Annotated in this window: 48 protein-coding genes (1 of these 48 only partly in view); 31 read left to right on the forward strand and 17 right to left on the reverse strand. The window is 73.9% G+C overall.

Going from position 1 to position 57,671, the window contains the following annotated elements; translation table 11 throughout:
* A protein-coding gene (locus LG396_RS08455; RefSeq protein WP_225794244.1) for an EamA family transporter crosses the window boundary here: on the reverse strand, positions 1-286 show its start. 626 nt of this gene lie to the left of the window's left edge; only the first 286 of its 912 coding nucleotides appear in the window; it begins with the start codon at positions 284-286; its stop codon lies beyond the left edge, outside the window.
* Positions 287-401: 115 nt separating this feature from the next.
* Here LG396_RS08455 and LG396_RS08460 point away from each other — a divergent pair, with 115 nt between their 5' ends.
* Positions 402-944 (forward strand): Lrp/AsnC family transcriptional regulator, encoded by a 543-nt coding sequence (locus LG396_RS08460; protein WP_225794245.1) that lies wholly within the window; start codon positions 402-404, stop codon positions 942-944.
* A 24-nt stretch (positions 945-968) separates the two neighbouring features.
* On the forward strand, positions 969-1,907 hold the full coding sequence (locus LG396_RS08465; RefSeq protein ID WP_018836985.1) for a LysR family transcriptional regulator: 939 nt from the start codon (positions 969-971) through the stop codon (positions 1,905-1,907).
* A gap of 74 nt (positions 1,908-1,981) precedes the next feature.
* Here LG396_RS08465 and LG396_RS08470 read toward each other — a convergent pair whose 3' ends face one another.
* From LG396_RS08470 to LG396_RS08480, 3 genes are read right to left on the reverse strand one after another with little or no spacing between them, the layout of a single operon-like run.
* Entirely contained in the window at positions 1,982-3,997 is a 2,016-nt protein-coding gene (locus tag LG396_RS08470; RefSeq protein WP_225794246.1) for an FAD-dependent oxidoreductase, read from the reverse strand.
* Between the two features lie 33 nt (positions 3,998-4,030).
* Positions 4,031-5,140: a Gfo/Idh/MocA family protein gene (locus tag LG396_RS08475; protein WP_225794247.1), complete on the reverse strand. Its 1,110-nt coding sequence runs from the start codon at positions 5,138-5,140 to the stop codon at positions 4,031-4,033.
* Positions 5,137-5,889 carry a sugar phosphate isomerase/epimerase family protein gene (locus LG396_RS08480; protein WP_225794248.1) on the reverse strand — a complete coding sequence of 251 codons (753 nt, stop codon included), beginning with the start codon at positions 5,887-5,889 and terminating at the stop codon, positions 5,137-5,139. Before LG396_RS08480 ends, LG396_RS08475 begins: the two co-directional genes overlap by 4 nt.
* Before the next feature lie 139 nt (positions 5,890-6,028).
* Here LG396_RS08480 and LG396_RS08485 point away from each other — a divergent pair, with 139 nt between their 5' ends.
* Positions 6,029-7,027 carry a LacI family DNA-binding transcriptional regulator gene (locus tag LG396_RS08485; RefSeq protein WP_225794249.1) on the forward strand — a complete coding sequence of 333 codons (999 nt, stop codon included), beginning with the start codon at positions 6,029-6,031 and terminating at the stop codon, positions 7,025-7,027.
* Between the two features lie 156 nt (positions 7,028-7,183).
* Complete coding sequence (locus LG396_RS08490; RefSeq protein WP_026276324.1) at positions 7,184-8,155, forward strand: acetylxylan esterase; 972 nt, start codon at positions 7,184-7,186, stop codon at positions 8,153-8,155.
* Between the two features lie 48 nt (positions 8,156-8,203).
* Here LG396_RS08490 and LG396_RS08495 read toward each other — a convergent pair whose 3' ends face one another.
* On the reverse strand, positions 8,204-8,803 hold the full coding sequence (locus LG396_RS08495; protein ID WP_037747696.1) for a GntR family transcriptional regulator: 600 nt from the start codon (positions 8,801-8,803) through the stop codon (positions 8,204-8,206).
* Between the two features lie 175 nt (positions 8,804-8,978).
* On the opposite strand from LG396_RS08495, the gene LG396_RS08500 reads away from it, so the two are divergent.
* The 3 genes from LG396_RS08500 (at position 8,979) to LG396_RS08510 (ending at position 14,258) form a co-directional block, all read left to right on the forward strand.
* Positions 8,979-9,878, forward strand: coding sequence for a (2Fe-2S)-binding protein (locus LG396_RS08500; protein ID WP_225794250.1), 900 nt, complete (start codon positions 8,979-8,981; stop codon positions 9,876-9,878).
* 111 nt (positions 9,879-9,989) lie between these two features.
* Positions 9,990-11,030 (forward strand): DUF2637 domain-containing protein, encoded by a 1,041-nt coding sequence (locus LG396_RS08505; protein WP_100301312.1) that lies wholly within the window; start codon positions 9,990-9,992, stop codon positions 11,028-11,030.
* Positions 11,031-11,123: 93 nt separating this feature from the next.
* Positions 11,124-14,258 (forward strand): alpha-mannosidase, encoded by a 3,135-nt coding sequence (locus LG396_RS08510; protein ID WP_225794251.1) that lies wholly within the window; start codon positions 11,124-11,126, stop codon positions 14,256-14,258.
* Positions 14,259-14,297: 39 nt separating this feature from the next.
* On the opposite strand, the gene LG396_RS08515 is transcribed toward LG396_RS08510, so the two are convergent.
* The gene (locus LG396_RS08515) at positions 14,298-16,952 is read right to left on the reverse strand and encodes a protein phosphatase 2C domain-containing protein (protein WP_225794252.1); all 2,655 of its coding nucleotides are present in this window, start codon (positions 16,950-16,952) and stop codon (positions 14,298-14,300) included.
* A 100-nt stretch (positions 16,953-17,052) separates the two neighbouring features.
* Here LG396_RS08515 and LG396_RS08520 point away from each other — a divergent pair, with 100 nt between their 5' ends.
* Positions 17,053-18,057, forward strand: a complete 1,005-nt coding sequence (locus tag LG396_RS08520; protein WP_018843604.1) for a helix-turn-helix transcriptional regulator — start codon at positions 17,053-17,055, stop codon at positions 18,055-18,057.
* 16 nt (positions 18,058-18,073) lie between these two features.
* Here LG396_RS08520 and rsgA read toward each other — a convergent pair whose 3' ends face one another.
* Complete coding sequence (rsgA, locus tag LG396_RS08525; protein ID WP_037747684.1) at positions 18,074-19,192, reverse strand: ribosome small subunit-dependent GTPase A; 1,119 nt, start codon at positions 19,190-19,192, stop codon at positions 18,074-18,076.
* 243 nt (positions 19,193-19,435) lie between these two features.
* Between rsgA and polX the strand changes: the two genes are divergently transcribed.
* Positions 19,436-21,178, forward strand: a complete 1,743-nt coding sequence (polX, locus tag LG396_RS08530; RefSeq protein ID WP_225794283.1) for a DNA polymerase/3'-5' exonuclease PolX — start codon at positions 19,436-19,438, stop codon at positions 21,176-21,178.
* A gap of 16 nt (positions 21,179-21,194) precedes the next feature.
* On the opposite strand, the gene LG396_RS08535 is transcribed toward polX, so the two are convergent.
* Complete coding sequence (locus LG396_RS08535; RefSeq protein WP_225794253.1) at positions 21,195-22,472, reverse strand: YihY/virulence factor BrkB family protein; 1,278 nt, start codon at positions 22,470-22,472, stop codon at positions 21,195-21,197.
* On the opposite strand from LG396_RS08535, the gene LG396_RS08540 reads away from it, so the two are divergent.
* The 5 genes from LG396_RS08540 to LG396_RS39180 all read left to right on the forward strand — a co-directional run bounded on the left by LG396_RS08540 (position 22,455) and on the right by LG396_RS39180 (position 30,698).
* Complete coding sequence (locus tag LG396_RS08540; RefSeq protein ID WP_225794254.1) at positions 22,455-24,107, forward strand: acyl-CoA dehydrogenase family protein; 1,653 nt, start codon at positions 22,455-22,457, stop codon at positions 24,105-24,107. The genes LG396_RS08535 and LG396_RS08540 overlap by 18 nt on opposite strands.
* Positions 24,108-24,567: 460 nt before the next feature.
* The gene (locus LG396_RS08545; RefSeq protein ID WP_308190075.1) at positions 24,568-26,637 is read left to right on the forward strand and encodes a serine/threonine-protein kinase; all 2,070 of its coding nucleotides are present in this window, start codon (positions 24,568-24,570) and stop codon (positions 26,635-26,637) included.
* A 46-nt stretch (positions 26,638-26,683) separates the two neighbouring features.
* On the forward strand, positions 26,684-27,172 hold the full coding sequence (locus tag LG396_RS08550) for a hypothetical protein (protein ID WP_225794255.1): 489 nt from the start codon (positions 26,684-26,686) through the stop codon (positions 27,170-27,172).
* 72 nt (positions 27,173-27,244) lie between these two features.
* The gene (locus LG396_RS08555) at positions 27,245-28,888 is read left to right on the forward strand and encodes a serine/threonine-protein kinase (RefSeq protein WP_308190076.1); all 1,644 of its coding nucleotides are present in this window, start codon (positions 27,245-27,247) and stop codon (positions 28,886-28,888) included.
* 442 nt (positions 28,889-29,330) lie between these two features.
* Complete coding sequence (locus LG396_RS39180; RefSeq protein ID WP_308190077.1) at positions 29,331-30,698, forward strand: helix-turn-helix domain-containing protein; 1,368 nt, start codon at positions 29,331-29,333, stop codon at positions 30,696-30,698.
* 253 nt (positions 30,699-30,951) lie between these two features.
* Here LG396_RS39180 and LG396_RS08565 read toward each other — a convergent pair whose 3' ends face one another.
* The 4 genes from LG396_RS08565 to LG396_RS08580 all read right to left on the reverse strand — a co-directional run bounded on the left by LG396_RS08565 (position 30,952) and on the right by LG396_RS08580 (position 34,255).
* Positions 30,952-31,341 carry a YunG family protein gene (locus LG396_RS08565; RefSeq protein WP_225794256.1) on the reverse strand — a complete coding sequence of 130 codons (390 nt, stop codon included), beginning with the start codon at positions 31,339-31,341 and terminating at the stop codon, positions 30,952-30,954.
* Between the two features lie 108 nt (positions 31,342-31,449).
* Positions 31,450-32,259, reverse strand: a complete 810-nt coding sequence (locus LG396_RS08570; protein ID WP_018836965.1) for an ABC transporter ATP-binding protein — start codon at positions 32,257-32,259, stop codon at positions 31,450-31,452.
* A 3-nt stretch (positions 32,260-32,262) separates the two neighbouring features.
* On the reverse strand, positions 32,263-33,279 hold the full coding sequence (locus LG396_RS08575) for an ABC transporter substrate-binding protein (protein WP_225794257.1): 1,017 nt from the start codon (positions 33,277-33,279) through the stop codon (positions 32,263-32,265).
* A 94-nt stretch (positions 33,280-33,373) separates the two neighbouring features.
* A complete protein-coding gene (locus LG396_RS08580; RefSeq protein WP_101420793.1) occupies positions 33,374-34,255 on the reverse strand; it encodes an ABC transporter permease in 882 nt (293 codons plus the stop codon).
* 328 nt (positions 34,256-34,583) lie between these two features.
* On the opposite strand from LG396_RS08580, the gene LG396_RS08585 reads away from it, so the two are divergent.
* From LG396_RS08585 to LG396_RS08640, 13 genes are all read left to right on the forward strand, one after another.
* Positions 34,584-35,144, forward strand: a complete 561-nt coding sequence (locus tag LG396_RS08585) for a GNAT family N-acetyltransferase (protein ID WP_037747667.1) — start codon at positions 34,584-34,586, stop codon at positions 35,142-35,144.
* 94 nt (positions 35,145-35,238) lie between these two features.
* The gene (locus LG396_RS39920; RefSeq protein WP_367648462.1) at positions 35,239-35,322 is read left to right on the forward strand and encodes a putative leader peptide; all 84 of its coding nucleotides are present in this window, start codon (positions 35,239-35,241) and stop codon (positions 35,320-35,322) included.
* 168 nt (positions 35,323-35,490) lie between these two features.
* A complete protein-coding gene (locus LG396_RS08590; protein ID WP_225794258.1) occupies positions 35,491-37,185 on the forward strand; it encodes a nitrite/sulfite reductase in 1,695 nt (564 codons plus the stop codon).
* Complete coding sequence (locus tag LG396_RS39640; protein WP_027741032.1) at positions 37,182-37,379, forward strand: hypothetical protein; 198 nt, start codon at positions 37,182-37,184, stop codon at positions 37,377-37,379. Before LG396_RS08590 ends, LG396_RS39640 begins: the two co-directional genes overlap by 4 nt.
* The gene (locus LG396_RS08600; protein ID WP_018836959.1) at positions 37,376-38,080 is read left to right on the forward strand and encodes a phosphoadenylyl-sulfate reductase; all 705 of its coding nucleotides are present in this window, start codon (positions 37,376-37,378) and stop codon (positions 38,078-38,080) included. The genes LG396_RS39640 and LG396_RS08600 overlap by 4 nt, the downstream gene beginning before the upstream one ends.
* 55 nt (positions 38,081-38,135) lie before the next feature.
* Entirely contained in the window at positions 38,136-38,891 is a 756-nt protein-coding gene (locus LG396_RS08605) for a sirohydrochlorin chelatase (RefSeq protein WP_225794259.1), read from the forward strand.
* Between the two features lie 321 nt (positions 38,892-39,212).
* Positions 39,213-39,716: a cupin domain-containing protein gene (locus LG396_RS08610; protein ID WP_018836957.1), complete on the forward strand. Its 504-nt coding sequence runs from the start codon at positions 39,213-39,215 to the stop codon at positions 39,714-39,716.
* Complete coding sequence (locus LG396_RS08615; protein ID WP_225794260.1) at positions 39,716-40,150, forward strand: rhodanese-like domain-containing protein; 435 nt, start codon at positions 39,716-39,718, stop codon at positions 40,148-40,150. The genes LG396_RS08610 and LG396_RS08615 overlap by 1 nt, the downstream gene beginning before the upstream one ends.
* Before the next feature lie 183 nt (positions 40,151-40,333).
* On the forward strand, positions 40,334-41,452 hold the full coding sequence (locus LG396_RS08620) for an ABC transporter substrate-binding protein (RefSeq protein ID WP_130457650.1): 1,119 nt from the start codon (positions 40,334-40,336) through the stop codon (positions 41,450-41,452).
* A 33-nt stretch (positions 41,453-41,485) separates the two neighbouring features.
* Complete coding sequence (locus LG396_RS08625; protein WP_027766277.1) at positions 41,486-42,289, forward strand: ABC transporter ATP-binding protein; 804 nt, start codon at positions 41,486-41,488, stop codon at positions 42,287-42,289.
* Positions 42,276-43,187: an ABC transporter permease gene (locus tag LG396_RS08630; protein ID WP_037747653.1), complete on the forward strand. Its 912-nt coding sequence runs from the start codon at positions 42,276-42,278 to the stop codon at positions 43,185-43,187. Before LG396_RS08625 ends, LG396_RS08630 begins: the two co-directional genes overlap by 14 nt.
* A gap of 249 nt (positions 43,188-43,436) precedes the next feature.
* Positions 43,437-45,731 (forward strand): MMPL family transporter, encoded by a 2,295-nt coding sequence (locus tag LG396_RS08635; protein WP_037747651.1) that lies wholly within the window; start codon positions 43,437-43,439, stop codon positions 45,729-45,731.
* Positions 45,728-46,897 (forward strand): lactate 2-monooxygenase, encoded by a 1,170-nt coding sequence (locus tag LG396_RS08640; RefSeq protein WP_018836951.1) that lies wholly within the window; start codon positions 45,728-45,730, stop codon positions 46,895-46,897. Before LG396_RS08635 ends, LG396_RS08640 begins: the two co-directional genes overlap by 4 nt.
* Here the strand turns inward: LG396_RS08640 and LG396_RS08645 are convergent.
* Positions 46,824-47,747: a bile acid:sodium symporter family protein gene (locus tag LG396_RS08645; RefSeq protein ID WP_186543332.1), complete on the reverse strand. Its 924-nt coding sequence runs from the start codon at positions 47,745-47,747 to the stop codon at positions 46,824-46,826. The two genes, LG396_RS08640 and LG396_RS08645, sit on opposite strands and share 74 nt — an antisense overlap.
* A gap of 99 nt (positions 47,748-47,846) precedes the next feature.
* On the opposite strand from LG396_RS08645, the gene LG396_RS08650 reads away from it, so the two are divergent.
* Positions 47,847-48,467 carry a LysE family translocator gene (locus LG396_RS08650; RefSeq protein ID WP_037747647.1) on the forward strand — a complete coding sequence of 207 codons (621 nt, stop codon included), beginning with the start codon at positions 47,847-47,849 and terminating at the stop codon, positions 48,465-48,467.
* Between the two features lie 106 nt (positions 48,468-48,573).
* On the forward strand, positions 48,574-50,037 hold the full coding sequence (locus tag LG396_RS08655; RefSeq protein ID WP_225794261.1) for an FG-GAP repeat domain-containing protein: 1,464 nt from the start codon (positions 48,574-48,576) through the stop codon (positions 50,035-50,037).
* A 12-nt stretch (positions 50,038-50,049) separates the two neighbouring features.
* On the opposite strand, the gene LG396_RS08660 is transcribed toward LG396_RS08655, so the two are convergent.
* On the reverse strand, positions 50,050-50,532 hold the full coding sequence (locus tag LG396_RS08660) for an NUDIX hydrolase (RefSeq protein WP_037747643.1): 483 nt from the start codon (positions 50,530-50,532) through the stop codon (positions 50,050-50,052).
* Positions 50,533-50,639: 107 nt separating this feature from the next.
* Here LG396_RS08660 and LG396_RS08665 point away from each other — a divergent pair, with 107 nt between their 5' ends.
* Positions 50,640-51,215 (forward strand): FHA domain-containing protein, encoded by a 576-nt coding sequence (locus LG396_RS08665; protein ID WP_225794262.1) that lies wholly within the window; start codon positions 50,640-50,642, stop codon positions 51,213-51,215.
* Between the two features lie 84 nt (positions 51,216-51,299).
* Here the strand turns inward: LG396_RS08665 and LG396_RS08670 are convergent, their stop codons facing one another.
* Positions 51,300-52,865 carry a penicillin-binding transpeptidase domain-containing protein gene (locus LG396_RS08670; protein ID WP_372483443.1) on the reverse strand — a complete coding sequence of 522 codons (1,566 nt, stop codon included), beginning with the start codon at positions 52,863-52,865 and terminating at the stop codon, positions 51,300-51,302.
* Positions 52,866-53,055: 190 nt separating this feature from the next.
* Here LG396_RS08670 and LG396_RS08675 point away from each other — a divergent pair, with 190 nt between their 5' ends.
* Positions 53,056-55,011, forward strand: a complete 1,956-nt coding sequence (locus tag LG396_RS08675; RefSeq protein ID WP_225794264.1) for an ABC transporter ATP-binding protein — start codon at positions 53,056-53,058, stop codon at positions 55,009-55,011.
* 106 nt (positions 55,012-55,117) lie between these two features.
* Here the strand turns inward: LG396_RS08675 and LG396_RS08680 are convergent, their stop codons facing one another.
* A complete protein-coding gene (locus LG396_RS08680; RefSeq protein WP_037747638.1) occupies positions 55,118-56,383 on the reverse strand; it encodes an MFS transporter in 1,266 nt (421 codons plus the stop codon).
* A 69-nt stretch (positions 56,384-56,452) separates the two neighbouring features.
* A complete protein-coding gene (locus LG396_RS08685) occupies positions 56,453-57,214 on the reverse strand; it encodes a nucleotidyltransferase domain-containing protein (RefSeq protein WP_037747636.1) in 762 nt (253 codons plus the stop codon).
* Between the last annotated feature and the right edge of the window lie 457 nt (positions 57,215-57,671).

The raw sequence follows: 57,671 nt of genomic DNA on the forward strand, positions 1-57,671 counted from the left end.
GCACGGCGCCCATCGCCACCAGCAGCCGCCGCTGGTACGGGGTGGCCGCCCGCCAGTCGCGCCACGGCCGCCGCCAGACGGCGAAGACCAGCGCCGCGGAGGCGATGCGCAGCCAGGCGACGCCGAGGACGTCGAGGCGGGCGAAGAGCAGGACGGCGCAGGCCGGGCCGAGGTAGTGGAAGACGGCGGAGGAGACGAGGAACGCCGGCGGCGGTACGCGCTCGGCGGCCAGGGCGAGTCGGCCGGCGGGGGCGCCGGCGGGGCTGCGGGGAGGGGAGTCGGCCACGGAGGAATCGTCGCAACGCACTCCCGCGCGGACCATGGCGAACCGGAAAGCCACAGGGCCGATGACTTTCCTATTCAGGGTATGAAACGGGCGGCCGGCGTGCGATGGTGAAGCGATGGACGCACTCGACCGCTCGATCCTGATCGAACTCGACGCGGACCCCCGGCTGTCGACGGCCGAGCTGGCCCGGCGCACCGGCGTCTCCGTGCCGACCGCCCGGGAGCGGGTGCGGCGGCTGGAGGAGTCCGGGGTGATCCGCGGGTACCGGCTCGACGTCGACCCGGCGGCGCTGGGGTATCCGGTGGCGGCGTTCGTCCGGGTGCGGCCGGGGCCGGGGCAGTTGCCGCGGATCGCCGCGCTGGCGCGGAGCCTGCCGCAGGTCAGCGAGTGCCACCGGATCACCGGCGAGGACTGCTTCCTGCTCAAGGTGCACGCGACGGACCTCGACACCTTCGAGGAGGTGCTCGACCGCTTCCTGCTGCACGGCCAGACGACGACGTCGATCGTCCAGTCCACGGCCGTGCCGCCGCGGACGCCCGGGCTCGGCCCGTACGCGGACTCGGAGTCGGCCGCGGACTCGGACCGCGGCGGGCGCGGGCGCAGGGGCGGGCGCGAAACCGGGCGCGGCGGCGCCGGAGTCGGGCCGCGGGTTCCCTAGCGGCTGCGGCTAGGGTTGCCGGCCGTGGACCTCGATGCCGTACGCACCTTCGTCGCCGCCGCCGACACCGGCCAGTTCCAGGAGGCGGCGGCCGAGCTGATGCTGACCCAGCAGGCCGTCTCCAAGCGCATCGCCGGGCTGGAGAAGGGCCTCGGGGTGCGGCTGTTCACCCGTACTCCGCGCGGCGCGAAGCTCACCATCGACGGACAGGCGTTCCTCCCGCACGCCCGCGCTCTCCTGCGGACCGCGGAGCGCGCGGCGGCCTCGGTACGGCCCGGGAGCCGGGCACTGCGCGTGGACGTGGTCGGCCGGCGGGTGGCGACCGCCGGACTGCTGCGGGACTTCCACCGCGCGTACCCCGACGTGGAGTTGGACGTCGTCACGGTCTACGGCGGCGGCGCCGCGGTGGACGCGGTGCGCGACGGCACGATCGACGCGACGTTCCGCACGCTGCCGCCGCCGGGCCGGAAGCTGCCCGACGACATCGCCGTCGGGTACGTGATGTACGAGCCGGTGCAGCTCGTCACCGGCCCCGCGCACGAGTTCGCCGGCGCCCGCTCCATCGCCCCCGGCCGGCTCGCCGGGCACCGGATCTGGATGCCGGGCAACGCGCCGGGCACCGAGTGGGCCGCGTACTACGAGGACATGGCCGCGGAGTTCGGCTTCGTCATCGACGCGGTGGGCCCCGACTTCGGGGTCGAGAGCCTGCTCGACACGATCGCCGCGTCCGCGACGGTGGGCACCTTCCTCAGCGAGCGGACCCCGCTGGTCTGGCCCGTCGACTACGACCTGTGCCGCATCCCGCTGCACGACCCGACGCCCGTCTACCCGCACCTGATGCACTGGCACACCGACAACGCGCACCCCGCGCTGGCCCTGCTGCGCGACTTCCTCGCCCCCCGCAGCCCGCGGCACGCGCCCGGCGAGGCCGCGGGGACGTGGGCGCCGGCCTGGTCCCGCTGACCGGCGCCCGCGCGCGGCGACCGCCGCCGCCGGGGGCCGCTGCCGCCGGGGGCCGCTGCCGCCGGGGGCCGCCGTCACCCGGCGGGGGTGAAGCGCACCGCGTCCGCGATCACGTAGCCGTCGGTGGCGTCGTTGCGTACCCGCACTCCCGCCGCCGTCCCCGCCGCGAACGTGTGCCGCCCCAGCACCACCCACTTCCCGCCGCCCGAGCGCTGGTCGACGGTGTACGTCGCCGTGCCGCCGGCGTGCTCGACGTCGACCGGCACGTTGGTGGCCCGGTTGCTGTGGGAGGTCCACCACAGGGCGACGTCCCAGTCGCCGGCCTCCGGCAGCTCGGGCCGGAAGCGCATCCAGGTGCCGCCCTTGCCGGTGTTGTCGTCGTGGACGTAGTCCGAGCCGTAGTAGCCGGAGGTGGACGTGCTGCTCAGCCAGGTGCCGGCGGAGGTGACGCCGGTGGCGGAGACGTTGTCGACGACGATCTCGCCGGGCTCGGTGGGCGGCCACTGAAGGAACTGCCCGTCCGCGCGCAGCCGGGCCTGCAGCGCGGCGACCGGCACCTGCTGCACCGCCGCGCCGCGGTCGAGGGCCATCCGCGCGGCGGTCGCCGCCGACTGGCCGAGGATCATGAAGACGGGCTCCATCCGGATCGACCCGTACGCGATGTGCGAGGCGGAGAGCGCGACGGGCACCAGCAGGTTGGTGCACTGCGAGCGCTTCGGCGTCAGCGAGCGGTAGCTGATCCCGTACGGTGCGCGCACCCCGACCTGCACGTCGCCCTCGTTGCGCGCGACGCCGTCGACGACGAGGCGGCGGCAGTTGTGCGAGTCCATCGTGTACGAGGCGAGCCCGACGGAGTCCGCGGCGCGCACGGTGCCGCGGCAGTCGTGCTCGGTCATGACGTAGTCGGAGACCATGCGCCGCGCCTCGCGGATGTACAGCAGCGGCGGCCAGCCGCCGTGGTCGGTGAACTCGTCGCGCGGCAGGCCCCAGGCGGCGGTCTGGGCGCGCACGGACTCCGGCAGCCGCGGGTCGTTGGCGAGGAACCACATCAGGCCCTGCTGGTAGTCGACGTGTTCGGCGTGGATGCGGGCGCGCTCGGCGTAGGTGCCGGTGGGGTAGCCGAAGTTGAGACCGATGTTGTCGGTGGAGAAGGCGCCGTTGTTGTTGGAGTCGGTCTTGCCGCCGCCCATCTGGTGGGTGGTGTAGAACGGCCCGCGCCAGCCGGCCTGGACGTAGCGCAGGAGGAGTTCGTAGCGCATCGGGTCGTAGCCGGACGGCTTCGGGAAGGGGATGCGGTCGCCGGCCTGGGTCAGGCACATGCGGAAGCAGTACGCCTGGATCGACTCGTCCGCGGTGCCGTCGGGCGCGAGCGGGTCGGCGGAGACGCCGGGCAGCAGGCCGCTGGCGGGGCTGCCGGGGGTGACGTAGGGGTCGACGGGGTGGACGAACTGGTGCTTGTCGCGGTGCTGGACGCCGTTGAGGGTCTCGTCGTACGCGGCGTTGCCCTCGCGTCCGGCGGTGAAGTCGACGCCGGCGCGGGCCATCAGGTCGCCCTCGTAGGTCGCGTCCATGAACACGCCGCCCGTGTACGCGCGGCCGTCGTCGGTGACGAGTGTGCGGATGCGGCCGCCGCGGCGGTCGACGGAGCGCAGCCGCGCGTCGGTGACGACGGGCACGTCGTGCTCTTCGAGGAGGTCGGCGAAGACCGCGGAGGCGACGTGCGGTTCGAAGGTGTAGCGGGCCGGGGAGTCGTCGGTGACGGGGGTGCCGTGGTACTTGGCGTACACGCGGCGGTAGAACTCCAGGGCCAGGCCGCCGATGGCGGAGGTGTTGCCGGTGTCGGTGGCGCCGAGGCCGCTGGTGGTGAGGCCGCCGATGTGCCGGGTGGGCTCCAGCACCACGGCGGTGCCGCCCATCCGGCGCATCTGCACGGCGGCGATCACGCCGGCCGAGGTGCCGCCGTAGACCACCAGGTCGGCCCGGACGGGGCCGCGGTCCCGGGCGTACGCCGCCGGGGCCAGGGCGGGCAGCGCGAGACCCGCGCCGCCCGCGACGAGCAAACCACGTCTAGAAAGCGCTTTCTCAGCCATGGTTCCGGAGTGTGCCCGCGCCCCGGCGGGACGTCAACGCATCCGTACGCCCGGATCCCAGTCGGCCGGCAGCGCCGCCGGCACCGTGAACCCGGCGCCCCCGACGGGCACGAACTCCCCGTCCTGCGCGGACCGTTCGACCGCCGCCATGGTCTCCAGGACGTGCTGCGCCAGCTCGCCGGAGGCGCGGTGCGGCTCCCCGGCGGCCAGCGAGCGGGCCATGTCGAGCGCGCCCATGCCGCGCCCGGCGGTCGCGCCCGCCGCCTCGATCTCCGTCCACTCCGCCGAGCCCGCCCGGCGCAGCCGCAGGGAGCCGTCGAAGCGGTTGGGGTCGGGCAGCGCGAGGGTGGCCTCGGTGCCGGTGATCTCCACCCAGCCCTGCCGGTTCAGCGGCGAGTCGAAGCTGACCACCAGCGACGCCGTTTGGCCCCCGGCGTAGTCGAGGAGCGCGGCGACGTGCGTGGGCACCTCGACCGGGAACTCGGTGCCGGCCTTCGGACCGGACCCGATCACCCGCGTCTCGCGCGCCTTGCCGGCCACCGCCGCGACCCGCCCGGCCGGGCCGAAGAGCGTCGCCAGGCACGTCAGGTAGTACGGGCCCACGTCGAACAGCGGCCCCGCGCCGCGCCGGAAGAGGAACTCGGGGCTGGGGTGCCACGACTCCGGGCCCGGGGTCTGCATCAGCGCGAGACCGCTCAGCGGCGCGCCGATCGCCCCCTCGTCGAGCAGCCGGCGCGCGGTCTGCAGCCCGGCGCCGAGGAACGTGTCCGGGGCGCAGCCGAGCCGCACGCCGGCCGCCGCGGCGCGGGCGACCAGGTCGGCACCGGAGGCGGGGTCGAGGGTCAGCGGCTTCTCGTTCCACACGTGCTTGCCGGCGTCGATCGCCGCCGCCGCGACGTCGTGGTGGGCGACGGGAACGGTGAGGTTGACGACCAGCTCGACGCCGGGGTGGGCGAGGGCCTCTTCGGTCGGGCCGTGCGCCGGTACGCCGTAGGCGGCGGCCTGCGCGGCGGCCCGTTCGGTGTCGAGGTCGGCGCAGAACAGCACGCGCAGGTCGGGGAAGGCGGTGAGGTTCGTCAGGTACTGGTCGCTGATCGTGCCGCAGCCGACCACGGCGACGCCCAGGGGCTCCCCTGCGGTCATCGGCGCTTCCCCTCCAGCCAGTCGAAGCTCTCGCGCACGGCGGTGAGCATGTCGGTGGCGCAGGCGTCGAGTTCGACGATGTGCCGGCGGGCGCCCGCGCCGGCGGCGAGCACGGCCTCGACGGGCATCCGCCCGGCGCCGACCGCGGTCATCGGATCGTCCTTGGTGACGGGCCCGTCCTTGATGTGCAGGTGCGTGACGCGGTCGCCGAGCCGGCCGAGCAGCGCGGGTACGTCCTGGCCGCCGACCGCCGCCCAGTACGTGTCCACCTCGAACTGCACCGGCGTGTCGAGGCCGGCGAGCAGGTCGGCCAGCACCTCCAGCGCGGGGGCGCCGCCGACGTGCTGGGACAGCTCGAATTCGTGGTTGTGGTAGCCGAGCGCGAGGCCGTGCCCGGCGGCGCGCCCCGCCGCGTCGGCCAGTTCGCCGGCGACGGAGCGCACCCCGTCGGCGTCGGCGAACCGCTCCGGCGGCAGGTACGGGACGAAGACGGTGTCGGCGCCGACCGTGCGCGCACCCCGGAAGGCGGCCTCGGCCTGCTCGGGTCCGGCGAGCACGTGCGCGTGCACGGAGCCGGCCGTGAGGCCCGCCTCGTCCAGGTCGGCCCGCAGCGCCTCGGGGTCGGTCAGCACGTCGTAGCACTCGACCTGGCGGTAGCCGAAGCCGGCCAGCGCGGCGAGCGTGCCGGGGCGGTCGGCGGCTATCTCGTCGCGAACGGTGTAGAGCTGCACGCCCAGGGACGGGCTCATGGTCTCCTCCGGCGGTCGTTTTCGACAATTTTTCGCTCGCCAGCTGACGCTAGGAGCCCCGACGACCTCCGTCAACACCCTTGACAGGGTCGGAAGTAGACGGCCAGGCTGGCCGGAGTTTTCGAAAAGGACACCGCCCATGCCGCCCGAACAAGCCACCCTCAGCGACATCGCCGCCCGCGCCGGCGTCTCGGTGTCGACCGTCTCCAAGGTCCTGCACGCCCGCACCGACGTCGCCCCCGCCACCCGCGAGCGGATCGCCCGGCTGCTCGCCGACCACGGGTACCGGCCGTCCCGCGGCGCCGGCGTGGTCGACCTCGTCATCGGCAGCCTCAACAGCCCGTGGGCCGACGCGCTGGTCACCGGCGCGGTCGAGGCCGGTGCCGAGGCCGACTGCCGGATCGTCATCGACAGCGTGCCCGACAGCCCGGACGTCCTGCGGCACACCCTGGAGCGCATCATGGCGCGCGGCAGCGACGGCGTCCTGCTCGTCCACCAGGTGCCGGCGCCCGAGACCCGCGCGCGGCTGGCGGCCAAGCGCATCCCGCTGGTCGCCATCGACCCGCCGGCCGAACCGGGCGCGGGCGTACGCTCCGTGGGCTGCACGAACTGGCAGGGCGGCCTCGCCGCGACCCGCCACCTCGTCGAGCTGGGCCACCGGCGCATCGCCACGATCACCGGGCCGCAGGCGACCTGGTCCGCCCGCGCCCGCTTCGACGGCTACCGCGCCGCGCTGCTGGAGGCCGGGCTGCCGGTCGACGAGGAGCTGGTCCACCGCGCCGACTTCTTCGCGCCCGACGGCCGCGCCGGGGCGCTCGCGCTGCTCGACCTGCCCGAGCCGCCGACGGCGGTGGTCGCGGCGAACGACGGGCAGGCGTTCGGGGTGCTGCAGGCGCTGGCCGAACGCGGGCTGCGGGCACCGGCGGACATGAGCGTCACCGGCTTCGACGACACCCCGGTCGCCGCCTGGGCGGCGCCGCCGCTGACGACCGTCGTCCAGCCGCTGGAGGCGATGGCGGCGACGGCGTTCCGGATGCTCCGGCTGCACGGCGAGGGCGGGGCGGCGCAGCCCGAGCAGGTGGAGCTGGCGACGACGCTGACGGTCCGCTCGTCCACGGGCCCGCCGCCGGCCCGCTGACCACGGAACCCCACGACACCTGCGGATACGTTCCGTACGCCGCGAACAATGACGCCCGAACGCACCGAGCCCCCCGCCCCGATGCCCCGTGCCCCCGACACCCGAGGACCGTTCGCCCGCACCCGCACCGCCGCCACGACCGACTGGAGCATCCGCATGGCCCTGTTCGACCTGCCCCTCGCCGAGCTGCGCGACTACCGCCCCGAGCGGGAGGAGCCCGCCGACTTCGACGACTTCTGGACCCGCACCCTCGCCGGGGCCGCGGACGCGGCGGCCGGCCGGGAGCCGGAGTTCCGCCCGTACCCGACGGGTCTGACGGCGGTCGACGTGCACGACGTGTCCTTCGCCGGCTGGGGCGGCCACCGGATCTCCGCCTGGCTCGTGGTGCCGCGCGGCGCCGACGGCCCCGTGCCGTGCGTCATGCACTACATCGGCTACGGCGGCGGCCGCGGGCTGCCGCACGACCACCTGTTCTGGCCGGCCTCGGGCCGCGCCGTCTTCGTCGTCGACACCCGCGGCCAGGGCGCCGCCCACCGCAACAACGCCGGATCCACCCCCGACCCGTACGGCACGGGCAACGCGCAGACGCCCGGCTTCATGACGCGCGGCGTGCTCGACCCCGAGGAGTACTACTACCGGCGCGTCTTCACCGACGCGGTACGCGCCGTGGACGCCGCCGCCGCGCATCCGGCGGTCGACGGCGAGCGGATCGCGGTCTCCGGCGGCAGCCAGGGCGGCGCGATCGCCACCGCGGTCGCTGGGCTGCACCCGGGGGTGCGGGCGGCGATGATCGACGTGCCGTTCCTCAACCACTTCCGCCGGGCGGTCACGATCACGGACAAGAACCCGTACCAGGAACTGGTCCTGTTCCTGGCCACCCAGCGGGACGCGGACGAGCGGGTGTTCCGCACGCTGTCGTACTTCGACGGGCTCAACTTCGCGGCCCGGGCCCGGGTGCCGGCGCTGTACTCGGTGGCGCTGATGGACGAGGTGTGCCCGCCGTCGACGGTCTTCGCGTCGTACAACCACTGGGGCGGGCCGAAGGGCATCGAGGTGTACCGGTGGAACGGCCACGAGGGCGGCGGCAACGACCACCGCGTGACCGCGCTGGCCTGGCTGGAGTTGTAAGGCTTCTCAGCGGGGCGTGGGCGTACGGCGCGCGGCCGGACGCCCCCGTCAGGGCTGCTTCCGCGGGGCGCCCAGCAGCTCCCGCAGCACCGCCTCGGCCGCCGCCGTGTCCCCTGCCGCCAGCGCGTCGACCAGCGCCTGCCGGCGGGCCTGCGGCGCCGCCGGGGGCCGGGCCCTGGCCCGCAGCTCGCCCGCGACGCGGACCAGCTGGCGGTTGCCGGAGAGCGCCACCAGCGCCTCGTGGAACTCCGCGTCGTCCGCCGCCAGCCGGCTCAGCACCACCCAGCGCTCGGGCGGCAGTCCGGCCGCCAGCCGGTGCAGCAGCGGTACGAGGAGCAGCGCGCGCACCTCCGCCAGCTCGGCCAGGTCGCGTGCGCTGGGTGCGAGGACCCGGAAGCCGCGGTTGGGAAGTATCTCCACCGCGCCCTCCGCGGCGAGTTGCTGCATGGCCTCGCGCACCGGGGTCGCCGAGACGCCGAACCGCTCGCCGAGCGCGGGCGCGGAGTACACCTCGCCGGGCCGCAGTTCGCCGCCGAGCACCGCGTTGCGCAGCGCGTCGAGCACCTGGGCCCGTACGGAGTGCCGCTGCACCCGGGCCGGGGCGCGGAGTCGGCCCGGCCCCGCCGGCTGCTGCGGCGGGTGCTCCACTGTTTCTCCCGAATCGCTACGCATTGGCGCCCGGTGGGCGACGCACGCGCCCCACCGTAACCCGCGGCCCCCTTGCCCCTTCCCCGATCATGCAGGTTAAGGTTAGCCTTACCTCAGCCCGTCGACGGGTCGAGAACACGCCACGCCCCGCCGAGCCCAGGGTGGTCACCGCACGATGTCCGCGCCCGCAGCGCCTCAGCCGCTCGACGACGCCGCGACCCCGTCCGTCCGGCTCGCCGGCACCCCGGTCACCGCGGCGTACGCACGGCTCACCGAGGTCCTGCCGTTCCTCGCGGTCACCGAGGCGGGCCCCGCGGAGCCGCTGCCCGCCGGCCCCGGCTGGGTGGCCGCCGCCGACCTCGCCGCCGGCGGCGAGGTGCTCGACGACTTCCTCGCCTGGGACGCCGAGCAGGTCCGCCGCACGTACGGCGAGGACGCCCGCCCCGACGTGGTCGCCAGCTTCGGCCTGCACCGCTACGCCTGGTCGGCCTGCCTGCTCGTCACCCTGCCCTGGTTCCTCCTCCGCCGCGTGCCCCGCGTCCCGCTGGACGCCGTGGCGCTGCACCGCAACGCCGACGGCAGCCGCATGCGCGTCGCCGTCCGCGGCGGCGCGTTCGCCTGCCTGCCCGACGACCCCGCCGCCGGCCTGCCCGGCGCCCGCGTGGTCGCCGGCGAGGAGCCGCTGCGCGCCGAGGTGCGGGCGGCCGTGGCCGAGCATCTGGAGCCGGTGCTCGCCGCGTTCGGGCCGCGGATGCGCCGCGGGCCCCGGGCGCTGTGGGGGATGGCGACGGACGAGATCGTCGAGGGCCTGTGGTATCTCGGCGAGCTGCTGGGCGAGGAGCGGCGCGCGATGGCCGAGACCGCCCGGCTCCTGCCGGGCACCGGCCCGGCCACGGCCCCGTACGCCGGCGGCGCGGCCTTCCGCACCCTCACCGGGCCCGCCGGGGAGTCCCTGGCCACCCGGGACCGGGCGAGCTGCTGCATGTACTACACGCTGCGCCCCGACGACACCTGCGTCACCTGCCCGCGCACCTGCGACACGGAGCGCGTCGCCCGCCTCGTCGCAAGCTCTTAGCATGCAAGCCACCCCTTTGAGTGGCTGATTTCGTTTCCTCCGGAATCGCGCGGGAATTCCGCAAGTATCGGTCCCCGGGTCACCCGTCATCTGACGAGGCAAGGGACATCCATGGGATTCAACGGGATACCGCTGAGCTGGGCACTCCCGGCCGCCGTACTGCTGCTCGGCGTGCTCGCGGCCATCGCCGTGGTGGTACGCGGCCGGCAGAAGGCCGACGAGCCTGCGGACTCCTGGGAGGCCGGCGAGCAGCGCCGCCGCCGCAAGGAGGCGATGTACGGCACCCTCGCGTACGTCCTGCTCTTCTGCTGCGCCGCGGTCGCCGCCGCGCTCTCCTTCCACGGCCTGGTCGGCTTCGGCCGGCAGAACCTGGGCCTGTCCGACGGCTGGGAGTACCTGGTCCCCTTCGGGCTCGACGGCGCCGCGATGTTCTGCTCGGTCATCGCCGTACGCGAGGCCAGCAACGGCGACGCGGCGCTCGGCTCCCGGCTGCTGGTGTGGACGTTCGCGGGCGCGGCCGCCTGGTTCAACTGGGTGCACGCGCCGCGCGGCACGGACCACGCGGGCGCGCCGCAGTTCTTCGCCGGCATGTCGCTGTCGGCGGCGGTGCTCTTCGACCGGGCGCTGAAGCAGACCCGCAGGGCGGCGCTGCGCGAGCAGGGGCTCGTCCCGCGGCCGCTGCCGCAGATCCGCTTCGTCCGCTGGCTGCGGGCGCCGCGCGAGACGTTCCGGGCGTGGTCGCTGATGCTCCTCGAAGGCGTCCGCACGCTGGACGAGGCGGTCGACGAGGTGCGCCAGGACAGCAAGGACGAGGCCCGCCGCCGGGCCGAGGAGCGCGAGCAGGCCCGGCTGGAGCGGGCCCGGCTCAAGGCACTCGGCAAGCACCAGCGGGCGCTGGCGCCCGGCGAGCTGACCGCGGCGCGCGCCGAGCCGTCGGCGGCGCTGACGCCGGAGCCGGGCACCGGGGCGGCGCAGTTCACCCGGCGGTCGCGGCCGGCCGTGGAGGGCAGGCCCGCGGTCGGCGGCGGGCAGCCGGGCGGCCCGGCGCCCGCGAAGTCCGTCGCCGTGCCCGCCGGCCAGGACGACGAGCTGGCGGCCCCGCTGGACCACCTGGAGAAGAAGCTCACGGCCATGGAGAACCAGCTCCGCTGACGGGGCCCGGAAGACGATCGACGGGTGGGTCCTCTTGCCCCGTCGGCCGCGTGCAGGTTAGGCAGATCACAGCGACCACTGTGAGGAGCCGCGATGCACGACGACCGACTGCTGGCAGAGGGCCGGCTGGACCGCGCGCTGCGCCAGTTCATCCGACCCGCCCAGTACACCGAACGCGTCCCCCTGGAGCTGACGGTGTGGCACCGCCCGGGCGAGCCGGTGCCGGCGGACGAGGCACTGAAGATCCCGCCCGAGGAGTACGAGCCGTTCGCCGTCGGCACCGCCTGGGGGCCGCCGTGGTCGACCAGTTGGTTCCGGCTGACCGGCACCGTGCCGGCGGGCTGGGCGGGGCGGCGCGTCGAGGCGGTGATCGACCCCGGGTTCGGCGCCGAGATGCCCGGGTTCCAGGCCGAGGGGATGGTGTACGACGCGGCCGGGGCCCCCGTCAAGGGCGTGCACCCGCGCAACCGCCATGTGCCGATCGCCTCCCCCGCGGCCGGCGGCGAGCCCGTCCGGCTCCTGCTGGAGGCCGCCGCGAACCCCGCGGTGCTCCAGGACTTCACCCCCACCCCGCTCGGCGAGCTGCGGACCGCGGGCGACGCGCCGCTGTACACCTTCCGCTCCGCCGACCTCGCCGTCCTCAACGAGGACGTGTGGCACCTGGTCCTCGACATCGAGGTGCTGTCGGAGCTGATGCACGAGCTGCCGGCGGACCGGAGCCGGCGCCACGACATCCTGCACACCCTGGACCGCATGCTCGACGTGCTCGACCTGCACGACGTGCCCGGCACGGCCGCCGCCGCCCGCGAGGTGCTGGCCCCGGCGCTGGCGCAGCCCGCGGCGGCCAGCGCCCACCGCGCGTACGCCGCCGGCCACGCGCACATCGACTCCGCCTGGCTGTGGCCGCTGCGCGAGACGGTGCGCAAGGCGTCGCGGACGTTCGCGAACGTCACCGAGCTGGCGCTGTCCGGCGACTACCCGGAGCTGGTCTTCGCCGCCTCGCAGGCGCAGCAGTACGCCTGGGTCAAGCAGAACCAGCCGCAGATCTACGAGCGGATCCGCGCCGCCGTGCAGACCGGCCAGTTCGTGCCGGTCGGCTCGATGTGGGTGGAGTCCGACGCCAACATGCCGGGCGGCGAGGCGCTCGCGCGCCAGCTGATCCACGGCAAGCGGTTCTTCGCCGAGGAGTTCGGCGTGGACACCCAGGAGGTGTGGCTGCCCGACTCCTTCGGCTACACGGCGGCGTTCCCGCAGCTCGCGCGGCTGGCGGGGATCCGGTGGTTCCTCACCCAGAAGCTGTCGTGGAACCAGACCAACAAGATGCCGCACCACACGTTCTGGTGGGAGGGCATCGACGGCACCCGGGTCTTCACCCACTTCCCGCCCGTCGACACGTACAACGCCACCATGCACGCCGCAGAACTGTCGCTCGCCGAGCGCAACTTCGCCGACAAGGGGCGGGCCAGCATGTCGCTCGTGCCGTTCGGGTACGGGGACGGAGGCGGCGGGCCGACGCGCGAGATGCTGGAGAAGGCGCGCCGGCTGCGGTCCCTGGAGGGCTCGCCCCGCGTGGAGGTGGCCAACCCGGCGGCGTTCTTCGCGGCGGCCGAGGAGGAGTACGGGGCCGCGGCGCCGGTGTGGTCCGGGGAGCTGTACCTGGAGTTCCACCGCGGCACGTACACCAGCCAGGCCGACACCAAGAGCGGCAACAGGCGCAGCGAGCACCTGCTGCGCGAGGCTGAACTGTGGGCGACGGCGGCGGCGCTGGCGGACCCGGCGTACGCGTACCCGTACGAGGAGCTGGACCGGATCTGGAAGACCGTGCTGCTGCACCAGTTCCACGACATCCTGCCGGGGTCGTCGATCGCCTGGGTGCACCGGGAGGCGGCGCAGACGTACGCGGCGGTGGCCGAGGAGCTGGCGGGCCTCACCGCGGCGGCGGTGGCGGCGCTGGGCACCGCGGACGGCGACGGGCTCGCCGTGCTGAACGCCTCGCCGTACGAGCGCGGCGGGGTCGTGGAGCTGGCCGCCGAGGAGTCGGCGGCGCTGCCGTCGGGGGCGCTCACGCAGCCGCTGGGCGACGGCCGGTCGCTGGCGCGGGTGAGCGCGCCCGGGCTGGGCGCCGGTACGGCGGGGGCGGCGGCCGGCGCCGGGGTGTCGGCGGTGCCGGACGGCGGCGGTGCCGTGCTCGACAACGGGCTGCTGCGGGTCGTCGTCGACGGCGACGGGCTGGTGGCCTCCGTACGGGACCTGGCCGCCGACCGCGAGGTGCTGGCGCCGGGCGCCCGCGCGAACCTGCTGCAGCTCCACCCCGACCACCCCAACCAGTGGGACGCCTGGGACATCGACAAGTTCTACCGGCGCACCCGCACCGACCTGGTGGCCGCGGAGTCCGTGGAGGTCACCGAGTCGGGGCCGCTGCGGGCCGCCGTGCGGGTGGTGCGCACCACCGGCCGGTCGCGGATCGTGCAGGACATCAGCCTGGCGGCGGACAGCGGGCAGGTGGACTTCACCACCGAGGTCGACTGGCGGGAGGAGGAGAAGGTCCTCAAGGCGGCGTTCCCGCTGGACGTGCACGCGGAGCGGTCCACGTCCGAGATCCAGTTCGGGCACGTGCACCGGCCGACTCACGCCAACACGAGCTGGGACGCGGCGAAGTTCGAGATCTGCGCGCACCGCTGGCTGCACGTGGGCGAGCCGGGCTACGGCGTGGCGGTGCTCAACGACGCCACGTACGGCCACGACGTGACGCGCGAGGCGCACGAGGCGGGCCTCGGCACGACGGTGCGGCTGACGATCCTGCGCGCGCCGAAGTTCCCGGACCCGGAGACGGACCTCGGCGTCCACCGCTACCGCTACGCGCTGCTGCCGGGCGCGGACGTGGGCGCGGCGGTGGCCGGGGGCCTGGCGCTGAACCTGCCGCTGCGCACGGCCCGTACGGCGGCGCGGGTGCCGCTGGTGTCGGTGACCGACCCGGCGGTCACGGTGGAGTCGGTCAAGCGCGCGGAGGACCGGAGCGGGGACGTGGTGGTCCGGGTGTACGAGTCGCGCGGGGGGCGGGCGTCGGGGACGCTGACGACGTCGTTCCCGGTGGCGGACGTACAGGTGACGGACCTGCTGGAGCAGCCGCTCGAATCGCCGGACGCGGTACGGGAGGAGGACGGCTCGGTGTCGCTGCGGCTCCGGCCGTTCCAGATCCTGACGCTGCGGATGCGGCCCGTGCGCTGAGCCCCGGAGGGGCCCGGCGGCGCCGGGCCCCTCCGCTGCTCAACTCTCCCAGAGGGCGGCGGCGGTGCGGTCGTCGGCGAAGCCCTTGGCGCGCAGCTGGACGTCCCCCAGGAACGCCGCGAGCCCGGGCGGCGCCTCCTCGCCGCGCCACCGCTCAGCCAGCTCGTCGGCCAGCCCGGGCGCGCCGCGCAGCGGCTCGGCGAACCCGGGGCTGCACAGCAGCAGCACGTCGCCGGTCCTGCCCTCCGACGCCCGGAAGGCGAACGGCGCGGGCTCGCCCGGGTCGGGGGTGTCCACGAGCGCGCCGAAGCCGGGCGGCGGCGGGCCGCCGGGGGCCGGGGCGGGGTGCGCGGAACGGCCGCCGAGGTCGACGGTCAGCCGCGGATCGACGGGGGCGGCCGGTTCCTGCCGGGACTCGCCCTGCCGGGGATCTCCCTGCCGGGGGCCGTCCTGCCGGGGCTCCTCGTCCGCCGGGGCGGGCTCCAGGTCCTGCCACTCGTCGCCGCGCAGCCGGAAGAGACCGCCGGGGCCGGTGCCGAAGAACACCCGGGTACGGCAGCCGGGGTCGGCGGACAGCAGCAGGCAGCGCAGCCCGGCGGTGTACCCGGCGGGATCGAGCCCGAACTCCTCGGCCTGCGCGCGCATCAGCCCGTACGTCCGCCCGGTCAGCCGGTGCAGCCCGCCCTTCAGCGCGGCGCGGCGCCCGGTCCGTATGTCCTCGGACAGCCGCGCCCGGCTCCTGCCGACGGCCTCACCCATCCAGCGCACGAGCGACTCTGCGGCCCGGTCCGTACGGGGCACGCCGCGCGCGCCGGTGGCGACGGCGACGAAGACGAGCGCGTCGTCGCCGCCGCCGAAGCGGGCGGTGAGGACGGCGTCGCGCCGCTGCTCGCCGCGGTACCGGGGGCTGTCGCCGCGGGTGGCGGCGGTCCGCAGGGTGAACGACCCGTAGCGGGCCCCGTCGAGCACGGTGTCGGGCACCAGCTCCGCGAGCGCCCCGGGCGCCACCTCGGGCAACGCGGTGGGCTCGGCCTCGTACGTGGGCGGCCCCCCACCGACGAACTCCCCACCGCGCCGGGCCCATTCGACATCGGTGAGGGTGTCGGTGACGGACACCTGCCGCAGCCGCATGGTGGGAGGCGGGGTCTCGGAGGGGCCGGCCACCGCGGGCTCCGCGGGGGCCGCCGGGGCGGCGGGCCGGGGCCCGGGGCCGGGCGACTCCGGTGCGACGGGGCCACGTTGGGCCACGCCGGGCGGCACAGCCTCCCCGGAACCGGGCTCGGTGACCGCCGGCGGGGCGGGGGCCGAGGGACGCCCGGACGCGGGCGGGGGCGGCGCCGCGGACGCGAAGCCGGGCGATTCCGGTGCGATGGGGGCGTGTCGGGCCGCTACCGGAGGCACGGCCTCCCCGGAGCCGGGCTCGGTGGCCGGGGGTTCGTCGGGACCGGGCGGGAGGACTTCCGCCGGGGCGGTCCCGCGGGCACTGCCCGGCGAGCCGGGCAACGGCCCGTCCACCGGAGCGGGTTCGGCGCGCTCCGCCGTACCAGGAGGTGCCGCCGAGGCGGCGGGCTCCGCCGGTCGCCGCACGCGCGGCGGCGCGGCTGCGGGCGGCGCGGAGTCCGCCGCCTCCCGCGCACCGGGCAACTGCGCCTCCGCCGGGGCGGGCTCCGGCGAGCCGACCGGCTCCCGGCCCGCGGTCCCCCGCCGGCCGGACAGCACCCCGTCCACCCAGCTCCGTTCACCCGACTCCCAGGAGCCGGCCGGTTCCCCGTCCGCGGGAGCGGGCCCGACGGTCGCCGACGAGTCGGCCGCACCCGCATCCGTGGCAGTCGGGCCCTCCGGCCCCCGCTGACCCGGCGACGCCGCATCCGCCGGGGCCGGTTCTGCGGGCGCCGGCGAGCCGACCGGTTCCGGGTCCGCGATCTCCCGCCGGCCGGACAGCACCCCGTCCACCCAGCTCCGTTCACCCGACTCCCAGGAGCCGACCGGCGCCGTGTCCGCCGGGTCCGGGGCAGCCGGGTCCGGGGCAGCCGGCAACGCGCCGTCCCCCGGGGTGCGTTCCACGGTCCCGCGCGGGGCCGGCGCAGCCGGCGCCCCGCCGTCCGCGGGCTCCCGCTCGCGCGGCGCCGCCGCGTCCGACGCAGTGCCGTCCGGGGCCTCTCCCGGGCCGCCGCGCGCAGCCGACTCCCACCAGGGCGCGGCCCCCTCCGCCGCCCCGGCGGGCTCCGCGGGCTCCGGCGCCGGCTCCCGCGGCGCAACCGCCCGTTCCGGGCGGGGCTTCGCGTCCTCCGGCGGGCGGCGGGACGGTCCTTCGTCCTCCCGCAGGCCCGCGAACACGTCGTCCGTCCAGCCCCGGCCCCCGGCCGGTGCCGGGCGCTCCTCAAAGCCCGGGACCCCCGCCACCGACGGCGGCGGGTAGTCGGGGTCGGCCATCTGGTCGTACGGCTCCTCCGCCGACGCCCGCCGCGGCTCGGCCGCCGCCGCTGCCGAAGGCGGCTCCGGCGCAGGCGGGTCCGCCTCCGCGGGGGGCACGTCCGCCTCCTCGTCCACCGCCCGCGCCACCGACGCGAAGCGGTCGTCGAGGGTGTCCCCCGCGCGCTGCGGCCCGGTGTCCGGTACCCCCTCCTCGTACAGGTCGTGCCACCACTCGTCCTCGGTGCGGCGTTCCCCCGCCGTCTCCCCCTGGCGATCCATGCTCCTATTGTTCCCCGCCGCCCCTCGCCACAACTGCCGGACCCGCAAGATCACGGCAAGGGCCTTCCACCCGACCCACCGGTACGGTCAGGATGTGCAGGTGCTCGGTGCCATCGGACTCGACGACGTACAGGAGTCGGCCTACCGCGCGCTGGTCGCACTCGGCGCCGCCGATGTCCCCGAGCTGGCGCGGCGGTTGACGCTGCCCGAGCCGGAGGCGGTGCGCACCCTGCGGCGGTTGGAGCAGCACGGTCTTGCGGCGCAGTCGTCCGCGCGGCCCGGGCGCTGGGTGGCGGCGCCGCCGTCGGTCGCGCTGGGGGCGCTGCTGATCCAGCAGCGGCACGAGTTGGAGCGCGCCGAGCTGGCCGCCGCACTGCTCGCGGAGGAGTACCGGGCGGAGGCCGGCGAGCCCGCCGACGTACACGACCTGGTCGAGGTGGTGACCGGCGCGGGCGCGGTGGCGCACCGGTTCCTGCAACTGCAGCTCGGCGCCGAGCAGGAGGTGTGCGCGCTGGTCACGCGGGAGCCGCTGGCCGTACGCAGCCAGGACAACACCGCGGAGGAGAAGGCCGCGGGCCGCGGCGTGCGCTTCCGGGTCGTGCTGGAGCGCTCCCGGCTGCTGGCCCCGGGCACGGTCGCCGAGGCCGCTGCGGCGCTGCGCCGGAACGAGGAGCTGCGGGTCGCGGACGTGGTGCCGACGAAGCTGGTGATCGCGGACGGGGCGACGGCGATGGTGCCGATGTTCGCCGGGGCCGGCGAGCCCGCCGCGCTCGTGGTGCACGCGAGCGGGCTGCTGGAGTCGCTGTCGGGGCTCTTCGAGAGCCTGTGGCGGCAGGCGCTGCCGCTGCGGCTGACCGCCGGCGGTGCGGCGGTGGCGGAGCAGGCGCCGGACGGGCCGGACGCGGTGGACCTGCAGATCCTCGGCCTGCTGCTGGCGGGCCTCACGGACGCGAGCGCCGCGAAGCAACTCGACCTGGGGCTGCGGACCGTACAGCGGCGGGTGAAGCGGCTGATGGAGATCGCCGGGGTGCACACGCGGCTGCAACTGGGCTGGTACGCCCGCGAACGCGGCTGGTGCGCGGAGCAGCACGCCGACAGCCGCTGACGTCCCGGCGGGCGACCTAGCCTCTGCCCTTGCGTGCCCGTGCCTCGCGGTCCGCGGCGTCGCGGCGCTTCCAGTCCCGCCGCCGGTCCGCCTGCACCCGCAGGTCCGTGCGCGCCGCGATACGGGCGTTCTCACGCTGGAGCTTGCGGTAGCTCTCCAGACGGCGCGGGTGCAACTCGCCGTTCTCCAGGGCCGCGACGACCGCGCAGCCCGGCTCCGCGGTGTGCGTGCAGTCGTGGAAGCGGCAGCGGGCGGCCAGTTCCTCGATCTCCGCGAAGACCTGGCCGAGCCCGTCGTCGGCCTCCCAGAGGCCGACGCCGCGCAGGCCCGGGGTGTCGATGAGGACGCCGCCGCCGGGCAGCGGCAGCAGGTCGCGGGAGACGGTGGTGTGCCGGCCCTTGCCGTCCGCGTCGCGCACCTCGTGGACCCGCTGCACGCCGTCGCCGAGCAGGGCGTTGGCCAGCGTGGACTTCCCGGCGCCGGAGGCGCCGAGCAGCACGGAGGTGCCGGTGGACAGCGCGGCGGCCAGCTGCGGGACACCGGCGCCGGTGGCGGCGCTGACCGCGAGGACGGCGGTGCCCGGGGCGACCTCCTCGGTGTCGGCGACGAGGTGGCCGAGGACCACGGGGTCCTCGACCAGGTCGGCCTTGGTGAGCGCGACCAGCGGCTGCGCGCCGCTGGACCAGGCGAGGGACAGCAGCCGCTCCAGGCGCGCCGGTTCGATGTCGGCGGCGCGCGTCGCCGCCAGCGAGACGGCGATCACGGCGTGGTCGACGTTGGCGGCGATGACCTGGCCCTCGGAGCGTTTGGACGACGCCGAGCGCAGGAAGGCCGTGCGGCGCGGCAGCAGGGCCCGTACGGCGAACCGCTCGCCCGGTTCGAGCGCCGCCCAGTCGCCGGTGCACGGCAGTCGGGTGAGGTCGGCCGTGCGTCCTGCGGCGCGGTCGGCGGCGGCGAGGCGGGCGGTGGTGGCGCGGACGGGTCCGGCGTCGGTGAGGGCGATGCAGGAGCCGCGGTCCACCCGGGTGATACGGGCGGGGATCAGACCTTCGGACTCGTACGGCGCGAAGGCGTCGGCGGCGGCCTCATCCCAGCCGTAGGCGGCCAGGCGGCGGGGTGCGGGGAGATCTGTCAACGGAGCGACCCTTCAGAAAGGAGCGAGCGTGCGGCTGTCGTGCGGGGACTGTGCCCCTGACGGCTTCGGTCATGGCCCTCACCTCCCTGGTCGATACCGGTCACGTGGTGCGCTGGAAGCGTATGCAGCCGCGCACGTATCCCGCCACGGGTTTTCCCGCCGCCGGGACGCCCGCCGCGCTCGGACGGCGGGGAGCGGCGATCGGCGGCATGCTTGTCCCGTACCCCCGCGACGTGGACCGAGGTGACCGAGGTGGCGTCCAACGAGGAGGTCGCCGCGCTCTTGCAGGAGTACGCCGACCTGTTGTCCATCACCGGCGGCGACGCCTTCAAGGCGCGCGCCTACGAGCGCGCCGCCCGCGCGGTCGCCGGCCACTCCGCCGACGTGGCGGGGCTGGACGCCAAGGAGCTGAAGGCGATCCCCGGGGTGGGCGCCTCCATCGCCGGCAAGGTCGGCGAGTACCTGCGTACGGGCCGCGTGGCGGCGGTCGACGAGGCCCGCGAGCGCATCCCGGCCGGGGTCCGCGAGCTGATCGCCATCCCCGCCCTCGGCCCCAAGCGCGCGCTGGTCCTCTACGAGGAGCTGGGCGTGTCCTCCGTCGACGAGCTGGCCGCGGCGATCGGCGAGCACCGGCTGCGCGGCCTGAAGGGCTTCGGCCCGAAGAGCGAGGAGAAGCTCCTCCACGGCATCGACCTGCTGCGCTCGGCCACCGGCCGGATCCCCGTCGACACGGCGCTCGCGCTCGCCGACGACATCGTCGCCCGGCTGGCCGCGGTGGCCGGCTGCGAGCGCTGCGCGTACGCGGGCTCCCTGCGCCGGCGCCGCGGGACGGCCGGCGACCTCGACGTGCTCGCCGCCGCGGCCGACTCCGCGCCCCTGATGGCGGCGTTCACCGGGCTGCCGCTGGTCGGCGAGGTCATCGGCGCCGGTGAGACGAAGACGAGCATCCGCACCACCGGCGGCGTCCAGGTCGACCTGCGGGTGGTGCCGCCGGACGCGTGGGGCGCGGCGCTGCAGTACTTCACCGGGTCCAAGCAGCACAACATCCGCCTCCGCGAGATCGCCGTGCGCAAGAAGCTGAAGCTGTCGGAGTACGGGCTCTTCCACGCCCGCAGCGGCCGCCGCATCCGGGTCACGACGGAGGAGGACGTCTACGCCCGCCTCGGCCTGCCCTGGATCCCGCCGCCGCTGCGGGAGGACCGCGGCGAGATCGAGGCCGCGGGCCGCGGCGAGCTGCCGGAGCTGCTCGCGGAGGACGACCTGCGCGGCGACCTGCACACCCACACCGACCTCACCGACGGCATCGACACGCTGGAGGCGATGGTGGCGGCGGCGGGAGAGCGCGGCTACGCCTACTACGCGATCACCGACCACGCCCCCGAGCTGCGCATGCAGCGCATGACGAAGGAGAAGATGCTCGCCCAGCGCGAGACGGTGGCGGCGCTGGACGCGCGCTCCCGGCGGCGCAGGGGCGGGCTGCGGCTGCTGCACGGCACGGAGCTGAACATCGCGCCGGACGGCTCGGTCGACTGGCCGGGCGAGTTCCTGGAGACGTTCGACATCTGCGTGGCGTCGGTGCACTCGCACTTCACGCAGCCGAGGGACGAGATGACGCGCCGCTTCCTGGCCGCGGTGGAGAACCCGCACGTGCACGTCATCGGCCACCCCACCACCCGCAAGGCCGGCAAGCGGCCGGCGGTCGACGCGGACTGGGACGCGGTCTTCGCGGCCTGCGCCCGTACGGGCACGGCGCTGGAGGTCAACGCCCACCCGAACCGGCTCGACCTGCCGGACGAGCTGATCCTGCGGGCGCGCGGCCACGGCGTGAAGTTCGCCGTCGACAGCGACGCGCACTCGGTGCCGGACCTGGCGAACATGCGCTACGGGGTGGGCATCGCGCAGCGGGGCTGGCTGACGAAGGAGGACGTGATCAACACGTGGCCGCTGGCGCGGCTGCGCCGCTTCCTGCGCGCGAAGTCCGGCTGAGGCGGCAGCCCCGCGCTCACGGGACCTCGTGCCGGTCCCCGTCCACCCGGTCGGCCGGATCCCCCGGCTCCAGCGGCTCCCCCGGCCCCTTCCGCCGGGGCGGCCGCGGCGGCTGCGGCGGCCGCTCCTTCGCCCGGGAGCGCCGGTCCTCCTCCTGGGCCTCCTCCTCTTCCTCCGCGTGCTCCGGCTCCGGCTCCCGTGCCCGCTCCTCCGCCGAGGCGTCCCCGTCGAGCCCGCGCAGGCGCGCCTGCCGCGCCGCCGAGGCCGCCGCGACCAGCCGGGCCGCGGCCTCCTCCCGGGCGCGGGCGGTCTCGGCGCGGCCGGTGGCGGTGGCGACGGACGGCCAGACGCGGTCGAACGCGGCGTTGACCGCCGCGCCGACCAGCACCGCGAACGCGGAGACGCCGAACCACAGCAGCACCGCCACGGGCGCCGCCAGCGACCCGTAGATCGTCGGGCCCTCCACGGCGTTCAGCAGGTAGAGCCGCAGCAGCACGCTGCCCAGCAGCCACATGCCGAGCGCCACCAGCGCCCCGGGCAGGTCCTCCCGCCACGGCGAGCGCACGGGGACGGCCGCGTGGTAGAGGGTCGTGAGGAACGCGACCGAGAGCACGACGACGACCGGCCAGTACAGCACCCGAACGGCGGTCTCGCTCCACGGCAGCAGCTGCACCACCGCGTCCGGCCCCGCCACCATCAGCGGCAGCGCGACCACGCCGATGACCAGCGCCACGAGGTACAGCCCGAACGCCAGCAGCCGGGTCTTGACGATGCCGCGGTGGCCTTCGAGCCCGTACATGATGGTGATGGTGTCGATGAAGACGTTCACGGCCCGCGAGCCCGACCACAGCGCGAGGGCGAAGCCGAACGAGATCAGGTCCGGGCGGCCGCCGCGGGTGACGTCGTCGAGCAGCGGGCGGACGATCTGGTCGACGCCCTTGGCGGTCAGGACCGTGTCGGAGGCGTCGATGATGTTGTGCCGGATGGTCTCGACGTCGATGAGCCACTGGTCGAAGTAGCCCAGCAGGCCGAGGAGGCCGAGGAGCAGCGGCGGCAGCGACAGCAGGCTGAAGAACGCGGCCTCGGCGGCGAGGCCGATGACGCGGTGCTCCATGCAGGAATTGACGGTGTCCTTCAGCAGCAGCCACGCCACCCGGCGCTTGGGCAGGTTCTGGTACAGGACGCGGGCCCGGCCCAGCCGGCCGCGGGGTCCGCCGCTTCCGCCCTGTTCCGCACCCGTTTCCCGTTCTGCTCCCACCTGCCTACCGTAGCTGTCATGGCAGCAGGTACTCATACGGTGACAAACCAGCCTCCGCCGCTGGTCGGCTACGACGTCTACGCCGCGGACGCGGCCCTCGCCGAGGCGGTGGAGCGGTACGTCGCCCCCGAGCGGCACGCCGCGGCGCACGCGGAGCTGACCGCCCTGGGCCGCGCGGCGGGCTCCGCCGAGGCGCAGCGGTGGGGCGTCGAGGCGAACGCCTCGCCGCCCGTGCTGCGCACCCACGACCGCTACGGCCGCCGCATCGACGAGGTCGGCTTCCACCCCTCCTGGCACCGGCTGCTGGAGCACGGTGTCGCCGCCGGGCTGACGGACGCCTGGGGCCGGCCGGACGGGCACGTGCGGCGGGCGGCCGGATTCCTGGTGTGGACGCAGGCCGAGGCGGGGCACGGCTGCCCGCTGTCGATGACGCACGCCGCGGTGCCGGCGCTGCGCGCCCAGCCGGAGCTGGCGGCGGTGTGGGAGCCGCTGCTGACCTCGCGGGTGTACGAACCGGGCCTGGTGCCCGCCGCCGCGAAGGCGGGCGCGCTCGCCGGGATGGGGATGACGGAGAAGCAGGGCGGCTCGGACGTACGGGCCAACACCACGCGCGCGGAGCCGGCCGGGGACGGCGCGTACGCGCTGACGGGGCACAAGTGGTTCTGCTCGGCGCCGATGTCGGACGCCTTCCTGGTGCTCGCGCAGGTCGCGGGCGGCACCGGTCCGGGCGGGCCGACCTGCTTCCTGCTGCCGCGCGTGCTGCCGGACGGCAGCCGCAACACCTTCCTCCTGCAGCGGCTGAAGGACAAGCTCGGCAACCGCTCGAACGCCTCCGCGGAGGTCGAGTTCGACGGCACGACGCTCGCGTGGCGGGTCGGCGAGGAGGGCCGGGGCATCCCGGCGATCATCGGGATGGTCGCCGCCACCCGGGTCGACTGCGCGACGGCGGCGGCGGCCGTGATGCGGCAGGCGGTGGCGCAGGCGGTGCACCACTGCACGTACCGCGAGGCGTTCGGCGGGGCGCTCGCCGACAAGCCGCTGATGCGCAACGTGCTGGCGGACCTGGCGCTGGAGTCGGAGGCGGCGACGGCGCTGGCGCTGCGGCTGGCGGCGGCGCACGACGCGGACACCGACGAGGAGCGGGCCTTCCTGCGGCTGGCGGTGCCGGCGGCGAAGTACTGGGTGACGAAGCGGTGCACGCCGGTGGCGGCGGAGGCGCTGGAGTGCCTGGGCGGCAACGGGTACGTGGAGGAGTCGGGGATGCCGCGGCTGCTGCGCGAGGCGCCGCTGAACTCGATCTGGGAGGGCTCCGGCAACGTACAGGCGCTCGACCTGCTGCGCGCACTGGGACGCGAGCCGCGCGCGGTGGACGCGGTGCTCACCGAGATCGGCCGGGCGCGCGGCGCGGACCACCGGCTGGACCGGGCGGTGAAGGACCTGCTGACGGAGCTGGCGGACCTGGAGGGCGTCGAGACGCGGGCGCGCCGGCTGGCGGAGCGGCTGGCGCTGGTGCTCCAGGGGGCGCTGCTCGTACGGCACGCGCCGGCGGCGGTCGCGGACGCCTTCTGCGCCTCGCGGCTGGGCGGCGAGTGGGGTGCGGAGCTGGGGACGCTGCCGCACGGCCCGGACCTGCGGGCCGTGGTGGACCGGGCCCGTCCGGTGCTGCACTGACGACCGCGTGCACGGCTGGCCGTGGCGCGTCGCCGACGTGATCGTTGAGTCGTGCGTGGTGGGCAACCGGGCGCGTGCGGGCGATCATCCGATGCCGGCAGATCACGGGGCCGGCACCTGGGGTGATCGCTGAACTCGTCGCTGAGATCGGCCCGTTGCGGCAGGAGCGACATCGGGCGGCGCTCGCAGCGCCGCCCCCGTCAGCGGGCCGTGGGCACCGGGGCGGAAGCTTCGCGGCAGGGCCTGGACCGGTGGACCTTCCGAAGCGGGGCATGTGCGCATCGCCAGGAGGCGGCTCCGCAACTTGCCGGAAGCTCTACGACCGCCGGCTGCCTTCGACTACATTGACGCACGCTCCCGGTTCCGGAAAACGGGCTGCGACCTTCGGAACGACGTCAAGTCGCACCGTTTTCATCGGAGAGAGGCTGTTGTGTGGGACCTGGCGCCGTCTGATCCGCGTGTGGTCGGGCCGTATCGGACTCGTGCGGTGCTGGGTGAGGGGGGCATGGGCCGGGTGTTGCTGGCGTCCGATGCGGCGGGCGGTCTGGTTGCGGTCAAGCTTGTGCGTGATGCGTTCGCTGCGTACGACGACAGTTTCCGGCAGCGGTTGCGGCGTGAGGCCGTGGCGGCACAAAGGGTCCGCAGTCCGCGTACTGCTCGGGTGGTCGATGCGGATGCCGACGCCGGAGTCCCCTGGCTGGCCTACGAGTTCCACCACGGGCCCACGCTCCAACACGCCCTGAACACGACGACGGCACTGCCGCAGGGCGGTGTGCTGCACCTTGCGACGGGACTGGCGGCCGCACTTCGCGACATTCACACCGCTCGGTTCATTCACCGTGATCTGTCGACAGCCAACGTTCTGCTGGCTGACGACGGTCCTGTGGTGATTGACTTCGGTATCGCCAGATCGGCCGGTGCTGCGGCTGAACCAGCCGACCAGACGCAGCTCGTGACGGTGACACGTACGGGTGTCGTGATCGGGAACCCGGGCTTCATGTCGCCCGAGCAGGCCATGGGGATACCCGACCTCACTCCCGCGAGTGATGTCTTCTCCCTGGGAACCCTGCTCGCGACGGCCGCCACCGGCCGCAATCCGTTCCAGGGCACGACCAGCGAACAGACCCGCTACAACGTCATGATGGCCACCGCGGACCTGGACCAGATCCCGGCCGCGATACGCCACGTCATCGAACCGTGCCTGGCCCGCGACCCCGCCCAACGCCCCACCGCACAACACCTCCTGACCACCATCCGGACACCACCCCCCGCCCCACCCCTGTGGCCCGAAGCAATCCACACACTCACGCGGCAACAGCACACCCGGATCAGCCACTACACCGACATCGACTCCACCACCGTCCTCCCCGGACCCCACGACCTCGACCCGACCAGGATCTTCCCCACAGAGGCGGAACCGAGTACCGGTCCCGCCGGCCCGCCCCCGGCCGAGGTACCCGGGATGCCCGGGAGGAAGTGGCGCACCGGCCTGCGCGTGCTGGCCGCTGCGGTCGCCTCCGCGGTCGTTGCCGTCGTAGCCGTCGTCGTCCCCTTGCCGTTCGGTGACGATGGTGAATCCGCGACGGACAGACCCTCCGAAGCCGCAGCGGACGTCTTTCCTGTCAGGATCAAGCACGACTATGGGGAGACGGTGGTCCCATCCGAGCCGCAACGGGTGGCCGCCTGGGGCTGGGGTGCCGCCGAGGTCGCAATCGCGCTGGGGAAGTTCCCGGTCGGCGTCGTCGAGCAGGAGTCCGCATCCGGCAGGGGCATGACGCCCTGGGTGGCGCAAGCCTACGAGGACGAAGGCCTCGACGACCCCATGCTCTTCAGTGAGGGCGGCTCGGCGAGCTTGGGATTGCCCAAGGAGCAGATCGCCGCGACCAACCCGGACCTCATTCTCGCGCCGTACTCGGGCCTGACCGAGGAGCAGTACGAACAACTCAGTGAGATTGCCCCGGTCGTGGCCCGCCCCGTGGGTGCCTCGGTGGAACCATGGGAGGGCGTCATCACCACCACCGCAAAGGCGTTGGGCGTGGCCGCGGAGGGCAAGGAGTTGCTCGCGGAGTCCGACGCCCGGCTCGCTGGACTCGGTGAGCAGAACGGGCTCACCGGGTCGTCCTTCGCGGCGGTCGTCAACGATCCGCCCAGGGGCAGGGTCCACGTCTTCTCGGACGCCAGCCCGGTCGTCCGGGTGCTCGAAGGACTGGGCCTGCGGCTGGCGGACTCAGTGGCCGAGCTGGATGCCGAAGGCAACCGCATGATGTACACCCTGGACTACGAGGATCTGGACCGGCTCGAATCCGATGTCGTCGTCCTGTACTCCACGACGTCCGAGTGGGCCGAAAGGGATCTGGCCAGCGAGGAACTGAGCGCCCTGCCGGCCTTCGCCGCAGGGCGGATCGCCCAACTCTCCGGTAGCGACGAGTTCACCTCGGCCACCGCACCGACGGTGCTGTCGATCCGCTGGCCCGGCGGAATGCCGGTACTGGCCGAGGCCCTGGAGAAGGCGGAGAAATTCCAGAACTGACCCCGCGTTGTGCCCCCACCCGCATCAACGGAAGGACCACCCTCCCATGCTTCGCCCCAGCGCCGCGCTCGCAGCCAGCCTTGTCTCCTTGGTGCTGCTGACTTCCTGCTCCGATCAGAAGGAGGACACGCCGGCCAAGAACGACAGCAAAGCCAATTCCTCGGCCCCCGCCGCCGAACCGTCGGCCGAGGCCCTGGAGGAGCAGGACGAGGTCCCCGACGAGTGGCCACCGGAGATCCCGTTGCCTCTCGGCTACAAAATCGAGGCGGCCTCGGAACCCACCCAGGCCGAATACCACAGCGCGCAGGTCGTCGGCGTACCCCAGGAAGCAGTGAGGGCCACGCTCGACGAGTTCGAGTCCAACGGATTCACCCAAAGCCTCGGTGACGCCATGAGCGAAAGGGGCATCTTCAATTATGAAAGCAAGAAATGGAGCGTGTCCCTCACCGTTTCCCCCATGGACAGCAAGGGGGAAATGACCACGGAGGACACGGGGATCTACACGATGGCGTACATTGTCGGACCCGCGAAATAGCACGTTCCACTGGATCGATCAGGACCGTTGAGAGAGGCTGTTGTGTGGGACCTGGCGCCGTCTGATCCGCGTGTGGTCGGGCCGTATCGGACTCGTGCGGTGCTGGGTGAGGGGGGCATGGGCCGGGTGTTGCTGGCGTCCGATGCGGCGGGCGGTCTGGTTGCGGTCAAGCTTGTGCGTGATGCGTTCGCTGCGTACGACGACAGTTTCCGGCAGCGGTTGCGGCGTGAGGCCGTGGCGGCACAAAGGGTCCGCAGTCCGCGTACTGCTCGGGTGGTCGATGCGGATGCCGACGCCGGAGTCCCCTGGCTGGCCTACGAGTTCCACCACGGGCCCACGCTCCAACACGCCCTGAACACGACGACGGCACTGCCGCAGGGCAGTGTGCTGCACCTTGCGACGGGACTGGCGGCCGCACTTCGCGACATTCACACCGCTCGGTTCATTCACCGAGATCTCTCGACAGCCAACGTTCTGCTGGCTGACGACGGTCCTGTGGTGATTGACTTCGGTATCGCCAGATCGGCCGGCGCCGCGGCTGAACCAGCCGACCAGACGCAGCTCGTGACGGTGACACGTACGGGAATCGTGATCGGGAACCCGGGCTTCATGTCGCCCGAGCAGGCCATGGGGATACCCGACCTCACTCCCGCGAGCGATGTCTTCTCCCTGGGAACCCTGCTCGCGACCGCCGCCACGGGCCGTAACCCGTTCCAGGGCGCGACCAGCGAACAGACCCGCTACAACGTCATGATGGCCACCGCGGACCTGGACCAGATCCCTGCCGCAATACGCCACGTCATCGAACCGTGCCTGGCCCGCGACCCAGCTCAACGACCCGACGCGCAACACCTCCTGACCGCCATCGGGACACCGCCCCCGGCCCCGCCCCCGTGGCCCGAGACGATCCACACACTCACCCGGCAGCAGCGCACCCGGATCAGCCGCTACACCGAGATCGACTCCACCACCGTCCTCCCCGGACCCCACGACCTCGACCCGACCAGGATCTTCCCCACAGAGGCGACGAACAGGCCGGAACCAGAACCGGATCCATCACCCTCGCGTTCATGGCGTACGCGGTCGGCCGTCGTCACTCTCGCGGCAGTCGCGATATCCGGCGCCGTGTGGGTCGCAACCGCGCTGACCGACCGAGGCGCTGGCGACGACACCGGAGCCACACCCCGGGCCAGCCCATCCGGTGCGCCGGCTCAACCCGGCCACGCCTTCGTCGACGTATCTCGAGGCGACTGCTTTCGCAACAACGGCACCATGCGGGACATGGACTTCGAGGCGGCCGGGTGCGGCGGGGGTGACGTGTTCGAGGTCGTACGCGCTTTCGACAACACCACCGACCGCAGCGTGTGCCGCTACGTCGAAGACGTCGAGTGGCGCTATTCCGTCCCGGACCCCGACGTGACGGTCTGCCTGGTGTACCGCCACAGCGACGGCGCCGCATACAACGCGGACCGGGGCGACTGCGTCGACAGCGGCACCGAGGGGACGGCGTGGACCGTCGCGCAGTGCCGCCCGTCCGGCTTCGCGGTCATCGACCGCATCGAGGGCCCGAGCACGTCAGAGGACTGCGAGCGAGTTCCCCGCAACAAGAGGGACCACTACTTCACGGTGGAGGGGACGCCCGAACTGAACGTCCGCTTGTGCATAGGCGTCATCGCACCCGACGACAACGCACACGGGGCGCGCATCGGGTCGTGATCAAGCTGCGGGGTCTGGCTTCGCGGCAGGACCTGGACCGGTGGACCGTCCTGGTCGACGCGAGTACGGACACGGGCGGGATTCGTCAGACAGGGCCCTGTCCGGGCCGGTATGCCACAGCGGAAGGTCCCCTCACGCAGGATGGAGAGGCGACCTTCCGCTGTGGCTGGGCGTCGGAAAGCGGTGCCGCGCCGACTCGGCACCCCCTCCGCTCGTCAACCCCCGCCCACTCAACTCCTCGCGCACGCGCGTACGCAAAGGTTGCACACCGTTGCAGCTTGCTGATGTGGCGTGATCGGTTTGGTCCAAGAGGTGGGCGCGGGGGCGGTGGCGCGGGCACCATTGAGTCCGGAGCGGCTGAACGGGCGGGCCAGCGGGGAGTGTTGTGCCGGAAAGTGCGGATACGGGCGGCGGCGGGCGCGGACACCGGCAGAGAGGCCGGGTGCGCAGCCCGCGGGCCGGCTGGGGCCGTGCGCTGACCGCCGCGGGCGGGACGGGCGGAGCCGCGGGCGGGACGGCGAACGGGCCCGCGGCCGGGCGTGCCGGCGCCGGGCGTACGGGCGGGGGGCACACCGGGCGTACCGGCGGGCGCGCCGCCGAGGCGTACGCCCTCCCCCTGCCGGGGCTGCCCCCGGCCGCCGACGTGCCGCGCGAGCTGATCGGCGACTCGTGGCGCCGCGCGGAGGAGCAGGGCCTGGACCGCGAAGGCCGCCGCCCGCAGCGGCGGGTGGGCATCGCGGAGCTGGAGTGGCGGCGGCGTACGGCGGGAGTCGGCGTCCTGCGCGAGGTGCTGCGCGACGGGCTGATCCCGGTCGACGAGTCCGTGCCCGAGCACGTCGTCGTGGTCACCGACGCCGACGGCGTGGTGCTGTGGCGGGACGGCGAGCGCGCGATGCTCAAGGCGGTGAGCCGGATCGGTCTGGCCGAGGGCGCCAGTTGGAGCGAGGACTCCGCGGGCACCAACGGCATCGGCACGGCGCTGGCGACGGGCCGCCCCGTGGGCGTCTACGGCGACGAGCACTTCCTGCGCACCTGCCGCCGGTGGAGCTGCGCCGCCGCGCCGCTGACCGACCCGCGCGACGGGCGGCTGCTGGGCGTGGTCAACGTGACCGGCCCGGCGCGGACGATGCCGACGATCTCGCTGGCGTTCGTCACCGCCGTCGGCCGGGTCGCGGAGGGCGAGTTGCGGGACCGGCACTGGACGGCGATGGGGCGGCTGCGGGCGGTCGCCGCGCCCGTGCTCGCCGGGATCGGCGGCCGGGCGCTGGCCGTGGACGGGCACGGCTGGTCGGCGGCGGCCACCGGCATGGTGCCGCCGGAGCGGGTGGCGCTGCCGAAGTCGCCGACGGCGGGCGAGTGCGTGGTGCCGGGTCTCGGGCGGTGCGCGCTGGAGCCGCTGCCGGGCGGCGGGTGGCTGATACGGGTCGAGCCGGAGGGGTCGGCACCGGCGCCGACGCGGGTGGTGCTGGACCTGACCCGGCCGGCGTCGCCGAGCCTGGCGGTGCTGGGCGGCGCGGGGCCGTGGTCGCAGCAGGTGAGCCCGCGGCACGCGGAGCTGCTGTACCTGCTGGCGGTGCACCGCGACGGGTTCAGCTCCACGGCGCTGGCCGACGCGCTCTTCGGCGACCCCGGGCGCACGGTGACGGTACGGGCGGAGCTGTCCCGGCTGCGCCGGAAGCTCGGCGGGCTGCTGGCGCACAGGCCGTATCGTTTCTCCGACGAGATCGACGTCCAACTCCTGCTCCCCGCCAGCCCGGCCGACCTGCTTCCCGGCTCCACGGCCCCGGCGGTCCTGGCCGCCCGCAGCTGAGCCGCCCGCCGTGTTCAGCCGCGGGGGTTATGATCTCCGGCCCACGCGTCTGCAGGGGAGGAAGCGATGCCCGTCGGGCCCGCGACCAGTGACACCGTCTACGCAACACGATCACCAAGACCGACCGCGCGGGCACCACGCTGCTGACCCTGGGCACCGGCGCACCCAGCGGCTTCCAGAGCGGCGAGCCCTTCAACCGCCCCACGGACGTGTCGATATGCCCGCGCACCGGCGACGTCTTCGTCTCCGACGGCTACGGCCGGCCGTGTGCGAGTTGGGTCATGACGCGGGTGCGGAGTAGTTCGTACTCCTCGCGGAGGCGTTCGATCCGCGGTGGGCGGGTTATGGCCGTGCCCGGGGTGACGGTCTCCTCCGGGCCGAACTGCTCGCGGGTGAGGTCGATCTCGACACCCAGGCCCAGCCGGTTCCACCAGTGATAGTCCGTGCGCTGCCCGTCCACCAGGACCTCGCCGCGCAGCAGCTCGCCGCCCAGCAGGTCGTTGACGACCAGGGCGGTGACGCCGCACTGGTCCCGTGCGGGGTTCTCGGGCGTCCACCGCGCCCGGAACTCGGGCGTGCACGTGTCGGCGCCCCAGCTGCTGCGCACGGCGTACTCGATGTCGGAAAGGAGCAACGGCGTCATCCCGGCATCCTCACACCCGCCACCGACAACACCACCGCTGTGCCCCGGGGCTCCCGACGACCGGCGGCCCTCCGCCGCGCCAGTGGCGCGGCGGAGGGCCGGTCCTGATCAGTGCGAGCCGCTCAGGAGGGTGCGGATGTGGGCTGCCAGGGTTTCGAACTCCGGGGCGGACATGACCTTTCCGTAGTCGCGCTCCCGCGGCAGGTCCACCGGCATCGTCTCGATGATCCGCCCCGGGCGGGCGCTCATCACCTCCACCCGGGTGCCGAGGTAGATGGCCTCCGAGATGGAGTGGGTGACCAGCACGATGGTCGTGCCGGTCTCCCGCCAGATGCGGTTCAGCTCGACGTTCAGGTGCTCCCGCGTCAGCGCGTCCAGCGCGCCGAACGGCTCGTCGAGCAGCAGCACCGGCGGCTCGTGCAGCAGCGCGCGGCACAGCGCCACCCGCTGCTGCATGCCGCCGGACAGCTCGTGCGGCAGCGCGTCCTCGAAGCCCGCGAGGCCCGTGAGCTCGATCAGCTCGTCGGCCCTGCGCGCCGCGGTCCGCTTGTCCATGCCGCGCATCTCGGCCTGCAGCAGGATGTTCTTCCGCGCCCCGCGCCACTGCAGCAGCGCGGCCCGCTGGAAGGCGAAGCCGATGTTGCGCTGCGGGCCCTTCACCTGCCGGCCGAGCAGGCCGACCTGGCCGGTCGTCGGCAGCACCAGGCCGGCGATCATCTTCAGCAGGGTCGACTTGCCGCAGCCCGACGGGCCGAGGATGGAGACGAACTCACCGGGCTCGATCCGCATCGAGACCCCGTCGACCGCCGTGGTGCGACTGCGCTTCGTGGTGAACGTGCACGTCACATCGCGGATGTCGATGCTGGCGGTCGCCGCCGCGTCCGTCGCGGCGGCCTTCTTCTTTTCGAGCTGCGGCACTGCTCACCCCTTAGCGGCGTACGACGCGTCCCAGTAGTCGGCGGGCTTCTTGGCCTCCTTCAGCATCCCGCCGTCCGACAGCAGGTCGATAGTCTCCTGCCACGACTCCTCGGAGTTGACGCCGATTCCGCCGCCGTCGCCCTCCAGCAGCGGCAGCGTGTCCTTGAGCTGGTTGGCGAGGACGTTGTCCGGCGGCGGCTCGGTCGCGGCCTCGGACATGATCTTCACGGCCTCGTCCTGGTTGGCCTCGACCTCCTGCCAGGACTTGGTGGTGGCCCGGACGAACGCCTTGGCCAGCTCGGGGTCGTCGGCCAGCATCTTGTCGGAGGCGACGATGCCGGTGCCGAGGACGTTCATGCCGAAGTCCGAGAAGAGGATGTAGTCGACCGTCTCGCCGGTGGTGTTCTCGATGGTCGGGCCCTGGTCGTGGAAGAAGCCCATGATGGCGTCGACCTTGCCGGCGGCGAGCTGGGAGATCTTGTCCGCGGGCTGGACGTTGACGACCTTGACCTTGGAGGGGTCCACGTCGTTGGCTTCGAGCCAGCCGGGGAAGGTGGCGTACATCGCGTCGCCCGGCGTGCCCGCGACGGTCTTGCCCTCCAGGTCGGCCGGCTCCTTGATGTTCTCGTCGGAGACGAACTGCACGGAGGACGGGCCCTTCTGGAGGTAGACCCCGAGGCTCTTGACCCCCATGCCCTCGCCGATGCCGGCCATCAGCGGCGGGGTGTCGGCCCAGCCGAAGTCGGTCTTGTTCTGCGCGACCTGCTGGATGGTGGCGGCGGAGCCGTTGCCGGGCTTGATCTCCAGGTCGATGCCCTCGTCGGCGTAGAAGCCCTTCTCCACGCCGTAGTAGAAGGCGGCGTGCTCCCCGTACGGCACCCAGTTGAGAGTCAGCGTGACCTTCTTGCCCTTGCCGTCGCCGCCCGAGTCGCCGCCGTCGTCGTCCGACGTGTCGGGGGCGCAGGCGCCGGCGGCGAGCAGCGCGCTCAGCAGGGTGAGTGTCGCCGCGGTGCGTTTCATGTCGTTTGCCTTCCTGGGTGGTCCGGTACTGCGGGATACGGGCTGCGGCGTCATGGCCGCGCACGGAGCGGGGCGGCGGCCGTGCACGGCCCGCTCAGGTCGTCGCCATGGTCACGCTGGAGCCCTCGCGGCGGCTGGCGTGCCACGGGATGAGGAGGGACTCGGCGACCTCGATGACGACGAACAGCACCACGCCGATCGCCGACATGAGGATCAGGTCCGCGAACAGCAGCGCGGAGTTCAGGTTGCCGCTGGCGAGCAGCAGGATGTAGCCGAGCCCTTCGCTGGCGCCGACGAACTCGCCGACGACGGCGCCGACCACGGCGAGGGTCACCGCGACCTTCAGCCCGGCCATGAGCTGCGGCAGCGCGCCGGGGAAGCGCACCTTGACGAAGACGCTCCACCGGCTGGCGCCCATCGTCGCGGAGAGGTCCAGCAGTTCGGGGTCGGTGTCGCGCAGCCCGGCGACGCCGGAGACGACGACGGGGAAGAAGGCGATCAGCACCGCCAGGATGATCTTCGGCGACAGGCCGGTGCCGAACCACACGATGAGGATCGGCGCGATGGCGATCTTCGGGATGACCTGGGCGAAGAGGATGATCGGGTACAGGGAGCGCTCCGCCGTCTTGGAGTAGACGATGAGCACGGCGGAGCCGATGCCGATGAGGGCCGCCAGCAGGAAGCCGATGACCGTCTCGTAGAGCGTCACGTAGGTGTGCTCCGCCAGCATCGAGCGGTCTTCCCACATGACCTCGAAGACCGAGCCCGGAGTGGGCACGAGGTAGCGCTCGACCATCTCCCGTGCGGTGACGAACCACCAGACGAGGCCGATCACGGCGAGCACGATGAGGGGCCGCCACACGGCGGAGCCGAAGGCGGCGAGCTGGTTGCCGAGGCGCGCTCCGCGCCGCCCCGTCCGCTCGGGAGCGGTCGGGACGGCGGCGGGCGCCTTGATGTCGTCCTGTGCCGTTGTCACTCGAGATGCATCCAATCGAGGTTGAACACGTGGCCGTCGCCGGGGCAGTTCTTGCGGACGGCGGAACGGCTCCAGGCCCCGCCCGGATGGCGTCCGGGCGGTGACCGTGGCGGCCCGTTCCGAGGGCCGTCCTGCGGTCGTGCGGTGAGGGTCGTTGCCAGGTGGTGCCGAGTGGTGCCTGGTGCGGTGCTACGACAGTGGCCAAGGCCACAGAAAGCGCTTGCCATAAGCTACGGGCGGCGCCCACCCGCGGGCAAGGGGTCGTGAGGCAGATTCCTGCACCGCACCCGGGTCCGCAAGGCACCGCGCGCCATGGTCTGATTCCCTGATGGAGAGCACCCCCCTCACCACCTGGTCGCTGGAGCAGACCGCCGCGGACGATCTCACCCCGGCGGCCGCACCGGCGGAGGTCGCGGCCGGCGAGCTGACCGTCGTACGCGCCGGGATCCCTTCCCCGGGATACAACCGTTATCTGTACGGCGCGGTCGGCGCCGACGTGTCGTGGACGGACCGGCTGGTGTGGGACGAGGAGCGCTGGCGCGCCTTCGTCGAGCAGCCGGGCACCGAGACATGGGTCGCGTACGCGAGCGGGACCCCCGCCGGCTACCTGGAGTTGGAGGGGCAGCCGGACGGGGTGGTGGAGATCACCTACTTCGGGCTGCTGCCCGCGTTCCGCGGCCGGCGCATCGGCGGGCATCTGCTCTCGGTCGGCACGGCGCGCGCCTGGGACCTGGCCGGGCGGTGGCCCCGGCGCCGGCCCACCCGCCGGGTGTGGGTGCACACCTGCAGCGATGACGGTCCGTACGCCCTGGACAACTACCGGCGCCGCGGCTTCCGGATCTTCGACGTACGCACCGAGGAGAACCCCGCAGGCGGGGCGCCGAAATAGCCGCTCAAACCCCGGTGTCCAAATAGCAAGACCGGACTGTCCGCATGGCGGATTACTGTGGACGATCCACGGCACCCCATGCCACGCTCTCTCCATGGATCGAGCTGGAGTCGCCCTGGTGAGTCGGCGTCACGTCGATCTCGGCCGCATGTCCAGCGCCATCTGTCCGGCGGGCTGAGAGTCACAGCACCGCCGACCTCCCGCCGCCGCCCAGCCGTCCCCACCGTTGCGGACGCCCGCGCACGCCCCTGTAGCGCCGCCCTGCCGAAGAACCGTTTACGCAGGTCAACCAGGGTCGTACGCGCCCACGGCCGGCTCCTTCGCCTGCCCTAAGGACACCCCTGTCATGGCTAACTCCTCCTCGCGCCCCACCGCGGCAGGCCGCCGCAAGGCCGGCCGCCACCGCGGCGAAGGCCAGTGGGCCGCCGGCCACTTCACGCCGCTCAACGCCAACGAGCAGTTCAAGAAGGACGACGACGGTCTCAACGTGCGGACACGCATTGAGACGATCTACTCCAAGCGCGGCTTCGACTCCATCGACCCCGCCGACCTGCGCGGCAGGATGCGGTGGTGGGGGCTGTACACCCAGCGCAAGCCGGGCATCGACGGCGGCAAGACGGCGGTCCTGGAGCCGCACGAGCTGGACGACGAGCACTTCATGCTCCGCGTCCGCATCGACGGCGGCCGGCTGTCGGTCACCCAGCTGCGGACGATCGGCGAGATCTCGCAGGAGTTCGCCCGCGGCACCGCGGACCTCACCGACCGGCAGAACATCCAGCTGCACTGGATCCGGATCGAGGACGTCCCGGAGATCTGGCGCCGGCTGGAGTCCGTGGGCCTGTCGACCACCGAGGCGTGCGGCGACGTCCCGCGCGTCGTCCTCGGCTCCCCGGTCGCCGGCATCGCCGCGGACGAGATCATCGACGGCACCCCGGCGCTGGAGGAGATCCAGCGGCGCATCGTGGGCAACCCTGCGTACTCGAACCTCCCCCGGAAGTTCAAGGGCGCGGTCTCCGGCGCCACGCAGCTCGACATCGTGCACGAGATCAACGACGTCGCCTTCGTCGGCGTCGAACACCCGGAGCTGGGCCCGGGGTTCGACGTCTGGGTCGGCGGCGGCCTGTCGACCAACCCCAAGCTCGGGGTGCGGATCGGCGCCTGGGCGTCCCTGGAGGACGTGCCGGACGTCTTCGAAGCCGTCGTCGGCATCTTCCGCGACTACGGCTACCGCCGGCTGCGCAACCGGGCCCGGCTGAAGTACCTGCTCGCGGACTGGGGCCCGGAGAGGTTCCGCCAGGTGCTCCAGGACGAGTACCTGCTGCGCACACTCGCCGACGGCCCTCCGCCGGCGGTGCCCGCCGAGCGCTGGCGCGACCACATCGGGGTGCACCGGCAGCACGACGGCCGCTACTACCTGGGCTTCGCCGCACGTGTCGGCCGCGTCGACGGCGGCACGCTGACGAAGATCGCCGAACTGGCGGCGCAGCACGGCTCCGACCGGCTGCGTACCACCGTCGAACAGAAGATGCTGATCCTCGACGTCGAGGAGGACCAGGTCGCCCCGCTGCGCGAGGCGCTGGCGGCGCTGGACCTCCAGGTCGAGCCGTCGGCGTTCCGCCGCGGCACGATGGCCTGCACCGGCATCGAGTTCTGCAAGCTGGCGATCGTCGAGACGAAGGCCCGCGGCGCGGCGCTCGTCGACGAGCTGGAGCGGCGGCTGCCGGACTTCGACGAGCCGATCACCATCAACCTCAACGGCTGCCCCAACTCCTGCGCCCGCATCCAGGTGGCGGACATCGGTCTCAAGGGGCAGCTCGTCACCGACGACAACGGCGAGCAGGTCGAGGGCTACCAGGTCCACCTGGGCGGCAGCCTCGGCCTGGACCCGGGCTTCGGCCGCAAGGTGCGCGGTCTGAAGGTCACCGCGGCCCAGCTCCCCGAGTACGTCGAGCGCGTGCTCACCCGCTACACCGCCGGGCGCGAGGAGGGCGAGCGGTTCGCCCAGTGGGCGGCGCGCGCCGGCGAGGAGGACCTCAAGTGAGCGGGCGGGCGGCGCCGTTCTACTGCCCGTACTGCGGCGACGAGGACCTGCGCCCCCCGGAGGAGGGGACCTCCCGCGGAGAAGGCACAGCGTGGGAGTGCAGGTCCTGCAACCGCGCATTCAAGCTCTCGTTCCTCGGGCTGCTGGCCGACGGCCTGCGTCCCGACAGCGATGGAGGGAACCACAACCGATGACGGTCATCGAAGACGCGGACACAGATACCGCGGCGCTTGCCGAACGGGCCGGCCGCGAACTGGAAGACGCCCCGGCGCTGGAGATCCTGCGCTGGGCCGCGGACACCTTCGGCAAGCGCTTCTGTGTCACCTCGTCCATGCAGGACATGGTCGTCGCCCATCTGGCGTCCCGCGCCATGCCGGGCGTGGACGTCCTGTTCCTCGACACCGGCTACCACTTCCCCGAGACCCTCGGCACCCGCGACGCCGTCGCCGCCGTGATGGACGTGAACGTCGTCTCGCTCACGCCCCGGCTGACGGTCGCGGAGCAGGACGCCGAGTACGGCCCGCGGCTGTACGAGCGCAACCCCGACCTGTGCTGCGCGCTGCGCAAGATGCAGCCGCTGGAGGACGGCCTCGCCGCGTACGACTCCTGGGCCACGGGCCTGCGCCGCGACGAGTCGCCGACGCGCGCGGGCACGCCCGTCGTCGGCTGGGACGCCAAGCGGCGCAAGGTGAAGGTCTCGCCGATCGCCCGCTGGACCGAGGCGGACGTGCAGAACTACGTCGCCGAGCACGGCGTGCTGACGAACCCGCTGCTGGCCGACGGCTACCCCTCCATCGGCTGCGCGCCGTGCACCCGCCGGGTCGCGCCCGGCGAGGACGCCCGCGCGGGCCGCTGGGCGGGCTTCGCCAAGACCGAGTGCGGCATCAACGTCTGAGCGCTCCGGCGCGACCCGACCACTCCCCGACCGGACCGTCCTAGCGTTGCGAGACATGCATCCCGTACTGCTGATCGTCGCCCACGGCAGCCGCGACCCGCGGCACGCCGCCACCGTCGCCGCGCTCGCGGCGCGGGTGGCGGCGGCGCGGCCGCACGCCCGGGTGGAGACCTGTTATCTGGACCACTGCGCCCCGCGCGTGCCGCGGGCGCTGCGGCGGCTGTACGACGAGGGCGTACGGGACGTCGTCGCGCTGCCGCTGCTGCTGGCCCGCGCCTTCCACGCCAAGTCCGACATCCCCGCCGCCCTGGACGAGGTACGGGCCGCGCTGCCCCGGCTGCGCGTCACCCAGGGCGGCGTCCTGGGCCCGGACGCGCTGCTGACGGCGGCGCTGGACCGCCGGATGGCGGAGGCCGGGCTGCACTCGCCCGCCCAGCGGGCCCGCACGGGCATCGTGCTGGCCGCGGCGGGCTCCTCCGACCCGGAGGCGATCGCGAGCGTCGCCGAGACCGCGCGGGAGTGGCGGCGTACCGCTGGATGGTGCGCCGTGCGGCCCGCGTTCGCCTCCGCGGCACCACCCCGTACGGCCGACGCCGTCCGCGCGCTGCGCGCGGCCGGCGTCGAGCGGGTGGCGGTGGCGCCGTACGTCATCGCGCCGGGCTTCCTGCCCGACCGCATCGTGCGCGGCGCCGCCGAGGCGCGGGCGGACGTGCTCGCGCCGGTACTGGGGGCGGCGCCGGAGCTGGCGGCGCTGCTGGCGCGGCGGTACGACGAGGCGTGCGCGGCGGAGCCGCTACCGCTGTCCGCGTAACGCGCGCAACCGCCCGCGGGAGATTTAACAAACCCGCCACACTGTTTCGGAATTGCGTCGGCAATTCCGTTTCCGGGCAGGGGAATTGCGCGCCCGGCGGAAAGTCTGCGATCGTGCGTGCATGCCCACTGACCAGCGCTTCTTCGCCCGCCACCATGTGGACTTGGTGCGCGTGGCGAGCGCGCTGTGTCCGCGCGGCCGTCCTTAAGGGCTGTCCCTTAGACGGCCGCACCCGGGGTACGCCGCGGGTGCTCGATTCCGAACGGGCCTTTCCCGCCCGCTCATTCAGCCCGCCCGTGCGCATCCCGGAACGAGGTCTCCATGTCCAGCACGCCCACGCTCTCCCCCGCCCCGCCCGCCGGCGCACCCGCCGCCCCGACGCCCGCCGCGCTCGGCGAGCTGGCGCGCGCCGTCGCCGGCCGGCCGGACCGCTGGCGCCCCGCCGTCCGCTTCGACGCCGCGGCCCGCTTCCACACCCGGCTGGAGGTCACCGGCGGCCACGAGGTCTGGCTGCTGACCTGGCTGCCGGGGCAGGGCACCGAGATCCACGACCACGGGGGTGCCGCGGGCGCGTTCACGGTCGTCGCCGGGGTGCTCACCGAGCGCGCCTTCCCCGCGTCCGGCGGCGCGCCGCGGGCGCGGGAGCTGGCGGCGGGCGGGCTGCGCTCGTTCGGCCCGCGGTACGTCCACGAGGTGGTCAACGCCGGGACGGAGCCGGCCGTCAGCATCCACGCCTACGCGCCGGCGCTGGCGGCCATGTCGTACTACGCCGAGCTGCCCGGCGGCGGCCTGCGCCCGGTCCGTACCGACCCGGTGACCGACTGATGGCCGCCGCCCCGGACGCCCACGGCTCCGACGCCGCCGCCGGCACCCCGGACGCGCCCGGCATCGACGCCTCGCTCGCCGCCGTACGCACCACGCTGGAGCGCCTCACCCCCCGGCAGGCGTACGCCGCCCTCGCCGAAGGGGCCGTGCTCGTGGACACCAGGCCCGAGTTCCAGCGGCGCGCCTCCGGCACCGTGCCCGGGGCGCTGCTGGTGGAGCGCAACCACCTGGAGTGGCGGTGCGATCCGGCCAGCGGCGCGTCGGTGGCCGAGGCCACCGGCACGGATGTGCACTGGATCGTCATGTGTGACGAGGGATACGCCTCGTCGCTGGCCGCCGCCTCCCTCAGGTCGCTCGGGCTGGCCCGGGCGACCGATCTGATCGGCGGCTTCCAGGCGTGGCGGGCGGCAGGACTGCCGGTCACGCTCCCGTAACGCCTCACCTGCACAAAGGCGTGCAAAGGCGCATGAAAGCCCTGCCCGCATGCCGGGCGTTTCGTCCACGCCTCAAGAACCCCCTTGACCGAGCTGCCCCGATGGGCTTATCCCTACTAAGTCAATAGGGATACTCGGAAAGACGATGTTGAGTCCCGGAACACCCCGAGAGGAAGCCCTCCCGTGTCTGCACCACGCCGCCGCCGCGCGGCCATACGCCTGCTCGCCGGCACCGCCGCCCTCCCCCTGCTCGCCCTGACCGCCTGCGGTTACGGCTCCGACAGCGACGACAAGGGCGACGACGCGGCCCCCGCCGCGCAGGGCGAGAAGGTCGGCGGTCTCGACGAGATCAACATCGGCTTCTTCGGCAACGTGACCCACGCGACCCCCCTGGTCGGCCTCGGCGACGACGGCCTGATCACCAAGGAGCTGGGCGGCACCGCCGTCAAGCCGCAGATCTTCAACGCCGGCCCGTCCGCCATCGAGGCGCTCAACGCCGGCTCCGTCGACATGACCTGGATCGGCCCCTCCCCCGCCATCAACGGCTACACCCAGGCGGACGGCCGCAATCTGCGCATCGTCGCGGGCGCCACCTCCGGCGGCGCCTCGCTCGTGGTCAACCCCGACAAGGTGAAGACCCTGGACGACCTGGAGGGCAAGCGGATCGCCACACCGCAGATCGGCAACACCCAGGACGTGGCCCTGCTCAACTACCTCGCCGGCGAGGGCCTGGAGGTCGACCCGCAGTCCGGCAAGGGCGACGTGCTGGTCATCCGCCAGGACAACAAGGAGATCCCGACCACCTTCCAGCAGGGCGGCCTCGACGGCGCCTGGGTGCCCGAGCCCACCGCCTCCAACCTCGTCGCCAAAGGCGGCGAGGTGCTGCTGAACGAGAAGGAGCTGTGGGAGGACGGCAAGTTCGTCACCACGCACCTGATCGTCTCGCAGGCGTTCCTCAAGGACCACCCCGACGTGGTCGAGGCCGTCGTCCGCGGCTCGGTGAAGACCAACGCCTGGATCAAGGACAACCCCGACGAGGCCAGGACCCTCGTCAACGAGGGGATCGAGGAGGCCTCGGGCAAGCCGCTGCCCGACGAGGTGCTCGACCGCGCCTTCGGCGACATCGAGGTCACCGACGACCCCCTCGCCTCCACCCTCGGCGACCAGGCCGACCACAGCGTCAAGTCGGGCCTCCTCGACGAGGCCAAGACCGACGGCATCTACGACCTGTCCATCCTCAACAAGGTGCTCAAGAGCGAGGGCCGGCCCGCCGTCGACGACGCCGGCCTCGGCGTCGAGTAGCTCTGCCCGCCTCACCTCCGGGAGGTGCAAGAGATGTCCACTGCCATCACCGACGACGCCCCGGCCGGCCCCGCGCCGGCCGGGGACGGGCCCGCGGCCCGCATCACGCATGTGTCCAAGTCCTTCGGGCGCCCCGGCGCACAGCTGCTGGTGCTCGACGACGTCACCGTCGACGTCGCGCCCGGCGAGTTCGTCACCCTGCTCGGCGCGTCGGGCTGCGGCAAGTCCACCCTGCTCAACCTGGTCGCCGGGCTCGACGCGCCGAGCGCCGGGACCATCGAGGTGCCCGGCGCCCAGCGCCCGGCCCTGATGTTCCAGGAGCACGCGCTCTTCCCGTGGCTGACCGCGGGCAGGAACATCGAGCTGGCGCTGAAGATGCGCGGCCTGGCCAAGGCCGAGCGGCGCACCGAGGCGGAGCGCCTGCTCGAACTCGTCCGGCTGGGCGGCGCGTACGGCAAGCGCGTGCACGAGCTGTCCGGCGGCATGCGCCAGCGCGTCGCGCTGGCCCGCTCGCTCGCCCAGGACAGCAGGCTGCTGCTGATGGACGAGCCGTTCGCCGCGCTCGACGCCATCACCCGCGACGTCCTGCACGACGAGCTGACCCGCATCTGGACGGAGACGAAGGTCTCCGTGCTCTTCGTCACCCACAACGTGCGCGAGGCCGTCAAGCTCGCCCAGCGCGTGATCCTCATGTCCTCCCGCCCCGGGCGCATCGCCCGGGAGTGGACGATCGACATCCCGCAGCCCCGCCGGATCGAGGACGCCGACGTGGCCACCCTCTCGCTGGAGATCACCGAAGAGCTGCGAGGGGAGATCCGCCGCCATGGCAAGCACTGAGACCACCGGCAAGACCGGCACCGAGGGGGGCGAGGACTCCGCCGCCGGCCTGGCCGGGCTCGAAGCCGGCCTCGACGCCCTCGACACCCGCACCGCCGCGCGCACCCCGCTGCGCCAGGTGCTGCTGCACAAGGTGCTGCCGCCGATCATCGCGGTCGCCCTCGTGGTGGCCGTCTGGCAGCTGCTGTACGTGCTGGAGGTCAAGCCCGACTACCAGCTGCCCGGCCCCGGCCAGGTCTGGGACGCGCTCGCCGACCAGTGGTACGAGGGCACGCTGTTCGACGTCATCTGGACGAGCCTGTCGCGCGGCGTGCTCGGCTTCCTCATCGCCATCGCCATCGGCACCCCGCTCGGGCTGATCGTCGCCAAGGTGCCGTTCGTCCGGGCCGCCATCGGCCCGATCCTCACCGGTCTGCAGTCGCTGCCGTCGGTGGCCTGGGTGCCCGCCGCGATCATCTGGTTCGGCCTCACCCCGTCGATGATCTACGCGGTGGTGCTCCTCGGCGCCGTCCCGTCGATCGCCAACGGGCTGGTCGCCGGCATCGGCCAGATACCGCCGCTGTACCTGCGGGCCGGCCAGGTCATCGGCGCCACCGGACTGCACGGCGTACGGCACGTGCTGCTGCCGGCGGCGCTGCCCGGCTACCTCGCCGGGCTCAAGCAGGGCTGGGCGTTCTCGTGGCGGTCGCTGATGGCCGCGGAGATCATCGCCACCTCCCCCGATCTCGGGGTGGGCCTGGGCCAGTTGCTGGAGACCGGCCGCGGCTACCAGGACATGGCGATCGTGCTCAACGCGATCCTGCTGATCCTGCTCGTCGGCGTCGCCATCGAACTGCTGGTGTTCGGCCCGCTGGAGCGCCGGGTGCTCCGCAACCGGGGGCTGCTCGTGGCGCGCTGAGCGCGAGCCGCTCCCCTGAGCACCGCCGGGGACCGCTCCGGGCCGTAGGACAAGGCCCGGGACGGTCCCCGGCGTTATGCGTGTAAGGGACATGACTCATCCGGGGTGGGGTTAACCCCCCTTCTTTCGGTGGAGCTGAGCACCACCGGGTTCACCTGCCAGCACGATGGGGACCGCACCCGCTCTTCTCTAGCGTCGTATCGGCAGGTGGGGGCAGTGTGCCGCCGCCGCGCACGAGGGAGAGGGACGATGGGGGCACCGAGGGCGCCGAGGCACACGAAGCGGCGCCAGGGCGTCGCAGCGGCCGTCGGCGGCTGGAGCGTCACCCACCGCTGGGCAGCGGTGGGTATCTGGGTGTTGTTCGTGGTGCTGGCGACGGTCGCCGGCTCCGCGGCGGGGCGGGCGGACGTCAGCGACAGCGAGGAGGTCCCGGGCGAGACCGGGCGGTCCGCGAAGATCCTCGAGGACGCGGGCGTGGACGAGCCGGTCGGGGAGAGCGTGCTCGTCCAGTCGCCCGAGGGCGCGCTGAAGGCGTCGGCCGGCGAGTTCCGTACGGCCGTCGCCGACGTCGTACGGGCCGTCGAGGGCACCGGCGAGGTGACCGACGTCGTCTCGCCGTACGACAGCGACACGATCTCGCGGGACGGGCGCTCGGCGCTGGTCCAGTTCCGGATGAAGGGCGACCCGGAGACCGCGGCGGACCGGGTGGAGCCCGTGACCGACGCGGTCGCGAAGGTCCAGGACGAGCACGAGTCGCGGGGCCTGCTGATCGAGGAGATCGGCGGCGCCAGTATGGAGAAGACCTTCGACGACGCCTTCGGCGAGGACTTCAAGAAGGCGGAGTACTCGGCGGTGCCGATCGCCTTCGGCATCCTGCTGATCGTCTTCGGGGCGTTCGTGGCCGCGCTGCTGCCGGTGGTGCTGGCGATGACCGCGATCGTGGCGACGATGGGCCTGATGGGCGTGGTCAGCCACATCCAGCCGATGAGCGACGTCGCCGACTCGGTGATGCTGCTGGTGGGGCTGGCCGTCGGCGTCGACTACTGCCTGTTCTACCTGCGCCGCGAGCGCGAGGAGCGGGCCAAGGGCCGCGACGCGCGGACCGCGCTGGAGATCGCCGCCGCCACCTCCGGGCGCGCGGTGCTGGTCTCCGGCATCACGGTCATCGTCGCGATGTGCGGCATGCTCTTCACCGGCCTCGCCGACTTCGCGGCGATGGGCGTGGCGTCGCTGATGGTCGTCGCGGTGGCGATGGTCGGCTCGGTGACCGTGCTGCCGGCGATGCTGTCGCTGCTCGGCGAGCGGGTCGAGAAGGGCCGGGTGCCGTTCCTGGCGCGGCTCAAGCGCGGCCCGTCCAACGCCGGCGGCGAGAGCCGCGTGTGGCGGGCCGTGCTGACCCGCGTACTGCGCCGGCCGAAGGCCGCGGTGGTCGTGGCCACCGGCGCGCTCGCGGTGATCGCCGTGCCCGCGGTGGGCATGAACACCGCGAACCTCACGCTGGACCAGGAGTTCGGCGACTCGCTGCCGATCGTGCAGACCTACGACCGCGTCAACGAGGCGTTCCCCGGCGGGTCCGACCCCGCCGAGGTGGTCGTCAAGGCCGACGACATCAACGCGCCCGAGGTCCGCAAGGCCATCGTCGACTTCGAGGAGCAGGCGCTCGACACCGGCGCCTCCAGGGGCCCGATCGACATCCAGGTCTACGACGACAAGAACGTCGCCATCATCGAGGTCCCCCTCGTGGGCGGCTCCGACCAGGACAAGGCGGAGAAGAGCCTCGCCCTGCTGCGCGACGAGATCCGGCCGGTGACGCTGGAGGCGGTGGACGGCGTCGAGGCGCCGGTCGGCGGCCAGGTCGCGGGGAGCAAGGACTTCAACGACCAGCTCGTCGGCGCGGTGGTGCCGGTCTTCCTCTTCGTGGTGGCCTTCGCCTTCCTGCTGATGCTGATGGCGTTCAGGTCGCTGACGATCGCGATCACGTCGATCCTGCTCAACCTGCTGTCGGTGGGCGCCGCGTACGGCGTGCTGACGATGGTCTTCCAGCACGGCTGGGGCGCGGGCCTGGTGGGCGCCGAGGGCGTCGGGGCGATCGTCGCCTGGCTGCCGCTGTTCCTCTTCGTCATCCTCTTCGGCCTGAGCATGGACTATCACGTGTTCGTGGTCTCGCGGATCAAGGAGGCGCGGGCGCAGGGGCGGAACACCGCCGACGCCATCTCGCACGGAGTGATCACCACCGCGGGCGTGGTGACGAGCGCGGCCGTCATCATGGTCGCCGTGTTCTCGATCTTCGGCACGCTGTCGATGCAGTCCATGAAGCAGATGGGCGTGGGCCTGGCGACGGCGGTGCTGATCGACGCGACGATCATCCGCGGCGTGCTGCTGCCCGCGGTGATGTCGCTGCTCGGCGAGCGCAACTGGCACTTCCCGAAGGCGCTGCGCTGGCTGCCCGATCTGGAGAAGGAGGAGCCGCGGCCGGTACCGACGGGTAGCGTTCCGCCGCCGCGTCCCGCAGACTCTCCGTTGGTCGAAGGGAGCCGCCGATGAACCTGCCGTTCGGCAACTACCAGAACGAGATCTACCTGAACGGGCTGGCCGACAAGCTGCCCCCGTTCACCACCGACCTCACCGCGCTGGAGCAGTCCGCGCGCGAGCGGCTGGCGGACGGTCCGTTCTGGTACGTCGCGGGCGCGGCCGGCTCGGGCGCCACCGCCCGGGCCAACCGGGAGGCGTTCGACCGGGTCCGCCTCGTCCCGCGCATGCTGACCGGCGCCACCGAGCGGAGCCCGGCCACCACCGTGCTGGGCTCCGCGCTCCCCGCGCCCGTCCTGCTGGCGCCCGTCGGGGTGCAGTCGATCGTGCACCCCGACGGCGAGCTTGCCACGGCCCGCGCCGCCGCCGCCCTCGGCATCCCGATGGTGATGTCCACGGCCTCCTCGTACACCATCGAGGAGGTCGCGGAGGCGAGCGGCGCGGGGCCGCGCTGGTACCAGCTCTACTGGCCGAACGACGACGAGGTGTGCGCCAGCATCCTGGCGCGCGCCCGCGCCGCGGGCTTCACCGCCCTCGTCGTCACCCTCGACACCTGGACGCTGGCCTGGCGCCCGCGCGACCTCGACGCCGCGTACCTGCCGTTCATCCGCGGCGTCGGCACCGCCGTCGCCTTTTCCGACCCGGCGTTCCGCGCCGGTCTCGCGCAGCCGCCGGAGGAGGACCTGGGCGCCGCGGTGCTGCGCTGGGTGCCGATGTTCACCGGTACGGACCGGACGTGGGACCGGCTGCCGTTCCTGCGGGAGCACTGGGACGGGCCGATCCTGCTCAAGGGCGTCCAGCACCCGGACGACGCCCGCCGGGCCGCGGACGCGGGCATGGACGGCGTCGTCGTCTCCAACCACGGCGGCCGGCAGGTCGACGGCGCGGTCGCGGCGCTCGACGTGCTGCCGGAGGTCGCCGCGGCGGTCGGCGACCGCGTCGAGGTGCTCTTCGACTCGGGCGTACGGACCGGGGCGGACGTGCTCAAGGCCCTGGCGCTGGGCGCGCGTGCGGTGCTGTACGGCAGGCCGTACGCCTACGGTCTCGCGCACGGCGGCGAGGAGGGCGTCGCGCACGTGCTGCGCAGCCTGCTCGCCGACCTCGACCTCACCCTCGGGCTGTCGGGCCACCGCTCGGTGCGGGAGCTGGGCCCCGGCGACGTGCGGCGGCTTCCGGGCTGATGGCCCGCAGCGTGTAGCCCGCGGCGGTGGCGGCGACGTAGCTGAGGACGGCGTACACCGCCCCGGGCATGGCCATCGCGGTGCTGTCGAGCAGCGTGGGGCTGATCGCGATGGTCATGGCCAGGCCGACGTTGTGCATGCCGATCTCGAAGCAGCACGCCACGGCCTGCGGATGCGCGGCGCGCACCAGCCGGGTGGCGCCGTAGCCGACGGCCAGGGACACCAGCGTGAACAGGAACGTGATCGGCCCGAGGTCCACGAACGAGTCGGTGATCCGGTCCCGTTCGGCCCAGGCCACGCCGACGATCACCAGGAAGAGCCCGAAGAGGGACGCCGCCCGCACCGGCCGGTCGATGCGCTCCTTGACCCGCGGCGCGCGGGCGCGGGTCAGCATGCCGAGCCCGACGGGGATCAGCACGATGGCGAACACCTGGAGGATCTTGTCGTAGTTCAGGCCCAGGTCGTCGCGGCCGATGTCGAAGTGGTCGAGCGAGAAGTTGACGATCAGCGGCAGGCTGAACAGCGAGAGCGCGGAGTTGACGGCGGTGAGCGTGATGTTGAGAGCCACGTCGCCGCCGAAGAGCCGGCTGTAGTAGTTGGCGACGGCCCCGCCGGGCGACGCGGCGAGCAGCATCATCCCCACCGCGTACGCGGGCGCCAGGTCGAAGGCCAGCACCAGGCCGAAGCAGGCGGCGGGCAGCAGCAGCACCTGGCACACCAGCGCGGCGGCGACGGCCCGGGGATGGTGCCTGACCCGCCGGAAGTCGGCGAGCGTGAGGCCCAGGCCGAGGCCGTACATGATGACGGCGAGGACGACGGGCATCATGACGGTCGTTACCGGGGAGTTCACGCGCACCAGACTGCCGGGGCACGCGGCGCGCTGTCCATGCCGGAAGTGTCTCGTTAATTCGATGGCGCCTCCGCTTGCGCCCGGACCAGGATGGCCCGCATGCTCGCGACTCTCCTCGCCTTCCTCGGGGCCTGCACGCTCATCGCCGCCACACCGGGGCCCAGCACGGTCCTGATCATCCGCAACTCGATGCACAGCCGCCGGGCCGGGATGATGACCGTCCTCGGCAACGAGACGGGTGTCTTCCTGTGGGGCGCGATCGCCGCGTTCGGCCTCACGGCGCTGCTGGCGGCCTCGCAGCTGGCGTACGACGTGATGCGGTGGGTCGGCGCGGCGGTGCTGGTCTGGTTCGGGGTGCAGGCGCTGCGCGCGGCGCGGCGGGGGACGGCGGCGGAGTTCGCCGACCAGGCGGGCGCGGAGGTCACGTCGTGGCGCGCGTACCGCTCGGGGCTGCTGCTGAACCTGGCGAATCCGAAGGTGGGCGTCTTCGCGATGTCGTTCCTGCCGCAGTTCGTGCCGTCGTCCGCGCCGCAGTTGGCGACGACGGTGGCGTTCGCGGCGCTGTGGGCGGTGTACGAAGTCGGGTGGTACGCGGTGTACGTGTGGTTCGTGGGGCGGTTGAAGGGTCTGCTGTCGCGGGCGGGCGTGCGCAAGCGGCTGGAGCAGGTGTCCGGCACGGTGCTGGTGGCGCTGGGGATCCGGCTGGCCGTCGAGCACTGAGGGGGTGCGGTAGGGGACGGCCCCGGGCCGGGGCCGTACGGGCCGGAATGCGAATCTGACCGGAACGTGACGCGCCCGTGCGCCGCGGGCCGCAGACTGGTCCGCCATGTACGTGCGCTCAGGCGGCACCCTCGCCGCATCGGGACGGATACTCGCGGCCGTCGTGCTCCCGGCCGCCCTGCTGGCGGCGGGCTGCGGCGGAGACGGGGACGGGGACAGGGACGAGGCGGCCGACTGCACGTTCGCCGCCGACCGCGGCGGCGGCGCCCCCGGGCGGGCCGGCGGCCCCGTCGACCGGGACGACGTGGACGGCGACGGGCACGCCGACGCCGTTCTCAACGGCTGGTACAAGGTCCCCGGGGACCCCGACACGAAGTGGCGGAACAACCGCTTCGTGCTCCGCGCCGCGGCCGGCGGCCCGGACCCGTCGGCCGCCTTCCCGCTCGCCGGCTGCTACCCGCCGCACAGCCCGCAGGCGCAATATCCCGTGGGCTACGACTTCTCCGTCCAGCTCACCGGAGACCTCGACGACGACGGGTACGCCGACGTCCTCGTCCGCGGCGTACGGGGCCCGGACGGCGCCGAGTCCCGGCGGCAGCGCATCCTCTGGGGCGGCCCCGAAGGGCCCGTCGCCGCCACCGACCTGCCGCGGGGCACCGACCCGGCCGCCGGCGTGGGCGACTTCGACGGCGACGGCACCCTCGACCTGCTCACGCTCGCCGTCTCGGGCGGCGAATACGACATGCGGGCCCAGCCCGCCACCGTGCTGCGCGGCCCCCTCGACCGGGCCGGCGGGAAGCCGCGCGGCGAGACGGCGACCGACGTGGGCTTCGAGGGCTGGGCGTCGATCACCGACGCGGCCGTCGGCGACTTCGACGGCGACGGCCGCGACGACCTGGTCACCAGGGCCACGTACGACGAGGAGGACGTGCGCTTCGAGGACGGCATGCCGGACGAGGTCGTCGACGCCGCGCTCTACCGCGGCACGCCCGCGGGGCTGCGGCTCGCCGGCGCCGTGCCGGGCATCACCTCCGGGTCGGAGAACGGCGCCACCCCGCTCGTGTCCGGCGACTTCGACGACGACGGGACGGACGACATCGTCGCCCGGCGGTGGCTGGGGGACGCCCTCGTCGTCTACGGCAGCCCGGAGGGCCCGGGGGCCGGCCGCAAGGCCGTCGAGCTGGGCCGGCGGATCGGCCTGGGCAGCGCCGTCGGCGACGTGAACGGCGACGGTACGGACGACCTCGCCACGTCCTACTCCCCGAGCGGCGACGAGGGCGAGGTCGCGGTGACCCTGGGCGGCGCCCGCGGTCTGGCCGTGGACGGCACGCAGGTCGTCATGCCGCAGGACGTGGGGGCGAAGCCGGGGCTGCGCCGGAACGCGGACCACCTCTTCGGCTGGCAGCTGCACCTCGCCGACCTCGACACGGACGGGGACGACGACCTGGTCGTCGGCACGTTCCGGGCGGGCGACCCGCCGGAGGAGTCCGGCTACTGGATCTTCGGGGGCACGCCGGAGGGCACATCGGTGGCGGACCGCGACTTCGTCACGACCGAGGACGCCGGATAGTCCGTCTTATGGCTACGCGCTGTGCGTCGGGGCGACGGGCAGGTATCCCAGGTCCACCGGCCCGCCGCGCGGCGCGGCGAGCAGGCGCGCCAGCGGCGGCGGCCACAGCGGCTCGGACGGCGCCGCCGCCTCCGCCGGCGGCCACCACCGCCAGCCGAGGATGCGGTCCTCCGGGTGCCGCGCGACGGCCTCCGCGGTCGGCTCGCGGCGCGGCCCGGCGGCCAGGTAGATGTGCTCGTGCTGCCGCACCGGCACGCCCTGCCGGGTGAAGTCGTGCACCCAGGTGCACAGCAGCTCCCCGGCCGCCACGTCCGTCCAGCCGGTCTCCTCACGCAGCTCGCGCACCGCGCCCGCGCGGGGGCTCTCGCCGGGGTCGAGGCCGCCGCCGGGGGTGGCCCAGTGGAGGCCGGCCTCCACGTCGTCGTAGCGGAACATGAAGACCGCGCCGTCCGGGTCGAGGATCGCGAGGCGGGCGGCGCGGCGGGGTGTGCGCATGCCCCGACCCTAACTCCTGTGGCCGGTGCGCCGATCATTTGTCACGGGTACGTACGGGAACGGAAGCGCACTGGACACCTGTAGCCGCCCAGCCCGACAATTCGAAGGTGTCAGGCTCCGACCACCCCACGTCTTCCGCGTTCCCCGTTCACCCGGCGGGGACGCCGCGCGTCTCCGACGAAGAGCGGGACAGGGCGATCGAGTTGCTGCGCGAGGGCGCGGCGGAGGGCCGGCTGTCGCAGGACACGTTCCTGGCCCGCGTGGACCTGGCCTTCGCGGCCCACTCCCACGAGCAGTTGGCGGCGCTGACCGCCGATCTGCCGCCCCGCGAGGGGCGGTTGACGCGGGCGATCCTCGGCACGGTCGCCAAGGCGTCGTCGCTCGGGGTGCGGGTGAAGCAGGCGTGGCAGGCGGAGCGGCTGCCGCCGCTGATGCTCCCGGCACCGGGGGCGATCCCGCTGCGCATCGGGCGGGATCCGCGCAACGGGCTGCGGCTGATGGAGGAGACGGTCTCGCGGATGCACGCGGAGCTGCGGTGCGCGAGCGGGGTGTGGCTGCTGCGGGACCTGGGTTCGACGAACGGGACGTTCATCAACGGGCGCCGGCTGACCGACGAGGCACCGGTGCGCCCCGGCGACCAGCTGGGCTTCGGCCACACCCGGTACCTGCTGACGGCCCGCTGACCGCCGTCGGCGGTACGGACCGGCCGCGGGACCGGCCGCGGTGGGGCGCGCACCCCCGTGCCGTACGGGCACACGCCCCGGCCCTCACCCCGCCGCCAGCACCGCGGCGACCACCGGCCCCGCCGCCTCGCCGCCGTGGCCCCCCTCCGGCACCACCGCCGCCGCGGCGATGTCGCCGCGGTACGCCGTGAACCAGCTGTCCGGCCGCTCCTGCCCGCCGACCTCCGCCGAGCCGGTCTTCGCACCCGCCCCGGGGCCGAGGCCCAGGCCCGCGGCCGTGCCCTCGGTCGCGGTCAGCTCCATCATCTGCCGCAGCCCGGCCGCCACCGGCGCGGGCAGCGGCTCGGCGGTGGCGACTTCGCGGTCGTCGAAGGAGCGCGGGAGCAGCACCGGCTGGCGGAAGGTGCCGGAGGCGACGGTGGCGGCGACGGACGCCATGTTCAGCGGGTTCATCTGCACTCTGCCCTGGCCGATGAGCGCGGCGGACTTCTCGTCGCCCTGTGCGACGGGCACGGCGCCGTCGAAGGTCGCCACCCCCGTCCGCCAGTCGTCCTCCCCGAGGCCGAACCAGCGGCGGGCGGCCTCCGCCAGCTCGTCGTCGGCCAGCTCGTCGCTGAGGGAGACGAACGCCGTGTTGCACGACTGCGCGAAGTCCTGCGCGAACGTGGCGTCCCCGATCGCGCCGCCCTCCACGTTGCGGAAGGTCTTGCCCTGGTCGTGCGCGTAGGTGCGGGGGCAGTCCACCGGCGTCTGCGGGGTGATGCCGCCGGCGAGCAGCGCCGCCGACGTGATGATCTTGAACGTGGAGCCGGGGGCGGTCGCGCCCTGCAGCGCGCTGTTGAACTCCCCGCCGCCCTCGGCGTTCGCGATCGCGAGTATCTCGCCGGTGGAGGGCCTGACGGCCACGACGGAGGCCCGGTCGCGGCCGCGCACCGCCTTCTCCGCCGCCTTCTGCACCCCGGCGTCCAGCGTCGTCCGCAGCTTCGCGGGCCTGCCTTCCGAGACGCCGAGCAGTGGCCTGCCGTGCTGCGTGCCGTCGGCGTCCTCGATCAGCACCTCGATGCCGGGCTCGCCGCGCAGCTTTCCCGCGTACCGCTCGCGCAGCTGCGCGAGGACCGGGCCCAGCGAGGGGTACTCCTCCGCGCTCAGCGATCTGCCGTCCCGGTCGACGGCGACGACCTGCGGGCTCTCGCCCTCCCGGGTCACCAGCCGCCGGTTGTCGGCCAGCGTCGGGTACACGATCGACGACTCCCAGTCGACCAGCGGCTTGCCGGTCGTCCGGCCGCGTACGACCGTCAGCTCCGAGTCGTACGTCCACGTCTTCGCGTGCCCCCCGGCCACGACCCGCGCCGTGACCGAGAACGGCACCGTCGCGCCCTTCGCCGCCCCCGGCTCCAGCACGACCTTCCGCACCTTGGCGTCCGTGAAGTAGGCCCCGAGCACCGGCCGCGCCTCGGCGGCGTAGTCCGTCAGCCGGGCCGCGCCGGCCGGGCGGTGACCGGCCCAGGCGGCCAGGAAGCCGCGGGCGGTGGTGCGCACTTCGGCCGCGCTGGGCGGGCCGGTCGGCACGTCCGGGCCGTCGTCGCCGGCGAGCGCCCGGTAGATGTTGGTGACGCCGAACACGGCCAGTGCGGCCATCCCGGCGAGCACCAGGCATAAAACTGCTTTGGTTCCGGTTCGCATGGCGCGTCCCCCTGCAGTCCAGGCCCCTCCCCCGGGCCGCCCACGACTCTACCCGCGGACTCCGACACCCCGCGGTTGCACTGAACCTTGGTTGAAGTTCTAGCTTTACGGGGCAGGCCGCCGCACCCGGCCGCGCACCACGAGACGGGAGAACCCGATGGACATGCAGGCCACCGCCTGGCAGTCACTCCACAGCACGGTCACCGCGCAGCAGGACAAACGCCCGCTGTCGCGCGCCGGGCTCGGGCGGATCTGGCGGTTCGCCCAGCCGCACCGGCGGCTGCTGAAGTGGTTCCTGCTGCTCAGCGTGGTCACGGCGGCGCTGGCCGTGGCCACGCCGCTGCTCGCGGGGCAGGTCGTGGACGCGATCGTCGGCGACAAGGACCGGGGCCGGGTCGGCTCCCTCGCGCTGCTCATCGCCGCCATCGCCGTCGCCGAGGCCGGGTTCGGGCTGGTGGCGCGCTGGTTGTCGGCCCGTATCGGCGAGGGGCTCATCCTCCAGCTGCGCACCGCCGTCTACGACCACGTGCAGCGGATGCCCGTCGCGTTCTTCACCCGCACCCGCACCGGCGCCCTCGTCAGCCGGCTCAACAACGACGTCCTGGGCGCCCAGCGCGCGTTCAGCAACACCCTCTCGGGCGTCGTCGGCAACCTGGTGACGCTGCTCCTCACGCTCGCCGTCATGCTCCGGCTGTCCTGGCAGATCACCCTCCTCGCGCTCGTGCTGCTGCCCGTCTTCGTGCTGCCCGCCCGCCGCATGGGCGCCCGGCTGGCCCGGCTGCAGCGCGAGGCCGCGGGCCACAACGCCGCCATGGGCACCCAGATGACCGAGCGGTTCTCGGCGGCCGGCGCGACGCTCGTCAAGCTGTACGGGCGGCCGGACCGGGAGTCGGCGGAGTTCCGGCAGCGGGCGGCGCGCGTGCGGGACATCGGGATCCGTACGGCGATGGTGCAGACGCTCTTCATCACCGCCCTCACCCTCGTCTCCGCACTCGCCCTCGCGCTCGTCTACGGCCTCGGCGGCTGGTTCGCGCTGCGCGGCAGCCTCGACGCCGGCTCCGTCGTCGCGCTCGCCCTGCTCATCACCCGCCTGTACGCGCCGCTGACCTCGCTGGCGGGGGCGCGGGTGGAGGTGATGAGCGCGCTCGTCAGCTTCGAGCGGGTCTTCGAGGTGCTGGACCTCAAGCCCCTGGTCGCCGAGAAGCCGGACGCGCGGGAGGTGCCCGAGGGCCCGGTGGCGGTGGAGTTCGACGGCGTCGACTTCGGCTACCCGGCCGCCGACAAGGTGTCGCTGGCCTCGCTGGAGGAGGTCGCGGTGCTGGACACCAAGGCAGGCGCGCAGGTGCTCCACGGGGTGTCGTTCCGCGCGGAGCCCGGGCGGATGGTCGCGCTCGTCGGCTCCTCGGGCGCCGGCAAGTCGACGATCGCGCAGCTCATCCCGCGGCTGTACGACACGGACGGCGGCGCCGTCCGCCTCGGCGGCGTGGACGTCCGCGACCTGTCGGCCGCCTCGGTGCGGGCGACGCTGGGCATGGTCACCCAGGACGGGCACCTCTTCCACGAGTCGGTCCGCGAGAACCTGCTGCTGGCGCGGCCGGACGCGAGCGACGCGGACCTGTGGGACGCGCTGCGCAAGGCGCGCCTGGACGAGCTGATGGCGGCGCTGCCTGAGGGCCTGGACACCGTCGTCGGCGAGCGGGGCTACCGGCTCTCGGGCGGCGAGCGGCAGCGGCTGACGATCGCCCGGCTGCTGCTGGCGGAGCCGCGCGTGGTCGTGCTGGACGAGGCCACCGCGCACCTCGACTCGACGTCGGAGGCGGCGGTGCAGGAGGCGCTGGCGGAGGCGCTGGCCGGGCGGACGGCGGTGGTCATCGCGCACCGGCTGTCCACGGTGCGGGCCGCGGACCAGATCCTGGTGGTGGAGGAGGGCCGGATCGTGGAGCGCGGCACGCACGCGGAGCTGCTGGCGGCCGGCGGGCGGTACGAGGAGCTGTACCGGACGCAGTTCGCGGAGGACGGCGGCGCCGGCGCCCCGGGCGGCGGGGACGCCGGGGGCGCCGGAGGCCGCGACGGGGCCGGCAAGGGCGACGAGTTGGTGGCGCAGGAGGCGTAGGCGCGCGGCGGACGAGGCGGACGGGGCGGGGCCGGGGGCTCGGGGCGTACGGGCCGGGCGGAGGGCGTACGCGGCCGCGCCGGCCCGCGTCGGCGGCGCGGCGGCGTCAGCCGACCGGGTCCGGCTCCGGGACCGGCGTGCCCGGGAGGTGGCGGCGGGTGCGTACCGGCGAGAAGTACAGCGGCAGCGCCGCCACCACCAGGATCACCGCCCCCGTCCACAGCGCCGCCCGCACGCCCGCGAACTCGCCGATCACCCCGGACAGCGCCGAGCCCAGCGCCACCGACCCCATCAGCAGGAACCGGAAGGTGGCGTTCATCCGGCCCAGCAGCGCGTCGGGCGTCAGCCCCTGGCGCAGGCTCAGCCCCAGCACGTTGTCGACGCCGATCTTCACGGACACCAGCGCCATGCCCGCGGCCCCCGCCAGGCACCACAGCGGCGGCCGGCTCAGCAGCGGCACGAGCAGCGCCGCCGGTGCCACGCAGAGCCCCGCGGTGGCCAGCGTCCACCCGCACCCCCGCCGGGCGGCGAGCGGCCGGGCGAGCCGGGCGCCGACGAAGGTGGCGGTGCCGCAGAGCACCCAGTAGACGCCCAGCAGCCAGGCGGGCAGCCCGAGTTGGCGGACGAAGAGCACCGGGACCATCGTGTTCACGGTCTGCGCCCCGAGGTTGGCGAGGGCGGCGCCGACCGCGAGCGGGCGCAGTTCGCGGCTGCCCAGCACGTGCCGCAGCCCGTCGCGCATCTCGGCGGCCAGCCGGCGCGACGCCTTCGGCGCCGGCCGCGTACGGCCCCGGGCGCCGCCGCGGATGCCGGTGAGCGATATGGCCGCCGCGAGGTGGCTGACGGCCTGCGCCGCGACCGCGACCGGCGCCGTCAGCACCTCCACCAGGAGCCCGCCCACCCCGCGGCCGGCGACGCTGCCGACCGCGTAGAGGCTGACGACGCCCGCGTTCGCCCGCACCAGCGCCTCGCGGCCCACCACGGCGGGCAGGCAGCTGTGCGAGGCGACGTCGAAGAAGACCGTGGCGCAGCCGGTCAGCAGCACGGCCGCGTACAGGTGCGGCAGCGTGAGCGCGCCGAACCACCAGGCCAGCGGTACGGCGGTGAGCAGCACCACCCGCGCCAGGGCGGCGGAGACCAGCACCGGGACGCAGCCGAGCCGGTCGACCCACACCCCGGAGGGCAGGCCGATCAGCAGGTACGCGGAGGTGCCGAGGGCGGCCAGCAGGCCGATCTGACCGGGGCTCGCGCCGAGACCGAGCGCCACCAGCGGAAGGGCCAAGTGGCCGACCTGGATGCCGATCTGGTCGGCGGCGGTGGCGGCGTACAGCCGTCGGAAGGCGGGCACGCGCCAGGGGGATGCGGATGCCATGACGGGAGCTTGCACTGCCGCCCGGGCGTGGCGAAACCGGAGCGCGTACGTCCCGCCCCGGTGGCCCCGCTACCGGTATGCTCCGCCCTTCGCGCCCGGCCGCGGGCGCCCGGCGTCGGGCGCGGCGAGCAGCGGCAGGACGTCCGCCACCAGCTCCAACTGCAGCCGCAGCGCGTCCCGCGGGGCGGCGCGCAGCACGGCGCGCATCAGGTCGGTGGCGCCGGCCGGGGCCTTGAGGTCGTCCAGGTGGCGCTGGCAGGTGCCGAGGTCGAGGGAGGGGTTGGGCAGGTCGTTGGCCGCCCACAGGGTGCGGATCAGCTCGTTGGTCATGACGGCCGCCGCCCACCCCGTCTCCACGGGGTCGCCGCGCTGCCGCACGGCCTGCATCTTGGGTACGACGTGCGTCCAGAGCTCGGCGTAGTGCGCCCTGACGGGCGCGGGGGTGCGGTAGCCGGCGTGGATGGTCGCGGCGTCGGCCATGAGCCGGGCCACGACGCCGTCGGGGTCGTGCAGGAGGACGCCGTCGAGGAAGGCATAGCCCCAGGACTCGTCGCCGACCCGGTGCGGGGCGAAGCACGAGCGCCACTGCTCGGCGGTGCGGGGCAGGAGGTCGACGGGCAGCGGGCGGCGCCGCGTGCGCCAGGGGGCCTGGCGTACGGGGTCCAGGGCGGTGACCACGAGCACGTCGAGGTCGGAGTCGGGGCGGGCGGTGCCGCGGGCGACCGATCCGGACAGCAGAACGCCGCGGACGTCTGGGTCCGCGCGCAGTTCGGTCAGCACCACCTCCAGCACCGTGCGGTGCAGGGAGGTGGGAAAGGCAGCGGTGGTCATCTCGCTCCCGGGTCCGGCCCAGGCGGGAGCGTAGCAGCCCCTGCACCGAGCGTGCGGGCCCGGGGGCGGGAAAACCCGTGTGCGCCGGTGGGAGCGGGCGGTTAAGGTGGGCACGGAAGTGCATCCGGAACAAGGAGACGCCGTGGCAGGCTGCTGCTTCGCGGGCACCGGCGGGATGACCCGTCTGTGCACCGGTGGCCACGCAGGTCTGCGGCGCGGGTTCTTCGCCCTCATGCCGTACCGCCCCCGCGTGGTCCCGGCGCCCTGACCGGCAGCCAGGGACGGCACTCCCGCTGAGCGACTCCGTCGCAGCCCCCGCGATCCGCGCGCCCTGAGCGCGCCCGCCGGGCATTTCCCTTCACGTACGCGCGGCCCCCCGTGGGCCGGCGTCGCGCTGCCCGGCCAGGGCCATCCGCCAGTCCAGGAACGCACTTCTTCCGGAAGGACGGCAGGCTGT

Origin of the sequence: Streptomyces aculeolatus, assembly GCF_020400605.1 — a bacterium.
Lineage (GTDB): Bacteria > Actinomycetota > Actinomycetes > Streptomycetales > Streptomycetaceae > Streptomyces > Streptomyces aculeolatus.

Excerpts from the sequence above, each read along its gene's own strand:
- LG396_RS08675 (WP_225794264.1), top strand. The coding sequence starts at position 53,056 with ATGGACATGCAGGCCACCGCCTGGCAGTCACTCCACAGCACGGTCACC.
- LG396_RS08600 (WP_018836959.1), top strand. The coding sequence starts at position 37,376 with ATGACGGTCATCGAAGACGCGGACACAGATACCGCGGCGCTTGCCGAA.
- LG396_RS08655 (WP_225794261.1), top strand. The coding sequence starts at position 48,574 with ATGTACGTGCGCTCAGGCGGCACCCTCGCCGCATCGGGACGGATACTC.
- LG396_RS08565 (WP_225794256.1), bottom strand. The coding sequence starts at position 31,341 with ATGACGCCGTTGCTCCTTTCCGACATCGAGTACGCCGTGCGCAGCAGC.
- LG396_RS39920 (WP_367648462.1), top strand. The coding sequence starts at position 35,239 with ATGGATCGAGCTGGAGTCGCCCTGGTGAGTCGGCGTCACGTCGATCTC.
- LG396_RS08585 (WP_037747667.1), top strand. The coding sequence starts at position 34,584 with ATGGAGAGCACCCCCCTCACCACCTGGTCGCTGGAGCAGACCGCCGCG.
- LG396_RS08480 (WP_225794248.1), bottom strand. The coding sequence starts at position 5,889 with ATGAGCCCGTCCCTGGGCGTGCAGCTCTACACCGTTCGCGACGAGATA.
- LG396_RS08470 (WP_225794246.1), bottom strand. The coding sequence starts at position 3,997 with ATGGCTGAGAAAGCGCTTTCTAGACGTGGTTTGCTCGTCGCGGGCGGC.
- LG396_RS08540 (WP_225794254.1), top strand. The coding sequence starts at position 22,455 with ATGGCAGCAGGTACTCATACGGTGACAAACCAGCCTCCGCCGCTGGTC.
- LG396_RS08475 (WP_225794247.1), bottom strand. The coding sequence starts at position 5,140 with ATGACCGCAGGGGAGCCCCTGGGCGTCGCCGTGGTCGGCTGCGGCACG.
- LG396_RS08460 (WP_225794245.1), top strand. The coding sequence starts at position 402 with ATGGACGCACTCGACCGCTCGATCCTGATCGAACTCGACGCGGACCCC.
- LG396_RS08505 (WP_100301312.1), top strand. The coding sequence starts at position 9,990 with ATGGGATTCAACGGGATACCGCTGAGCTGGGCACTCCCGGCCGCCGTA.
- LG396_RS08680 (WP_037747638.1), bottom strand. The coding sequence starts at position 56,383 with ATGGCATCCGCATCCCCCTGGCGCGTGCCCGCCTTCCGACGGCTGTAC.
- LG396_RS08610 (WP_018836957.1), top strand. The coding sequence starts at position 39,213 with ATGTCCAGCACGCCCACGCTCTCCCCCGCCCCGCCCGCCGGCGCACCC.
- LG396_RS08550 (WP_225794255.1), top strand. The coding sequence starts at position 26,684 with ATGCTTCGCCCCAGCGCCGCGCTCGCAGCCAGCCTTGTCTCCTTGGTG.
- LG396_RS08630 (WP_037747653.1), top strand. The coding sequence starts at position 42,276 with ATGGCAAGCACTGAGACCACCGGCAAGACCGGCACCGAGGGGGGCGAG.
- LG396_RS08535 (WP_225794253.1), bottom strand. The coding sequence starts at position 22,472 with ATGAGTACCTGCTGCCATGACAGCTACGGTAGGCAGGTGGGAGCAGAA.
- LG396_RS08605 (WP_225794259.1), top strand. The coding sequence starts at position 38,136 with ATGCATCCCGTACTGCTGATCGTCGCCCACGGCAGCCGCGACCCGCGG.
- LG396_RS08500 (WP_225794250.1), top strand. The coding sequence starts at position 8,979 with ATGTCCGCGCCCGCAGCGCCTCAGCCGCTCGACGACGCCGCGACCCCG.
- LG396_RS08640 (WP_018836951.1), top strand. The coding sequence starts at position 45,728 with ATGAACCTGCCGTTCGGCAACTACCAGAACGAGATCTACCTGAACGGG.
- LG396_RS08615 (WP_225794260.1), top strand. The coding sequence starts at position 39,716 with ATGGCCGCCGCCCCGGACGCCCACGGCTCCGACGCCGCCGCCGGCACC.
- LG396_RS08490 (WP_026276324.1), top strand. The coding sequence starts at position 7,184 with ATGGCCCTGTTCGACCTGCCCCTCGCCGAGCTGCGCGACTACCGCCCC.
- LG396_RS08510 (WP_225794251.1), top strand. The coding sequence starts at position 11,124 with ATGCACGACGACCGACTGCTGGCAGAGGGCCGGCTGGACCGCGCGCTG.
- LG396_RS08625 (WP_027766277.1), top strand. The coding sequence starts at position 41,486 with ATGTCCACTGCCATCACCGACGACGCCCCGGCCGGCCCCGCGCCGGCC.
- LG396_RS08515 (WP_225794252.1), bottom strand. The coding sequence starts at position 16,952 with ATGGATCGCCAGGGGGAGACGGCGGGGGAACGCCGCACCGAGGACGAG.
- LG396_RS08635 (WP_037747651.1), top strand. The coding sequence starts at position 43,437 with ATGGGGGCACCGAGGGCGCCGAGGCACACGAAGCGGCGCCAGGGCGTC.
- LG396_RS08650 (WP_037747647.1), top strand. The coding sequence starts at position 47,847 with ATGCTCGCGACTCTCCTCGCCTTCCTCGGGGCCTGCACGCTCATCGCC.
- LG396_RS08685 (WP_037747636.1), bottom strand. The coding sequence starts at position 57,214 with ATGACCACCGCTGCCTTTCCCACCTCCCTGCACCGCACGGTGCTGGAG.
- LG396_RS08660 (WP_037747643.1), bottom strand. The coding sequence starts at position 50,532 with ATGCGCACACCCCGCCGCGCCGCCCGCCTCGCGATCCTCGACCCGGAC.
- LG396_RS08590 (WP_225794258.1), top strand. The coding sequence starts at position 35,491 with ATGGCTAACTCCTCCTCGCGCCCCACCGCGGCAGGCCGCCGCAAGGCC.
- LG396_RS08575 (WP_225794257.1), bottom strand. The coding sequence starts at position 33,279 with ATGAAACGCACCGCGGCGACACTCACCCTGCTGAGCGCGCTGCTCGCC.
- LG396_RS08485 (WP_225794249.1), top strand. The coding sequence starts at position 6,029 with ATGCCGCCCGAACAAGCCACCCTCAGCGACATCGCCGCCCGCGCCGGC.